Source organism: Nocardia sp. NPDC058499, assembly GCF_042719915.1.
Taxonomy (GTDB): Bacteria; Actinomycetota; Actinomycetes; order Mycobacteriales; family Mycobacteriaceae; genus Nocardia.
Map to the genome: position 1 here is coordinate 80743 of NZ_JBHXMZ010000001.1, position 56135 is coordinate 136877.

A 56135-nucleotide genomic window follows, 5' to 3' on the forward strand; every position below is an offset into this window, starting at 1 on the left:
TGCCCAAATTGATCGGGCTGCAGCAGGCCAAGCGGCTCGCCATGTTCGCCGACACCGTCGATGCCGCGGAGGCCCGGTCGCTCGGCCTGGTCACCTGGGTACACCCCGAGGACAGCATCGACGATTTCGTCGACGACGCGGCGGCACGGCTGGCGGCCGGACCGCCCACCGCACTCGCGCAGACCAAGTCCCTGCTGAACGACGGCGCCGACCGCACCATGCGGGAAGCGCTGCTCGGCGAAGGTCACGCCCAGCGAATCAACTTGACCTGCCCCGATGTCCTCGAGGCGTTCGCGGCGTTCAGCGAGAAGCGCGATCCGGTGTACACCACCACGCCCCGTGCGGGTGCCTGACCGTGAAACGTAGCGCGCAAGCCCGGTCCTTCAGGGCCGGGATAGCGCATCAACCGTTTCGCGATCAGGGCTCGAGGGTTTGTGTCGGAGGTCGTTGTTACTGTGCGCGGGTGCAGCTTCGGTACAACTTCCGCGTCTACCCGACGCCTCGTCAGCGCACCGCGCTGGCGCAGGCGTTCGGGTGTGCGCGGGTGGTGTACAACGACAACCTCCACGCCCGCGAACACGCGTATGCGGCTGGGGTGACACTGTCGGATACCGAGGTTCAGCGGCGGGTGGTCACCGAAGCCAAACGCACCCACGAGCGGGCGTGGCTCGCGGGGGTGTCGTCGGTGGTGCTGGTCCAAGCCTGTCAGGATGCCCGTGCCGCGTATCGGAACTGGTTCGACTCCCTGTCCGGGAAACGTAAAGGCCCGAAACTGGGTAAACCGCGGTTCCGGTCCCGGAAGGATCATCGGCAGGCGATCCGGCTCACCCGTAACGGTTTCAGTGTGCGGGCGAATCGGAAGTTCTATGTGGCCAAGGTCGGTGAGTTGAAGGTGGTGTGGTCGCGGGATTTGCCGTCGGAGCCGTCGTCGGTGACGATCGTGAAGGATTCGGCGGGCCGGTATTTCGCGTCGTTCGTGGTCGCGGTCGAGGATCGGTCGCTGCCGGAGGTCGACACCGAGGTGGGTATCGATCTGGGGCTGGCGTCGTTCGCGGTCCTGTCGAACGGGCGCAGAATCGACAGTCCGAGGTTTCTGCGGCAGGCCGAGCGCCGGTTGAAGAAGGCGCAACGGTGTTTGTCGCGTAAGCAGAAGGGTTCGCGGAACCGGATGAAGGCCCGGATCAGGGTCGCGAAGGCGCACGCGAGGGTGGCCGATATGCGCAGGGATTTCGCGCACAAGCATTCCACGCGGATTGTTCGCGATAATCAAGCGATATTCGTGGAGGACTTGTGCGTGAAGGGTCTGGCGCGTACGAGGCTGGCGAAGTCGGTGCACGATGCGGGGTGGGCGATGTTCACGCGCATGTTGGACGAGAAGGCTACTCGGTATGGCCGCAGGTTCGCTCGGGTGGATCGCTGGTTTCCTTCGACACGGTTGTGTTCGGTGTGTGGGGTGGTTGGGGAGTCCAAGCCGTTGCATGTGCGGGAGTGGACGTGTGGGTGTGGTGCTGTGCACGATCGGGATCTGAATGCTGCTCGGAATGTTCTCGCCGCAGGGCTTGCGGAGAGTCGAAACGCTTGTGGAGAGGCGGTAAGTCCGGCCGCGTAGCGGACGGCTCGCCTCGGTGAAGCAGGAACCCACCTCAGGGCCGTGAGGTTCAGGGGGAATTCCGGTCGTCCACGGCCGGGAGGAAGTCAACCGCAAGGAAGAAACGAGGTGCCGCTGTGAACAGGAGAGCGACCGGTGTGAAACGCCGGCGGCGGGAACGTGGCTCGCTGAATCCGGAGGACATCATCGACGGTGCCTTCGAACTCGCCGAGCAGGTCTCGATCGACGGGTTAAGCATGCCGATGCTGGGCAAACACCTCGATGTGGGCGTCACCAGTATCTACTGGTATTTCCGTAAGAAGGACGATCTGCTCAACGCCATGACCGACCGCGCGTTGAGCCGGCATGTCTTCGACACCCCGTTCATCGACCCCGCCGACTGGCGGGACTCGCTGACCCACCACGCCCGCACCATGCGCTACGCCTTCCTCGGCAACCCGATCCTGTGCGATCTGGTCCTCATCCGCTCCTCGCTCAGCGCACCCGCCGCCCGCCTCGGCGCCCGCGGTATGGAACGCGCCGTGGCGGCCCTGGTCGAGGCCGGGCTGACCGTCGATCAGGCATTCGACACCTATTCAGCGGTGAACCTGCACATCCGGGGTTCGGTGGTCCTGCAACGGCTGTACGACAAAAACTCCGAACTAGGCGATTCGGCCCGCGCCTACTACGAAGAGATCCGGATCGACCCGGAGAAGACCCCGCTGCTCTCCCAGGCGATGTCGAAGGGCCGCAAATCCGGCGCCCCGGACGAGCACAATTTCGAATACGGCCTACAGTGCATTCTCGACCATGTCAGCCGCCTGATCGACGCCAATCGCTAGAGGCTGGAGCCGCGGCGCGCCATCGCAGCAGTAATCAAATCCCGCGCCGCGCGCCCCGTCACCGCCTGCCCCGCCAACACATCGAACGCCTTCCCGTACAAGGCGATCTCCCGCGGCTGCGTGATCGTCAACTCCGCGGTATGTCCCTCCACCTTCACCATCCGGTCGTCGAACATCATGAAGTTCTCGACCACCACGATCGCTTCCGCAGTCAACGGGACAATCCCGAGTGTTACCCGCGGCATACCGATCATGGATTGCAGCCGATCCAACTGGCCGAGCATCACCTCGTCACCGCCGACCGTCGTGTACAGCGACCGTTCACTGATGATGAAGTGGAACCGGTGGTCACGCTCATACAGGATGTTCTGCCGCGCCATCCGCCGAGAAACACCCTCGTCGATGTCGTTCGGGAGCCGGAAGAACTCGACAACCGATCGGAACTTCGCCTCCGCATATTCCGCGGTCTGCAACAGTCCCGGAATGATCTGTGGTTCATGGTTGCGGATGAGCTTCGCTTCCGCCTCCAGTTTCGCGTACAGCTGTTGCCCGCGTTTCAACCCCGCTGACAGCATCCGCCGATACTCGATGTAGGCGGCATCAATGTTGTGGAGGGATGCCAGCAGGTCGTTCAACTGGTCCCCGGCACTGCAATGCCGGCAGTATGCGCGGATATCGTCGCCGGACGGTTTGTTGCGGCCGTGCTCGATCCGGGAAACTTTCGATTCATGCCAGCCTTCGCGGGCGGCAAGCTCCCGGCCGGTGACCCCGGCGTCGCGGCGGATTTCCCGAAGCCGCTGGCCGAGAGATTCCCTGGCGTCCTGGACAGAGTCGGTCACTGCCGGGCGTTCACCGCGGCAACATAGTCGGTGAACGGTGTCGCCGAACGCCACAACCGGTCTCGTGTGGCACGGCAGTAAGCGACGATCCCCGGGTCCGCGGTCACTGCTGCGCCCGCCGGTTTACCGGCGTCGTCGACCAGGTTGAACCCCACCCGGTCATCGTCGAACAGCCACCAGTCGTCAGCCGGCACGTCCTCAACCAGATGCCGCGGCGCGTACCGGATGTCCTCGCCGGCGTCTACGCTCGAACCGGCTACCGTCAGCAGCCAACGGTGATACCCCGACAGTGGTTCCGTGACCACCCGGACCCGGCTCATCAGCACGCCGCGGGCCGTCAATGTTTCGACGAGTTCGATCCAGTCGCTTTTGTCGTAGCGGTCGGTTTCGGGTTCCAGTTCGCCGTTCAGGTAGCGGCGCAGCGGCTCCGACTCTTCCGGTTCGGCGTAGGAATCCCGCACTTCGAGATGGAACGCAGACTGTCGCGCTCCTTCCAGGAGTTCGAACCAGTCGTCATCCGAGCGGAGTTCCACCGTAGTAAGTCCTTTCAGCCCTCGGTACTTCGATGGCTGTCTCATTGTCCTCCAGGGTCAGTTTGCCCAGGACTGCACCCTCGACTATTGGGCGGCCGGTCAGCCGGAATGTGCCGCGCCCGGTGTCGGTCATCGTCGCCGCGATGAATGAGCCTTCTTCTGCGAAGCCCGGCAGCAGGTGCGGGATTTCGACGGTTCCGGCTGTTGGTGTCTGCCAGCCTTGCACGATGTAACTGTCCTGGTCGGTCGCGTAAAGCGACGGGCAGCCCGCCTTATCGGAACCGCCCTTGCCGAGGAATCGTATGTTCATTGGTCCACTCCCACCTAGAGGCTTGCGCTTGCTTGCACCCTGCACGTCATCATGACAGCAATTCGCTTGGTGTGTCTCCTGTTCAACGGACTAGCGCAAGTTTCCGCAAGCTTGTAGATCGAGATGGTCGGTTCTATCTACGGTCGAAAGCGATCACCCGGTACCCGTCAGGTCAGCGCGCCGGGTGGCCGCTTCCACGTCCGCGACCCCCCCATTTGAGGTAGGCCCCCATGCGTCAGGAGTCACCGAACCTGCCAGTCAGGACAGTCAGCCCCCGCGCCGTCACCCTCCAGCGCTGGCACACCCGCAACCGGCAGCTACTCGAACGCGTACTCGCCGGCCTGTGGGCACTCGACCCTCCCGCCCGCTGCCGCGCCGACATCACCCCGATCCTCGGTTACGCGCACGCCTTCCACGTCCGCGATATCCACCGCCGGCACCACGGCTGCCCGCGATATGTGCTTGCCGACGAGTTTCTGACTTCGGCGCAGCGGTGAGGGGCAGGAGACCGTCATGGAACCAACCGCTCTCGGCTGGGTCGACGACGACGCCAGTACCGCACCGGACTGGCATCGAGCCCAGGTGCGGCGCCTCGCACAACGTCTCGGCTACCGGCTGGTGTGGCCGGATGAGCGTTCGGTACTTCACGTCGCCGACCAGGCCCGCAACGCCGGCGTCGACACGGTGATCATGCCCGCGCCCGACCATCTCGATCCGGTCGCATTGAACAGGCTCATGGACATCGCCGACGTGGAGACTGTGTCACCGCGCATGTCGTATGCCCGCTGGGTCGGGGACTGACCGTGGACCTGTATCAGCCGGTGGACAACGCGGACTTCGAGATAGGCAGCACGGTGATCCGGCGGGGGTCGCGGATCGCGGTTGCCGATGCCGCCCTGCTGTAGCAGGGCCAGCCGCGGGTGCGAGCCTCAGCGGTCTTCCTCACGACCGGCGAGGAGCCGGCGGGCACGGTGTGGAGTCCGGACGCGGACCTGCCGATGCCTCCGGCGGGGTGCATGTCGCCGGAGGGGTCGCCGCCGCTGTTCAAAAGCGGCGATGGTGAGTGGAGCGCCGAGTTCGCCGACCACCAGAATGCCGAGCGCAAAGCCGCCTGGCAGAGCCTGCCACCGCTGGTGGCCGGGGAACCACTCACGGCTTTTCAGCGCGCCGCGATCCTCGGCGATTCCGCCAACCACCTCTGCCACTGGGGTTCCGCGGGCGCGGGCTACATCAATGCCGACGTGACGCTCACCCTGTCGCGGCCGCCGGTCGGGTACGAACAAGGACTGCGCGCCGAGAACACCATCGCCTCGGCCGGTATCTCGATCGGCACCGCCACGCTCTACGACCGCCACGGCCCGGTCGGCACCTGTGTGGTGACCACGCTGTCCAACGCCCGCCGGCAGATCGACTTCGCCGCAACTTCCTCCGCCGAACTCGCCGGCACATCCGACTGATCGGCCGACCGTCCTCCGAAACGAGCAACAGCGGCGCGGGTGTCGAGTGACTCGGCAACTACTGCGAGGGCGGGGGTAGGAGCCGCCCACTGAGGACAGGACGCTCGTTGAGGTCGTTCAGAGGTAACCCGACGCCGAGGTTCTCGGCAAGCCTGTAGAAGACTCCGCGGGACCCCAAGGGACCGTATTCGTATCCGTCGAGTCGTGCGCCGAGGGCCTGCATCTCGGTGTCGAAGCGATGCGGGTCGCTGCCTGTCCGGTCGGCTGGGTCGAGGCCGGCCATGGTGTCGAGTCCGGTGATGAGGCGGCCGTCCTCGGCGTACCGGAACACCACTCCCGGTTCCTCGTTGGCGTTCAGCACCAATGCCGCGGTGCCGATCGAGGCGCGCAGCACCAGTCCTCGATCTTCGAGGGATTTCCAACTACCGTGCTCCCACACCCAGGCCCAGTTTCGGTAATGCCCTGCGCTGACCACATATCCATCAGGTGCGTAGAGAAGACCGCCCAGCTCGTAGTGGAAATCGTTTTGCTCACGCACTGCCACGGTGTTTCGGTCGACGCCCATCCGCTCCAATAGCTCCCGGGCGTTGATCTGAAGCGCGAAGGTGAGGCTGAGCAGCGGCAGATCCCTGCCGTACATCCACCCGAGGCCACCGGTCGTGGTGGCGTCGTCATCAGCTGATGCCGTCATAGCGGCTGACACTGCCATGAGGCACCGACATCCGTGGCCGGGTCCGAGTTGTCGAAACCCCATCAGCGCGCTTGAGCAGGTAAATAAGGAGATATCCGGTTCCGGGACGTGGAAATGCTCGTCGTGCAGCCGGAATGCCTCGCGGGTGCCGTGTTCGGCGCGGGCTTCGACGAAATTGAATTCAGCCGGGCGAACTGGAGATTCGTACCGAAGGATCCACGCCGATCGGTAGCGGGGCATCGCGGCGGTGAGAATCCGAAACGTGCGATCCGTAGCTCGGGTCAGCCCATTGCTCGGCCGGGTGCCTGCCGCCGACCTGGATGCGTTCGACGTAACGGGCCCGCGTGGATACGACCGGTCGGGCCGGATCGCGACGTAATGGACATTGCAGTCGCCAGTAACCTGAGCGACTGCCCAGCAGGGCATGTGCTCATGAGGCACCCTGGTTTGGAGGATTATTCTCTCGAAACGGAATGAGGTTCTCGTGGTGGATTTCGCCGGACAAGTTGCCGTGGTAACCGGAGCCGGAAGAGGACTGGGCCGGTTGTACGCGTTGAGCCTGGCGCAACTCGGCGCGTCGGTGGTGGTCAACGACATGGGAGGAGCGATGAACGGCGATGGTGCCGACCGAGGTCTCGCCGATGCAGTCGTGCGTGAGGTCGAGGACGCCGGCGGTGTCGCTGTGGCGTCCTACGATTCGGTCGCCGACCCGGCAGGCGCACAACAGATCGTGCGTACTGCGGTCGAGCGGCTCGGTCGACTGGACGCGGTGATCAGCAACGCGGGCATATTCACCAGCGTGCCGTTCGAGGACCTCACCCCTGTCGAGTGGGAACGGATGCGGTCGGTGCATCTCGATGGCGGCTTCTACCTCGCCCAAGCCGCCTATCGGGTGATGAAGGGCCAGGGGTACGGGCGCCTGGTCTTCGCCTCCTCCTCCGGTGGAATGTTCGGGCAGCCGCTGGAAGCTCACTACGCAGCGGCGAAGGCCGGGCTGGTCGGACTGTCCAATGTGATCGCCATCGAGGGCGCCGCGCACGGAATCCGGTCCAACACCGTGCTGCCGTTCGGATTCTCGCGCATGGTCACCGAAACCGTCGGTGACCCCGAAGCCCTCGAGAACCTCGGCTTCCTCCAGGTCATCCGCCCGGAACTGGTGGTGCCGCTGGTCGTTTTCCTGGCCGCCCGGGAATGCGAACTCACCCACCACAACTACTCCGCCTGCGCCGGCCGTTACGCCCGCGTCTTCGTGGGTCTCGGCCAGGGCTGGCTGGCTCCCACTGATTCCGATCCCACCGCGGCCGATATCGCCGAGCACCTGCCCGAGATCTCCGCGGCCGAACCGTTCACCATCCCCGGCTCGATCTTCGAGGAAGTCCTCGCCGTCTGCGAACGCTTGGGGGTTCGAGCCATGTGATCGAGCCACTCGCAGGATGCGGTCGTGCTGTCGCTGCTCCGCGTGCCCACGACCGTCTCCCCGCATCGACGCGGCCGGTATCCGGCGAAATCGGAGCTCCAGGTGAGCGGGGAACTCAGGGGATCTCCGGTTCCGGGACGTGGAAGTGCTCGTCACGCAGGCGGAATGCCTCCCGAGTGCCGTGTTCGGCACGGGTTTTGACGAAGTTGAACTCGCCCGGAGCGAACTGCAGATTCGTACCGAAGGCGTGGAACAGGTAGCTGGCGACCTCCTCCCCCTGGTACGCCTGGCTCTGTTCGACCAACCGGAACGCCTCTTTCGCGATGACCACGCCGTCGGCGGGCATTTTCGCTGTCTTCTCCGCCCAGTAGCGGGCGCGGGCGGTGACCGCGGCCGGGTCGCAGGTCTCGGTGAAGACCCCGAGATGCTCCACCTCGCCCGCCCGAAGAATATCGCCGGTCAGCAGCATGCGCCGGGCCAGTACCGGGCCCAGACGGTGGAAGAACAGGTGCAGGCTGCCCAGCGCCGGGCCGAGGAAGCGGGTGGCCGGCATGCCGATCCGGGTGTCGCGGGCGATCACCGAGATATCGGTCATCAACGCCATCTCGAATCCGCCGCCCAGCGCGTAACCGCTGATCTCGCCGACGGTGACCTTCGGATAGCCCATCAGGTTGTGATAGAAGCCGAACGATTTGCGGTCCACGGTCAGCCGGCGGCGCTGGCTGGGGCGGCTTTTCGCCGGTTTGCCGTCGGCGCCCGCACGGTCGCCGTACCAGCCGTAGGCGTTGTTCATATCGGCGCCGGTGCTGAATACGCCCTCGGTGCCGCGCAACAGGACGACGGTGATGTCGTCGTCTTCGGCCGCGCGGTCGAGGTGGCGGGCCAGCTCGTCGCGCATGGCGGCGTTGTAGGAATTGCGCCGCGCGGGGTTGTCGAGCGTGATGGTGACGATCCGGCCACCAGGGTCGACGTCGTAGTGCACTCGGCCGTCTGCGGCGCTGGAGCTGGTCATCAGGAGTCCTCTTCTCTTCACGGGTGCGGTCGCGGGGCCGTAAGCCGGTCGGGTGGGCGGCGCCGGCCGAAATGAGTGCCGGCCAGTTTCGCCGCGGTCGCCGCGACAGTCTCGACCTCCGCTGTGCACAGCAGGACGTCGTCGCGCAGGAGGCGGGCCGTCGAACGGATGCCGGTCTCGTGCACCACACGATCGATCTCGAAACGCAGCTCCACCAGGAGCGGCGTCGGCCGGCGGTAGGTGATGTTCATCGACCGCGTCTTTCCCGTGATGCCGACAGCGCAGCTGTGATGCTGGACCACCGCGTCGAAGAACACGCCGAGGAAGCCGCCGTGAACGAGCCCGGGGGGCCCCTCGTGCACCAAGGGGAAGGTGATCCGGCCGGCGGCGCGGTCGGGGCCGAGCACATCGAAGTGATACTCGGGAAAACATGGGTTGTACGCGCCGATGTCGAAGGCGTGGTCCAGGTAGACACGCTGGGTATCGCTCGCGTCCGGCCCGACCCGGGGTGCTGAGTCCGGGGGTGCCGCAACGGTCAGTTCGCGCTCCCACCGCTCGAGGTTTTCGATCATCGTGTCGACCGCCGGGTGCGGCTGTTCCAGGGAAACCAGTAACCCGGCGATGCGGCGCAACGCACCGGCCGCGGCCATCGTCTGGGCGAGCGGTTGTTCGCCGAAGCGCAGGGATGCCGTGGTGGCAACCGCGGCGGCGGGGTCGGATTTGTCGTTCGCGGCCATCGAAACCTTGCTTTCGTCGCCGATAGGTCTGCACAAACCTTGGCAGAAGATCAACGGTATTGTCTACTGTATCTATATCAGTATGCACTCCAGTCCCCCGTCCGCCCAGGAGGGAACCATGCCGTTCGACACCATCGACTATCTCGTCGACGGACACACGGCCACCATCACGCTGAATCGGCCCGGCGCACTCAACGCGCTCAGCCCGCATATGATCACCGAGCTGCGCTCCGCCTACGACGAGGCCGAGAACAACGACAAGGTGTGGTCGCTCATCGTCACCGGCGCGGGCCGTGCGTTCTGCACCGGCGCCGACGTCAAGGCCATCCCCGGCGACGGCAAGGTGATCAACGAACGGCCGTACCTGTCCACCTACGAACAGTGGGAGGCGCCTCAGGAGGGCACACCCCCGTTCCGGACCATGACCAAACCGGTGCTCACCGCGGTCAACGGCGTCTGCTGCGGCGCCGGCCTGGATTGGGTGACCACAGGCGATATCGTCATCGCCTCGGACCGGGCGAGTTTCTTCGACCCGCACGTCAGTATCGGCCTGGTCGCCGGGCGTGAGGTCGTGCGCCTGGCCCGGGTGCTGCCGCGCACGGTCGCGCTGCGAATGGCGTTGATGGGTAAACACGAGCGGATGAGTGCCCAGCGTGCCTACGAGCTGGGGATGGTCACCGAGGTCGTGGAGCACGATCGGCTGCTCGAACGTGCCCACGACATCGCGGCGATCGTCAACTCGAATGCTCCACTGGCGGTCCGGGGCACGCGGCTGGCGATCGTGAAAGGGCTGAACATCCCGTTGCACGAAGCCGAGATGCTCGCCGAATCGTTCCGGGAACGCGTCACCCGCACCGCAGACGCGCTCGAAGGGCCCAAAGCGTTCATCGAGAAGCGCACACCCGATTGGCAATGCCGTTGACCCTTCCCAGCAGCCGAAGCCGGGGATTTCCGACTCAGACCACACCAACGACCTCGGAGGGAGGCAGCAGTGTCTTATATCGTTTCCTCGGAGCCTTTCCGATGAGCGCCGCGTCCCGGGAAGCCGGGGCCTTCGGCTACGGCCCGGCCGGCGATCGGACCGAGGCATCTGCGGTGCCCAGTAACGGTCCGGCGGCCGACGCGCCACCGCGCGACTACAGCGGTGGGTTCGAAACGATACTGCTCGAACTCGACCCGACCGACCGCGTCGCGACCCTCACCCTGAATCGGCCCGAGCGCCTGAACGCGTTCAACCGGACGATGTGCGAGGAAGTCCAGCGCGCGTGGCACACGATCAAACTCGATGACTCGGTCAACGCCGTCGTCGTTCGCGCGGCAGGCGACCGGGCATTCAGCGCCGGCCTCGACGTCACATCGGATTACGGGCAACCGGCCAGCGTCTGGCATCACGAGGATCCCGGCGAATTGCTCAGCCCCAAATGGCAGAAGATGTGGAAGCCGGTGGTGTGTGCGGTGCACGGGATGTGCACCGCGGGGGCGTTCTACTTCGTCAACGAATCCGATGTGGTGGTCTGCTCGGACGAGGCGACCTTCTTCGACTCGCATGTTTCCGCCGGCCTGGTGTCGGCGCTGGAACCGGTCGGGCTGATGCGCCGGATCGGGCTCGGGGAGACATTGCGGATGGCGCTGATGGGCAATGACGAACGGGTCTCGGCCCAGACCGCGCTGCGGATCGGGCTGGTGTCGGAGGTCGTCGCCCGCGAACATCTGTGGGCCCGCGCCCACAGCATCGCGGCCGGCATCGCCGCCAAACCCCCCGCCGCCACCCAGGGCACGGTCAAAGCGATCTGGGAATCACTCGACAAGCCCTACCGGGCGGCGCTCGACCACGGGCTCATCTACACCCGGCTCGGCAATCCGATCGGCAAATCCGAACTGGCCGCCTCCTCGCCCACCGCGACCGAACCGAGGATCCGCTGATGACCGATACCGCAGTACACGCCCACCCGCTGAGCCGGCGGATAGCCCATGTTCTGGCATTGCAACCGGATTCCCCCGCACTGGAATTCGACGAGCATTGGTATTCGTGGGGCCGGATCGGTGGGCTCACCCAGCGCATCGGGTCGATCATCGAATCGGACCAGGGGCCGCGTCCGGCCGGGATTCTCCTGCGGAACCGGCCCGAGCACGTGGCCGCGCTCCTGGCGGTCCTGCTCGCCGGCGATACGGTGGTGGTGATCAACCCGTCGCGTGGGGACGACCGGGCCCGCGACGATATCGCCGCCCTACGGCTGCCGCTACTCATCGGCGCGCCCGGCGACCTCGATTCGCTGGTTGTACCGGCGCCGGAGACCACGGTCGTCTCGATCCCGGGTCCGGACGCGCTGCCGGAGGTCCGGAATACGGCGACCACGCAGAACAACGAAGCGGCGCGGCCGGGGGTGGCGGTCCGCATGTTGACCAGCGGCACCACCGGACCGCCGAAACGAGTGGATATCAGCTACGACATGCTGGCGCGCAGTGTCATGGGGACCGATCCGGCAGCGGCCGACGCCCCGGCACGGCCCCGTAAAGGGGTCGCCGTGGTCAACGCACCTTTGGTGCATATCGGCGGTGTCTTCCGGGTGCTGCAGTGCGTCACCGAGGCCCGGCCGTTCGTCCTGCTGTCCCGTTTCGAGCTGAAATCCTGGGTGCGCGCGGTGCGCGCGCACCGGCCGGGCGCGGTCTCGCTGGTACCGGCGGCGTTGCGGATGGTGCTGCATTCGGATCTGCGCCGCGAGGACCTCGCCGGAATCCGCGTCGTCACCTCCGGAACGGCACCGCTGTCGGCCGAGGACGCCGACGCCTTCCACGAGAAATTCGGCATCCCGGTGCTGACGTCGTACGCCGCCACCGAATTCGGCGGTGGGGTGGCCGGCTGGACGCTGCCGGATCACGAACAGTACTGGACGGCGAAGCGCGGCAGTGTGGGCCGGGCAACGGGCGGCGCCCGGCTGCGGGTCGTCGACGAACACGGCGCGGTGCTCGGCGCGGGCGAGGCAGGGTTGCTCGAGGTGATCCCGGGACAGCTCGGACCAGGAGCGGACTGGGTCCGCACCACCGATCTGGCACGGATCGACGGCGACGGATTCCTGTGGATCCTGGGCCGGGCGGACCAGGCGATCATCCGCGGCGGTTTCAAGATCATGCCCGACGATGTGCGCGGTGCGCTGGAAAGCCATCCGGCGGTACGCGGCGCCGCGGTGGTCGGCCGGCCCGACCCCCGGCTCGGTGAGACCCCGGTGGCGATGGTCGAACTGCACCCCGACGCGGACGCCTCGCCCGGCGAGCTGACCACCTTCCTGCAGACCCGGCTGGCACGGTACGAGATTCCGACGGAACTGGCTGTGGTAGCGGCGATTCCCCGTACCCCCTCGGGCAAGCCCGACCTCCGAGCGGTGCGGAGTCATTTCGAAACCACCGCGTCGCGGCACGCACAGGTCCCCCCGAGCGGAAACGCGACCGTTCCCCCGCCGGGCAACGCGCCCGGCCACTCCGCCAGGGCCCAGTCTTCCGGTCCCACCGGGCACGCGCCGACCGGCACCGGGCACTATCTCGCTGACCCCATCGAGCACGCGACCGTCGGCCGCACCGAGCACGGGTCCCCCGATCGCACCGACCACGAGACTGCTGACGCCGCCCCTGGCGAGGGCGAGAATCTGCCGAATGCCACCGGACGCGTGGTCGCCGATCACCTCTTCCCCGGGCACGCCCACGCAGGCCACACGGCTCCCGGGTACGCCGATCCCTCCCGGGGGCGGCAGGTAGACCGCGACGGGGGCAACCGTGCCGGCCGATAACGACACACTCGCCCCACTGCTTCGCCGGCAGGCGAGCGTCCGTGGTGAACATCCCTTGCTGATCTGCGACGACGAGCGGATCAGCTACGCCGAGGCGCAGTCCCGCTCCGCGCACCTCGCCCGCGCGCTGATCGCACTCGGCGCCGGCAAGGGCACGCATATCGGATTGCTCTACCCCAATGGCGCGGATTTCGTGATCGGCGCATTCGCCGCCGCCCGGATCGGGGCCGTTGCGGTGCCCTTCTCCACCTTCGCCACAACGCGCGAGCTGGGCGAACAGCTGGTGGGCAGCGACACTCGAATACTGCTGGCCACCGCCGCTTATCGCGCGCACGACTACATGGCACGGCTGGCCGAGCTGCTCCCCGGTGCGTTCGAAGGTGCTCCCCACGCCGCGGACAGGCTGCTGTGCCCGCAAGCCCCACAGGTTCGCCATATCGCGATGAACCACGGCACCGGCACGGGACACCGGCTCCGGGATATCGGCGAGCTCGACCGGCTCGCCGAGACCGTCGGCGAGGAACTGCTCGTGGCGATGGAACACCAGGTCGTGGCGGCCGATCCGCTGGCGATCATCTACACTTCCGGGTCCACCAGTGCCCCGAAGGGAGCCATCCACACCCACGGCGCCCTGCTGGGACATCAGCGAAACCTCAACGAGATCCGCCGCCTCACCGCCGGCGACCGGCTGTTCTGTAATTCACCGTTCTTCTGGATCGGCGGTTTCGGTTACGCCTTGCTGGCGACCCTGCTCGCAGGTTCCACCCTGGTGTGTTCCGACGCCACCGACGCGAGTGCGACGCTCGACCTCCTGGAAGCCGAAAAGCCGACGGTCACCAACGGTTTCGCGGGCGGCGTCGCCCACCTCGCCCGGCATCCGAGCTTCGCCGGACGGGATCTGACCTCGATGCGCCGCGGCAACCTGTATGCGATCATGCCGGCCGGCGCGCGCCCCGCCGACCCCGAACTGCGGCACAATATGCTCGGAATGACCGAAGCGGGCAGCGTCGTGCTGCTCAGCGGCGACGACACCGACCAGCCGGAACACCGGCGCGGCTCCTTCGGCAAACCGGCGCCCGGATTCGACACCCGGATCGTGGATCCCGATACCGGCGCCGCAGCGGCGCTCGGCGCGACCGGCGAACTGTACCTGCGCGGGCCATATGTCATGCAGGGTTATTACGGGCGCAGCCGCGAGGAATGCTTCGACGCCGACGGCTGGTTCCACACCGGTGACCTGGTGCATGCGGACGACGAGGGATTCGTCTACTACCTCGGCAGACGCGGATCCATGATCAAGACCGCGGGCGCCAATGTCTCCCCCGCCGAGGTGGAGAAGGCCATTGCGAAAGTCACCGGCGCGACCGCGCATGTGCTCGGCCTGCCCGACCCCGACCGTGGGCAGATCGTGGCGGCCGTGCTCGTCACCCTCGAGGCAACCGTCGACGAAAACGCACTACGCGAACACCTCCGGCAGGAGCTGTCGGCCTACAAAGTTCCCCGGCGGTTCGCCCTGCTGCGGCCCGCCGATGTTCCGCTGCTGGCCGGCGGCAAAGTGGATATCCAGCGACTCGGAAAGATCTTCGATGCCTGAACACACCACGGCCACCGACACCATCGATACGTTGTTGCGCCGGCAGGCCGCCGAACGCGGCGACCATCCGGCGGTGATCGACCCGCACACCCGCACCACCTACGCCGACCTCGACACCACCACCCGCCGCCTGGCCGCCGCGTTCGTCTCCGCCGGCATCGGGAAGGGAACTCGGGTAGGTCTGGTGGCCCCCAATAGTGTCGACTGGGTGCGCATCGCGCTCGCGCTCACCCGGATCGGGGCCGTGCTGGTCCCGATGAGCACTTTGCTGAAGCCGCCGGAACTGATCGCCCAGCTGCGCATTGCCGCCGTCGAGATACTGATCGCCGCCGAGGAATTTCGCGGCAACCGTTACTTCGACGGCCTCCGCTCCGTTCTCGGCGAACCGATGGACGCGACGCCGATCCACCACACCGAATTGCCCTCTCTCCGGCATACATACACCACCGAAGCCGTCACCGAACTTCTACGGGGACTCGTCGATATCCAAGGCGGAGCGCCAAAGCTCGTGGTGACGCCGGCCGCGAACGCAGTCGCCGAAGCGCTGGCCGCCACCGTCCGCCCCGCCGACCCTGTGCTCATCATGTTCACCTCCGGCAGCCGCGGCCTACCCAAAGGCGTAATCCATTCGCACGGTAATGCACTGGCCGCCGTGCGCTCGGGTCTCACCGCCCGCTGTATCGACGCCGGGACCCGGCTCTATCTGCCGATGCCGTTCTTCTGGGTCGGTGGGTTCGGTGGCGGTGTCCTCTCCGCGCTCGCGGCGGGCGCCACCCTCGTCACCGAGGAGATACCGCGGCCGGATTCGACCCTGGAGCTGCTCGAACGCGAACAGGTGACGCTTTTCCGGGGCTGGCCCGATCAGGCCGAGGCCCTCGCGCGCCGGGCGCAATCTCTCGGCTCAGACCTGTCCGCGCTTCGGCCAGGCAGCCTCGAAGCGCTGCTACCGCCGGAGCAACGGTCGCGACCCGGCGCCCGCGCGAACCTGTTCGGGATGACCGAATCCTTCGGGCCCTACTGCGGCTACCCCGCCGACACCGATATGCCGGAGTCCGCGCACGGCAGCTGCGGCCGTCCGTTCGACGGGATGCAGGTGCGCATCACCGATACCGGAGGTAATTCGCTGCCCGTCGGGACAATTGGTGAGATCCAACTGCGCGGACCGCATATTCTGCGCGGTATCTGCGGCCGTGCCCGCGAGGAACTGTTCACCGCCGACGGCTATTACCCCACCGGCGATCTCGGGCGCCTCGACGAGGCGGGTTTCCTCTTCTACCATGGCCGCCGCGACGATATGTTCAAGGTCAACGGCGCCACCGTTTATCCCGGCGAGGTCGAGAAGGCGCTGCGGTCGCTACCGGACGTCACCGGCGCATTCGTCACCGATATCGGCCGCGGCGACGGCGCGCGCGTGGCCGCGGCCCTGATCGTCACGGGCCGCCCGGGCATCGACGGGCTGCGCGCCGCGACCAAGGAGATCCTGAGTTCGTTCAAGGTGCCGACCATCTGGCTGCTTCTGGATTCCGATGCCGAGATTCCGCGTGGCACCACCGGCAAGGTCGATATCGCCGCCCTGCGAAAGCTGCTCGCCGACCACGGTATCGACGCCGGCACCGCCACCGGACCACCCCGCTGATCACCTCCGGCGAGCGCCGCATCGTGCTGCACCGCCGGCGTTTCGACACACGCACCCGGAACCGGTCGTGCGTCTGGACTCAACTCGACAGGGAACGAACATGACCTCCACTCAGGCAATCGGCGATCTACTCGACCACATCGGCTTCCGCAAGGCACCGGACGAAACAGGTTCGGAGACCTGGGAATTACCAGTGGCCCCACATGTCGTCAACACTGCCGGCGGCCTACAGGGCGGCCTCATCGCCACCCTGATCGATATCGCCGCGGGCACCCTGGCACTGGAAAGCCTACCGACCGGCGGTGTGGTGACCTCCGACCTGAACGTGCGCTATTTTCGCGCCGTCACCACCGGCACCGCACGCACGGTATCCACCATCGTGCACGCCGGGAAACGCTCCATAGTCGTACAGGTGGAGGTGCGAAACCTACCCGAGGACCACCTCGCCGCGCTCGCCACGGTGAGCTTCGCGATCGTCGGGCACAACACTCGCACCGCCGGCTGACACCACTGTCGGCAGGTCTCCGACAGCGGCTGTACCCCGCCGCGCATCGACCCGACCACCGGGACACGCGAGGCGGTTCCGAACGTTTCGCAGATGGCTCGTCACACTCTCAGGTCGTACCCGAGACGCTCCAACAGCGGCTCGACTGCGCTGCGGACGGCGACGTTCAATGCGACATCACGACGGAAGCTCCAGACGGTGAGTGCCCCTTGCCATTGCTGGACAACCAACTCGCCCACCCCCGCAATGTTGTCCGGGGCTACCGCGAGCCGCCGTTCGACAGCCGCCACCAGGGCGTCCAGCCATGCGCACCCCCGGGCTCGCAAGACGGGATCGAGGAGGTCCTCGCGCAGGATCAGGAGCTGGTCAGCATAGGTATCTTCGCTGTACTGCGCACCGAGACGTACCAGCAAGTCGACCACACCGGCTGGACCGGCGGTGGCGTCGTGGTCAACCGCGGCCGTTTCCGCATCGAGTCTGTCCCATGCCAGCGTCAGCGCTGCACGGCGCAGGGCCGCTTTGGTGCCGAAGCGTTGAACGATCGTCGACGCGGAGATTCCGGCGCGTGGTGCGATTGCCTGGAACGTGAGGGCATCCGGCCCCCGCTCGCTCATAACCTGCAGTGCGACGTCCAGCAACGCCTCGTCGGTGACTGTCTTGTGGCGCGGCATGATCTCCCCATGTATAAACGAATGGTTGGTTATATATTAAGCGACGAGTAAGTAGGGAGACACGGTGGCACCACCACTGGCCGGAAAGGTGGCGCTGGTCGCCGGGGCGACACGCGGGGCCGGGCGCGGTATCGCAATCGAACTCGGGGCCGCGGGCGCTCACGTGTACGTCACGGGCCGCACGACCCGCGGCCGCCAATCGGAGTACGGGCGTCCCGAAACGATCGAAGACACAGCGGAACTGGTCGAAGCCGCGGGCGGTACCGCCACCGCGGTGGCCCTCGACCACCTCGACAGCGAGCAAGTAGCACACCTGGTACAGCGGATAGACCGCGACTACGGGCGGCTCGACGTGCTCGTGAACGATATCTGGGGCGGCGAGCTACTGACCGAATGGAACACCCCGATCTGGGAGCACTCCCTCGACGGCGGACTGCGACTGCTCCGACTCGCCGTGGACACCCACCTGATCACGAGTCATCACGCTCTCCCGCTGCTCATCCGGCGGCCGGGCGGGCTACTCGTCGAGATGACAGACGGTACCTATGACTACAACACCTCCAACTACCGACTGTCGGCATTCTACGATTTGGCCAAGTGGTCGATTCTGCGACTGGCATGGAGCCAGGGCCGCGAGCTGGCGAGTCACCACGCTACCGCCGTGGCCCTGACCCCTGGCTGGCTGCGCTCGGAAATGATGCTCGACAGCTTCGGGGTCACCGAGGACAACTGGCGCGACGCGCTCTCGCAATCTGCGGAGCCCCCCTATCCCGATCCCGGTCACTTCGGAATCTCGGAGACTCCGAGGTTCGTGGGGCGGGCCGTGGCCGCACTGGCCGCCGATCCCGATCGCGGCCGGTGGAATCGGGCGTCGTTGTCGTCCGCGGGGCTCGCCGAGGAATACGGTTTCACCGATCTCGACGGCAGCACTCCTGATTGCTGGCGTTATCTCGTCGAGGTGCAGGACGCGGGCAAACCGCCCACTCCAGACGCCTACCGGTAACCGTGACAGCGCCCACCGCGTACCTGCTAGGCATTCTGCTGATTCAGCAAGGCGGACAGGCGGTCGATCTCGCGACGGAGGTCTTGGATCAGGTTGAAGCCTTCGGTGTTCGAGGGATCGGTCGGGTTCGATTGGCGGATGGCAATCCTCCGGTCAGCTCTCCTGATAAAGGGCGGCGACGGCGTCCGTCCGCACCTTCATGGCGGCATTACGCGGCAGCTCGTCGACGATCGCGATGTCGACCGGCACGTGGTGACTGGGTAGCGCCTCCCGGACGAGCTCGCGTAGTTCAACGGAGTCCGGTACCCCACGTTCGCGACGCAACTCCACCGCTGCGAACGGCACCTGCCCGAGCCTGCGGTCCGGCACCCCGACCACACAGGCATCACGGACCGCGGGATGCCGGAGCAGGACCGCGCGCACCGACTCGGGCAGGATCTTGAAACCGCCACGGTTGATTGCGCCGTCCGCCCGGCCGTACACCGTGACGAACCTGTCGGCGTCCATCGACGCCAGGTCCGTGGTGCGCAGGAAGTCGGGGCCGACCGCTTCGACACGGGCCGCGAGCAACCCGCGCTCGCCGGCAGGTACTTCGTCCCCGGATGCCGGGTCGAGAATGCGCACCTCGACACCCGGCAGCGGCCGGCCCACACTGCCGGCCTTCCCGGCGCCGAATTCCCGGTACAGGTCGGGTGTCCACGCGCAGACCGAACCGGCGAATTCGGTTGCCCCGTAACCCCACAGCAGGAGAATCCCGAATCGGCGTTCGAACTCCGCACGCAGTTCCGGCTCCAGCGGGCCCGATCCGCCGGGCAGGTATTCCAGCGAAGACAGGTCCTCCGGTGCCACCTGGGCTTCGAGCAGCATGCGCAGGATCGTCGGCTGCACTCCGGTGCGCCGGATCCGGTAGGTCTTCACCGCCCGGACCCACGGCTCGACCGCGAACTTCTCCAGCAGGACCATCCGCTTTCCTTGATAGGGCGCGGCGAGCAACTGACAGATGCCGATACTGCCGAACGGCCAGAACACCAGCTCCGGCGGATCGCCGGGCGCGGCGGGTAGCCCGCCGGTCATACTTAGCACGGTGTGTGCGAGTGCGGCGGTGCCGATCGGCACCCGTTTGGGTGGACCCGTGGTACCGCTGGTCAGGATGTGCAGGCCCGGTTCCTCCCGGCAGGGCCGTCGGGTGGACGGGTCACCGGTTACCACGGTCTCGACCCACTGTGGTCCGGCCGTCAGGGAGATGCCCGCGCTGCCGATACGGGTGCACGCGGTCCGCACCGGCTCCGTCCAGTCCTCGGCGGCGGCCAGTACCGCGCTCAGCCCCAGTCGCTCGACTTCGGCGGCAAGCGAACCGGGCGACTGATAGGAATTGATCATCGCGGCCGGCCGCCGCCCCGCGACGAAACCGAGTACCGACGCGGCGTGCGGGATCCGGTTGCGCACGACAATCCCTACCCGCTCACCGGGCTCGATCCCGGCCCGCGTCAATGCGTGATCGACGGCGTCGATGCAGGCGGTGATCTCGGTGCCCGAGTACCAGCGCCGCTCGAATTCGATACAGGGACGCTCGCCGTATTCCGCTATCCGGCCGGCCAGATGGGCGGCGAAGGCAGTGCCGGGGTCTTCCTCATGGCGGGTGCCGGTCATACCTGGGCCCCCGATCACGATTCGACCGGCGCGGGCGGCCGGTAGAACAGCATCAACTGACCGATACCGGCCACCAGGCCCGCCCCGGCAGCAACGAGCAGACCCGGCCAGCCGTCGAATCCACTCGGCCCGAACAGGAGCCGGTCGATGCTGAACCGGCCCGCACCCACCATCGCCACCGCGACGGCCGCGACGGCCAGGACCAGGTTGTATTCCCAGCCGTTGCGCACGATGAAGAATCCGTTTCCGCGGTGCACCGTCCAGCCGGCCACCAGCATGAGCGCGACGAAACCGGCCGCGGCCACGGGGGTGAGCAGGCCGAGTGCCAGCGCAAGCCCGAAGCCTATTTCGCTGCCGGCCGCGATCCGCGCGTGCCACCGTCCCGGTTTCATACCCATACCGTCGAACCATGAGGCTGTGCCCGCCAGGCCACCGGGTGCGGCGATTTTGTTGTAGCCGTGGGCGGCCATCGTCAGTCCGAGACATAGTCGAAGGACCAGCAGGCCGACGTCGTATGCGTTCATGGCGCTCCGTAGCGAGATATTGTCGTGGGGCGGTATGGAATGCGCATTCACATCTCCCGTACCACATACCGTTGCAGTTACAGTATCGTAGATCCGCGGATTCGTATCGCGGATCCCTGAACGCGCAGACGACACCGGCGCAGACAGCCGGTACGAGGAGTCCTGTTATGACCAGCGAACCCGCCGCCGAACCGGTCACCGAGGAGGATTTCCGGGAAATCCTCGCCCAGACCCGCAGCTTCGTCCGCGATGTGGTCATGAAACGCGAACGTGAAATCGCCGAGCAGGACCGGATACCCGCCGAGATCGTCGAACAGGCCAAGGCCATGGGCCTGTACGGCTACGCCATCCCGCAGGAATGGGGCGGGCTGGGCCTGGACCTCGCCCAAGACGTGGAACTGGCCATGGAACTCGGCTACACGACACTCGCGCTGCGGTCGCAGTTCGGCACCAACAACGGTATCGCCGGACAAGTGCTGGTCGGTTTCGGCACCGGCGAACAGAAAGCACGCTGGCTCGAACCCATCGCCGCGGGCGCCGTGGTGGCCTCGTTCGCCCTCACCGAATCCGGCGCCGGATCCAACCCGGCCTCGCTGCGGACCACCGCGCGCCCCGACGGCACGGACTGGGTGCTCGACGGTGAGAAACGGTTCATCACCAACGCTCCAGTCGCGAACCTGTTCGTGGTGTTCGCCCGCACCCGCCCCGCCGACGAGCAGGGCGCCGGAATCGCTGTCTTCCTCGTTCCCGCCGATTCCCCCGGTGTCGAGGTCGGGCCGAAGGATCGCAAGATGGGGCAGGAGGGCGCCTGGACCGCGGAGGTCCGGTTCCAGGATGTCCGCGTCGGCACCGACGCCCTCGTCGGCGGCAGCGAGGACATCGGCTACCGCGCGGCCATGACCTCGCTGGCCCGCGGCCGGGTCCATATCGCCGCACTCGCCGTCGGCGCCGCCCAGCGCGCACTCGACGAATCGGTCGCCTACGCCGCGACCGCCACGCAGGGCGGTTCCCCGATCGGCGAATTCCAGCTCGTCCAAGCCATGCTCGCGGATATGCAGACCGGGGTGATGGCCGGCCGCGCCCTGGTGCGCGACGCCGCGCGGCGCTGGGTCACCGGCGAGGATCGGCGCACCGCGCCGTCGGTGGCGAAACTGTTCTGCACCGAAATGGTGGGCAAGGTCGCCGATCTCGCGGTCCAGGTGCACGGCGGTACCGGATATATGCGCGATGTGCCGGTCGAGCGGATCTACCGCGATGTCCGGCTCCTGCGACTCTACGAGGGCACCAGCGAGATCCAGCGGTTGATCATCGGCGGCGGCCTGGTCAAGAACGCGCGGCGGCAGGGGACGCCGGCGCTCTGAGCATCATCGTGGACTGCCGCCGGGTCGATTTCGGGCCCGGCGGACGTCGCGGTCGTCCGCTGCTACAAAGAAATCAGGACACCGCAGCCCGGTCGCCGACCGGCGGTATCGGCCTGAGTATCGCCCGGCACGCGCCCAACTCTCGGCACGAACCCCGGTCCGGGCACTGCCGGTGGCGCGACCCTGGAGGTAGTGAAACTCTATGTCGACAACCAGAAGAATGCGTGAAGGCACACCCATCCTCCCCACGGCTGAAGCCGGGGGTTTCTCCGTCGCCGGCGGCCGGTCGACTCGGCACGGACCGGGGCAGGCGGCAGCCGGGCCGAGGGCGATCAGGGCTCGCCGACAACCTGCTCCCGGGCCCAGCGGTAGTCCGCTTTACCTGCAGGACTGCGCATGATTTCGGGCCGGAACACCACGGCTTTCGGAAGCTTGTAGCGCGCGAGTGATTGCCCGGCATGAGCGATCAGTTCGCCGGCACCGGCCGTGGCGCCCTCGGCGAGTTCGACGACGGCCACCACCTCCTGACCCCAGCGCTCACTCGGGCGGCCCACCACCAGCACATCGGTCACCGCCGGATGCGAGGAGATCGCGATCTCCACCTCCTCGGCGAAGATCTTCTCGCCGCCGGAGTTGATGGTCATGGAGTCGCGGCCGAGCAGTTCGACCGAGCCGTCGGCGAGGAGACGGGCGCGGTCGCCGGGCAGGACGTAGCGCACGCCGTCGATCACCGGGAAGGTCGCGGCGGTCTTCTTCGCATCGCCCTTGTAGCCGAGCGGGGTGAACCGGCGTTGCGCGAGCCAGCCGATCCCGTCGTGGCCCGGCTCGAGTACGGAACCGAGATCCTCGGCGACCACCCGGGTGTCGGCGCCCGCCGAGAATTTCCCGGTCGAGACGAATCCGGAGGCGGATACATGGTGCATTTGTGCGCCGGTTTCCGAGGAACCGACACCGTCGAGTACTGCCAGACCCGGCACCGCCGCGATCCAGCGTTCTTTGACGGCCGGGCTGAGTACCGCACCGCCGTTGGCGAGCGCCACCATCGAGGACATATCCGCGCCACCGGATTCCACGGCGGCCAGCACCGGACGCGCAAGCGCATCCCCCACCACCATGGCGACCGAAACTTTCTCCCGCTCGATGGTCCGCACGATCTCGCCGGCGTCGATGCGGTCGGTGACCGAGGGCAGCACGATCGTCTGGCCGGTGGTCATGGCCGTGAGCACCGCCCACTGTGCCGCTCCGTGGATCAGCGGCGGGATCACCATGAGCTTCATCCCTGGATTGGTCCGCGCCCGTTCCGCGATTTCGTCGTGGGAGGCGATCGTGGCGCCGCTGGTCGCATCGCGGCCGCCGCAGGCTCCCATATAGATATCGTGCTGGCGCCACAGCACACCCTTCGGCATTCCGGTGGTGCCGCCGGTGTAGAGCACGTAGAGGTCGTCCGGGGAGGGTTCGACCGGTAGCGGTTCGGGTTCGGTGGCGGCGAGCACCGTTTCGTAGTCGACGGCGCCGTCGAGCAGGTCGTTGCCGGACGAGTCGGCGATCTGGATCAGCACCCGCAGACCGGGCAGGTCCGGCAGTACCTCGGCGAGTGTCGGCGCGAACGCGGCGTGGTAGACCAGCGCGGTGGCGCCGGAATCGGCCAGCAAGTACTGCAATTCGTTCTTGACGTAGCGGTAGTTGACATTGAACGGCGCCACCCGGGCGCGGAAGGCGCCGATCATGCTTTCGACGAATTCGGGTCCGTTGTAGGCGTAGATGCCCAGGAGATCCTGGCCGACTTCGTGATTCGCCAGATCCGGCCGTTCGGTACGGCATCCCAGCCCTTGGGCGAGCAGATATGCCGCCAGGCGCCGGGAACGGTCGGCGACCTGGGCGTAGGTGTGCCGGCGCTCGCCCTGCACGATCAGTTCCCGGTCCGGGATCACGGCGGCGGCGGTATCGGTGGCGGATACGAGTGTGAACTGTGGTTCGGTTCCGGTCGCAGAAGTTGGGGACAACGGTGACTCCTCGTTCGTCTGGTTCGCGATGGCGCAGGCCGGGTCACGTCCGTGTGGCCGGGTTGCCCGCAGCGGGCTCGGCCACCGGAGGGGCGGTGACATGGCCGTCGGCGGTGGGTGTGGTGAGGTGGCGGGCGGCTGACGCGGTGGGGCCGTCGGTCGTCGACGGGACCGGACCTGTGCGCAGCCGCCGGTGGACGCGTCGGCGCGCACGGCGCAGTGCGACACCGACGAGGCGCTCCGTCCACCGGCCGAAGGGAGGCGCGGCCAGGCTGGTGATCGGTACGGGCAGGTCGGTGCCGACCACTGTGCGATGGTGGCTGAAGGTGTCGAATCCGGCTTTGCCGTGGTAGGCGCCCATCCCGCTCTCGCCGACGCCACCGAACGGTGCGTCGTCGGGAAACATCTGGATGGCGAATTCGTTGCGGGCCACCCCGCCGCTGCGAGTATTCGCGACGAAGGTACGGAAATCGGCCCGGTCCGGTCCATACCAGTAGGCGACCAGCGGCGCGGGCCGCCGGTTGATGTAGTCGACGACCTCGTTCAGTTCCCGGTAGGGCAACACGGTGAGGACCGGACCGAACACCTCTTCCGAGGTGATGGCCATTTCGTCGGTCGCCTCCCGGACAATCGTCGGCGCGATCTTGCGCAGCTCCGGATCAGGCAGGGCTTCGCCGGGCGGAGCGATCGACTCCACGCGGGCGCCACGCTCGCGCGCATCGTCGATCAGCCCGACGACCCGCTCGTAGTTCGCGGTGTTCACCACCGCGGTGTAGTCGTCATTGCCGATGATTTCGGGGAACATCCGCCGCCAGGCACCAGCCAGGGCGTCGACGAAGGGTTCCATCCGGTCCTGCGGCACCAGCACGTAGTCCGGGCAGACGCAGACCTGCCCGCCGTTTACCATCCGTGCCCGGGCGATCCGCTCGGCGGCCCGGGTGAGATCGGCGCCGGCGGAGACGACCACCGGGTTCTTTCCACCGAGCTCCAGTGTCACCGGAACCAGGTTGTGCGCCGCGGCCCGCTGTACGAGCCGGCCGACCCGGGTGGAACCGGTGAAGAACAGGTGGTCGAACGGCAGTTCGGTGAAGGCCGCGCCCACCTCTGGACCGCCGGTGACCACCGCGAGCTCGGTTTCGTCGAAGTACTGTTCCGCGAGCCGCCGGGTGAGTTCCGCGGTGTGCGCGGTGATCTCCGACATCTTGATCATCACTCGGTTCCCGGCGGCGAACGCGGTCGCGGCAGGCAAGATCACCAGGTTGAGCGGGAAGTTCCAGGGGCCGACTATCCCGACCACTCCGAGCGGGGACGGCCGGACCTCCGCGCGGATTCCGTACAGGCGGGCCGCCCGGTCCGGCCGCCGCGGCCGCATCCAGCGGGTCAGGTGGGAACGGACGTATTCGATGGCGGTGAGCATGCCCATGATCTCGGCGAACAGAGTGCCGGTCCGGGAGCGAGTACCGAAGTCCGCGACCAGCGCGTCGACATAGGCATCGGTGTTGTCCAGGACCATGGCGACCAGCCGGTCGATGCGATCCCGGCGGACCTCGGCGCTCGGCGGGCCCTCGCACAGGAACGCCTGCCGCTGGGCCGCCAGGATCGCGGCCGGATCGCGGCGCTCGCCCGCCCGTACGGTCTCGGCCCCTTCCACGGGTATCTCCGGGGTATTGCTGTTCATCGAAACGCTCCGAGGTAGCTCCCGCCCGCCGGGCGGTGGAGAGAGGTTGACGTACGCACTGTCAGCCGAGGTCCAGGGGACCGCCGTCGATCACGGCGCCGAGCCGGCCGATATCGATGCCCAGATCCGCCGTCGCCGCCCGGCAGGCCGCCACATCCTTGCGGAGGAAGGGGGCCACCACTTGTTCGAACGTCACCAGCCCGCCGGTGCGGCCGATCGCGCCGGCCGCGTAGCTCCGGCCGCTGGATACGGCCAGGGCATCCAGCAGCTGCTGCTCCCCGATACCGAGGCGGGTGCCCAGTTCGAGTGCGGCGGCAGCCATCTGGGCGTTCGCCGCGAACAGGGCGTTGTTCACCAGTTTGACGCTCAATGCGGTGCCGAGCGCACCGGTCGCGATAACGGTGCTCGCATACGATTCGAGCACCGGCCGGGCCCGCGCGACCGCGTCCGCGTCGCCGCCGAGCAGCACGGTGAGTTCTCCGGCGGCGATATCATCGGCCGAACCGCTCACCGGCCCGTCCAGAAGCGTCGGGCCGCCGGGATGGCCGGCGACCAGATCGGTCACAGTGCTGACCGTGCCGGTGGTATGCGAGACCACGACCGCGTCGCGCGGCGCCGCGGCGAGCACTCCGTCGGGCCCGGCGAGGACCTCGGCGAGTTGGGCGTCGGAGAACAGGCAGGCGATGACGATATCGGCCGACGATGCGGCCGCGGCGGCGGAATCGACCACTGTCGCCCCGCCCTCGCGCAGCCGTTCCCGCACCGAGTCACGCCGGGCGTACACCTGCACCCGGTGGCCCGCGGCGACCAGCCGGTACACCATCGGCTCCCCCATGCGGCCTGCCCCGACAAACCCGACGACCTGCGACATCGGCGCTCCTCACTCGCGATCGGCCCGAACTCGCCGCCGCGCGGCCGGGCGGGGCGATATCCGGACAGATACATATCCAGTAAAGGCAACAGTAACACTGCCCGAGCGGGCCGGGGAGCAGTTCGCGAATTCCACCGGCACGCGCCGCAACTCGACGCCGGACCCGGCGGAACTCACTCTTTCGCTCGCGATACCGTTGTGCTTACGATATTCGCTACAATAAGCATTTCCGGTCGGCTCCTCGCCGAACCCGCGCGGTCGGCGCGGCCGTGCGCGCGGTGCCGGGCATCCGCCCGACGACAGTTAGGACAACACGTGACGAGCCGACTTCGCGGCAAAGTAGCGTTCATCACCGGGGCCGCGCGGGGGCAGGGCCGTGCGCACGCCGTTCGTTTGGCATCAGAGGGCGCCGATATCATCGCCGTCGATATCGCGGCGCCGCTCCCCGCGGCGGTCCCCTACGATTCCGCGACCCCGGAAGATCTCGCGGAAACCGTCCGGCTGGTCGAGGCGACGGGCCGCAAGGTCATCGCCTCCACCGTGGACACCCGGGACGCCGCCGGTTTGCGCGCGGCGGTGGACGCGGGCGTCGAGGCCCTCGGCCGTCTCGACATCATCGTGGCCAACGCCGGTATCTGCATCCCCGAGACCTGGGACGCGATCACCCCCGAATCGTGGCGGGATGTCATCGATATCAACGTCACCGGCACCTGGAACACCGTTGCCGCGGGCGCCCACCACATCGTCGACGGTGGTCGCGGCGGCTCCATCATCCTGATCAGCTCCGCCGCGGGGATGAAAATGCAGCCCTTCATGGTGCACTACACCGCGAGCAAACACGCCGTCACCGGAATGGCACGGGGACTGGCCGCCGAACTCGGCAAACACAATATCCGGGTCAACAGCCTGCACCCCGGCGCCGTGGCCACACCGATGGGCGGCGGCGATATGATCTCCGCCCTCACCGCCGCCACCGAGACCAATCCGCAGCTCGCCCATATGATCACCCCGCTGCTGCCCGCCTGGGTGGCCGAAGCCGACGATGTGGCCGATGCCGTGTCCTGGCTGGCCGGGGACGATTCCCGCTTCGTCACCGCCGCCCAGATCCCGGTCGACCTCGGCGCGACCCAGTACTGATCCGCAACGGTAAGGAACACACCATGTCACTTCTCGCGGACCGGGTCGCCGTGGTCACCGGCGGCGCCCAGGGCATCGGCTACGCCATCGCCGAAACCTTCGTACGGCACGGCGCCCGCGTGGTGGTCGGCGACCTCGAACCCGGCGATACCCGGGAACGGCTCGGCTCGGCGGTCGCGCGCACGGTGCGCTGCGATGTGACCCGCGCCGAAGACGTCGAGGCGCTGCTGGCCACCGCGGTCGAGGATTTCGGCACCGTCGATATCGCGGTGAACAACGCGGGCGTCACCCGCGACGCCACCATGCGCAAGATGACCGAGGACGAATTCGACCAGGTGATCGCCGTCCATCTGAAGGGCACCTGGCACGGCACCCGCCTCGCCGCCGCGTTGATGCGCGAACGCGGCCGAGGCAGCATCGTCAATATCTCCTCGCTCTCCGGCAAGGTCGGGATGGCCGGGCAGACCAACTATTCCGCGGCCAAGGCCGGGATCATCGGTCTCACCAAGGCCGCGGCGAAGGAAACCGCGCGTTACGGCTTGCGCGTCAACGCGGTCCAGCCCGGGCTTATCCGCTCCCCCATGACCACCGCCATGCCCGAACATATCTGGGAGCAGAAGATGGCCGAGATCCCGATGTCGCGCGCGGGGGAACCGGACGAGGTCGCGAATGTGGCGCTGTTCCTGGCGTCGGATCTGTCCTCCTATATGACGGGCACGACGCTCGAGGTCACCGGCGGGCGATTCATGTGACCGGCTGGGAACCGCATACCGTCACGACCGAGGAGTACCTGGATCCGGCGCCGGTCGCCGCACTCCAGGCACTGCTGGACACCCGGGGCAAACCGGTAGGGGCCGGCGACCCGCTACCGCCGCTGTGGCACTGGGTGGCCTTGCCACGGTGGCCGGAGTCGGGCTCGATCGGCGCGGACGGGCATCCGGTACGCGGCGGCTTCCTGCCGCCGGTCGAACTGCCGCGCCGGATGTTCGCGGGTGGCGACGTAGAGTTCGCCGGCGAATTGACCATCGGCACCACGGTGCGCCGGGAAGCGCGCGTCGTCTCCGTGACACCGAAGACCGGGCGGTCGGGCCGGCTCGTGGTGGTTGTGGTCGAGATCCGGTTGTTCGCCGATTCCGCCTCCCCCGCCCTGGTCGAGCGGCAGGAGTTGATCTACCGCGATCCGGGCTCGGCCACCGCGCAGCCACCCGCACCGGCTGCCGTGGATCCCGTCGCGACCCCACTACGCCGGGTGCGCGACGGCGAATGGGAGCTGCGCACCGACCCGACACTGCTGATGCGGTTCAGTGCCGCCACCGCGAACGCGCACCGGATCCACTACGACTGGCCGTACGCGACCGGGGTGGAGGGGTACCCGGGGCTGGTCGTGCACGGTCCCCTGATGACCCTCGCACTCGCCGAAACGATCCGCCTCGACCGGCCCGATACCGGGCCGGCACGGTTACGGCACCGCAACCTCGCCCCACTGTTCTGCCCCGGTAGCGCGCGCATCGGCCGCCACGAAGATCCCGATGCCGACCTCGCCGTCGCCCTCACCAGCACAACAGACCCCGGCGGCGCCCCGCGGACCCATACCGTTCTGCACGCCGATTTCCCTGCTCTTGGAGACTGAACCCATGCGTGAAGTAGTGATCTGCGAACCGGTCCGCACCCCGATCGGGCGTTACGGCGGGATGTTCGCCGGGCTGAGCGCGGTCGACCTCGGCGTCACCGCGCTGCGTGGCCTCCTCGACCGGACCGGACTGGACCCGGCGCTCGTCCAGGACGTCATCGTCGGCCACTGCTACCCGTCCAGCGAGGCCCCGGCCATCGGGCGGGTCATCGCCCTCGACACCGGCCTGCCCGTCACGGTGGGCGGTATGCAGATCGACCGCCGCTGCGGGTCCGGCCTGCAGGCGGTGATCCAGGCGGTGCTGCAGGTGGGCAGCGGATCGCACGACCTGGTCGTCGCCGGTGGCGCCGAAAGCATGAGCAATGCCTCGTTCTTTTCCACGGATATGCGCTGGGGCGGTGCTCGTGGGGGCGTCCGGATCCACGACAGTCTGGTGCGGGGTCGCGAAACCGCGGGCGGACAGCACTATCCGGTACCCGGCGGCATGCTGGAGACCGCGGAGAATCTACGCCGCACCTACGCAATCCCCCGCGAGGAACAGGACCGCCTGGCCGTGCGCTCCCATCAGCGCGCCGTCGCGGCGGCCGAGAGCGGCGCCTGCGCCGAGCAGATCGTGCCCACCACGGTCCGGTCCCGGGACGGCGAGAACGTCATCGAACGAGACGAACATCCGCGCGCGGACACCACGGTCGAGGCGCTGGCCCGGCTGAAACCGGTGCGCGCGAAACTCGACGCGGAATCGACGGTGACGGCGGGCAATTCCAGCGGCCAGAACGACGCGGCCGCCATGTGCCTGGTCACCACCCGTGACCGCGCCGAACAGCTCGGCCTCACCCCACTGGTGAAGCTCACCTCGTGGGCCGTCGCCGGTGTGGAACCGAAGGTGATGGGGATCGGCCCCGTCCCCGCCACCGAGGCGGCGCTCGGCCTGGCCGGTCTCACTCTCGCCGATATCGACCTGATCGAACTCAACGAGGCCTTCGCCGCCCAGGCACTGGCTGTATTTCGCGAATGGAAGTTCGGCGACGCCGACCTCGAGCGGACCAATGTGCACGGTTCCGGAATCTCGCTGGGCCACCCGGTGGGCGCCACCGGCGTCCGGATGCTGGCCAGCCTCGCCCGCGAGATGCACCACCGTGACGCACGATACGGTCTGGAGACCATGTGCATCGGCGGCGGCCAGGGCTTGGCCGCGATCTTCGAGAAGGTGGTCTGACCGTGCCCACGCCGCAACCGGCCGCCGACTCGATCGACCCGAACAGCCCCGTAACGGACGCCGAATATGTCTGTTGCAAAACCGGTCCTCACCGGACAACTGCCGCTCGGCGCAGACGCTTTCCCGATCTGCCCCCGGGCCGGCGGTTTACCGGTATCCACAAGCGCTCCGACGACTCGAATGTCTGCGCTGCCTCGGACACCACCGGCGGAGCGGTTCGGGTTACCGGACGGGCGAGGGCCCGATGAGCGAGCACCGGAGTACCGCGGCCGCACCGCTTTCGGGTCTCCGAATCGTCGAGATCTCCAGTTTCGTCGCCGCCCCGCTGGCCGGTATGACCCTGGCCCAGCTCGGCGCCGACGTCATCCGCGTCGATCCGGTCGGCGGTGCCGCCGACCGCAACCGCTGGCCGCTCACCGAACAGGGCGCAAGTATCTATTGGGCCGGCCTGAACAAGGGCAAACGCTCCTTCGTCGCCGACCTACGTTCTCCCCAAGGCCAAGAGCTGGTCGCCCGGCTGATCACGGGCAGCGGACCGCAGGGCGGCATCCTGCTCACCAATACGACCGGCCGGGAATGGCAGGGTTACGACGCCCTCGCCCGGACTCGTCCGGACCTCATCCATCTGGAAATCACCGGCCGCGGCGACGGCAGCACCGGCGTCGACTACACGGTCAACGCCGCTACCGGTTTCCCGCTGGTCACCGGCCCACCCGACCACGCAGGCCCGATCAACCACGTGGTCCCGGTCTGGGATATCGCCTGCGGTCTCTACGCCGCGCTCGCCGTTACCGCGGCTGTTCGCCGCCGCGAAGCAACCGGGGCCGGGAGCCGGCTGGCGATTCCGCTGGAGAACGTCGCGCTGGCCACGGCGAGCAACCTCGGGTTCCTCGGCGAGGCACAGCTCAACGGCACCGGCCGGCCCCGGGTCGGTAACGCGCTCTACGGCAGCTACGGGCAGGATTTCACCAGCGCCGACGGTGTGTACTTCATGCTGGTCACCCTGACGCCCCGGCATTTCCGGGATCTCGTGAGTGCAACCGGTACCACCGAGGTCGTCGCCGCTCTGGCGACCGCGCTCGACGCGGATTTCACCGATGAAGGCACCCGCTACAAGCATCGCGATGTTCTCACGGCGTTGTTCGCCGGCTGGTTCCGCGACCATACCGCCGACGAGATCAGCGCGGCGCTGTCGGGCACCTCGATCCTGTGGGAGCGCTACCGCAGCTTCGACGAACTCGCCACCGACCCCCAGGTAACCGCCAATCCCCTGTTCACCGATGTGCCCCAACCCGGCGTCGGCGCATATCGCGCGGCCGGGGCACCGATCTCGGTGGACGGCACCTACCAGCCCGCCCGCATCGCCCCGCGGCTCGGTGAACACACCGACGCCGTACTGCGTGAAGAACTCGGCCTCACCGACGACGATATCGCCAGGCTCCGCGACACCGCTGCCTGCGCTACCGACTCCCCGAAACGGACGAACCCATGAAACTCGCACGCACGCACGGGCTCACCGATGTCCAGAACGAAATCCTGGCCACCGTCCGCAGCTTCGTGGACAAGGAGATCATCCCGAACGCCCAGGAACTCGAGCACACCGATACCTACCCCCAGGAGATCGTCGATCGGATCGCCGAGATGGGGTTGTTCGGGATCATGATTCCCGAGGAGTACGGCGGGCTCGGCGAATCCCTGCTCACCTACGCGCTGTGCGTCGAAGAACTCGCCCGCGGCTGGATGAGTGTCTCGGGCGTGATCAATACCCATTTCATCCTCGCCTACCTGCTGCGCCACCACGGCACCGAAGAACAGAAACACACCTACCTACCCCGGATGGCCACCGGGGAGATCCGCGGCGCGTTCTCGATGTCGGAACCCGAACTGGGCTCCGATGTCGCCGCTATCCGCACCAAGGCGATCCGCGATGAAACCGGCGATTACACCATCGACGGCCGCAAGATGTGGATCACCAACGGCTCCACCGCAAACCTCGTCGCGGTCCTCGTCCGCACCGAAGAAGGCCACGAGAAACCCCACGACAACCTCACGACATTCCTGGTCGAAAAGCCCACCGGCTACGGCACGGTCACACCGGGTCTCACCATTCCGGGAAAAATCCACAAAATGGGGTACAAGGGCATCGACACCACCGAATTGCTGTTCGACGGCTACCACGCCGCCGCCGATACGGTCCTCGGCGGTGTCAGCGGCCGGGGTTTCCGCCAGATGATGGACGGTATCGAAGTCGGCCGCGTCAATGTCGCCGCCCGCGCTTGCGGAATCGCGTTGCGTGCTTTCGAACTCGGCTCCCGCTACGCCCAGCAACGCTCCACCTTCGGCAAACCCATCGTCGAACACCAGGCCATCGAATTCTCCCTCGCCGAAATGGCCACCAAGGTCGAAGCCGCCCACCTCATGATGGTCAACGCCGCCCGCCTGAAGGATTCCGGCGAACGAAACGACGTCGCCGCCGGAATGGCGAAATACCTCGCCAGTGAATTCTGCAACGAGGTCACCCAGGCGAGTTTCCGCATCCACGGCGGCTACGGCTACTCCACCGAATACGAAATCGAACGCCTCATGCGCGAAGCCCCGTTCATGCTCATCGGCGAGGGCACCAGCGAAATCCAGAAACGCATCATCGCCAAGGGAGTCATGCGCGACTACCGCCTCTGAACACTGTGCCCGGCAGGCACATACACAGTTGCCCCGGGGGCTTCAATTACCTTTCGGCGGCGTGCGAGAGCACAGCGGATCGGCAGGTTCGGATGGATATCAGCCCAGCGTCCCGCTCCGGCACCACGCTGATCGCCATATATACATAGGCTCCGGTGCATGCGCAGCACACTCGTTCGGGGCATCCTCATCTCATCCATGACTGTCGTCGCCCTACTCGGGCAGGTGCAACCCGCATCCGCCGCCCCCGGGGACGCGGCGGTGGCCGCCGCCTGCGGCGAACCGCTCGACGCCGCCGAGGTGTCCGAAATCGCCACTCTCTCCGACCTCGAAACCCCGCCGAGTGGCCCGTCCCTGCCACGGCTCGAAGCCACCGCCGACCGCCTGAACAAAATCACCCGAATACTTGCCCGGAAGAAGGACCGGCGCGCGACGTTCGCGATCGGCCTCGACGCCCTCGAACAAGACGCGATACTTCCACTCCAGCGCAAGGAATCGGAGTTCGACGACCCCGACTACGCCCACCGGCTCAGCATCGAAGTGATGAGCTATTTCCTGACGAACCTGCACGGTGAGTTCACCGGCGGTCCCGTAGAACCGCACTGGGGGCGCCACTTCGAACTGGCCCGCAACTGCGATATTTCGCTCGGACACGTCACGATGGCCGGATACAACGCTCACTTCACCGTGGACATGCCGAATGTGGTCGCCGCGATCGGCTCCCAGCCGGCGAACGCGCGCGACTATTTCACGGTCCTCGATACGATCTCGGCCAATAGAAATGTCATCGTCGACCCGACCGAGGCCGTATTCGGCGACGCCGTCGGGCGGGCACTCGTCTTATTGGCAGGCGACAGAGTCGCCAGGATCGGCTTCAACGGCTTCAACGCGATCAACTTCGCCACCGGTCTGGCGTTACAGAGTAACGTCCTGCGCGGCGCGACGGAAGCCGAGATAAACCTGGCGTGGCGAGCTATCGATACCGCCGTGAAAGTCTTCTGAGCCCTGCGCGAATCGTCTGCCCGATGAGCGAACCGGAGCACTGTGGCGGCACCGCTTTCAGGTCTCCGAATCGTCGAGATCTCCAGCGTCGTCGCCGCCCGTGTCTACGGAACCGCCTTGCGCGCTTTCGAACTCGGCTCCCGCTACGCCCAGCAGCGCGCCACCTTCGGCAAACCGATCGTCAACACCGGGTCATCGAATTCTCCGTCGCCGAAATGGCCGGCGAAATTCAGAAACGCATCATCGCCAAGGAGTCATACGCGACTACCGCCTGTGACCTGTCCCGAACTCGTCCATTCCCTGATCGATGGAGCAAGCCATCGCCGGAGGTATTCGCGCAGTTCCTCGGCGCGGCGTGGGGGATCGCCGAGGTCGGAGAGGAACGACTGCACGATGCGCAGGGCCCATTCGACGAGTTCGTCGAAGTCTTTCGATTCGAGCCTGGTGCGGCTCCAGTCGATCGCGGTGCGGTGCAGAAGAATCGATTCGGCGATGGAGCGCGCATGTTCCGAGGTCACGTGGCGTAGCAGAGTATGTGAGGGCTCGTCGAGCAGCAGTTGCAGGTACGGCTCGTCCGGAACCTCGGTCACGGTATGGACGACCCCTTCGATCACGGCCTCGGCGAGGTCGTCGAACGTGCTCAGCCTGGCACCCAACCGGTCGAGAAAACGGCGGGTTCCGTCCGCGGCCGCGGCGAGCAGAAGTGCATTGGTGCTCGGAAAATACCGATATACCGTCGCCCGGCTGACGCGCAGTTCGGTGGCGACGACAGCGATGGTCGTCTGCGCGCCTTCGCGCTCTACGCACCGGTGCGCGGCGGCGATGATCCGGGCAGCGGCTTCTTCGTCGGTGGCGGGTGGCTCGCCGTTCCAGCCGTGTGTCCGCATACCTCCACTCTAACGAGCACGGAGGCAATCCAGCCGAAGGATGGACCATGACGATACATTGATGATAGATATGTATTGTCGGCATTTCGGTATGAAAGACAGTAAGGGGCCTGCCGGTGAGTCGTACGCAGCCGGAGAACACACAGGTCGCACAGTTCGAGGTGGCGATCATCCGGGCCGGCCCAAGTGGTATCGCGACAGCACATATCTGTTTGGGCGCGTCTCGAAGTCGGCACAGCGATCAACCACCTGCCGGATTCGGCCGAATGTGTCGAGCTCGCAGGCCCCGCGGTCTGGACCACCACGCCGTCACTATCGGGCCCGGCGTCTGTCCCGCTGAGACCGTGAGAGGACCGTCATGGGCACACAGTGCACCGAAACCGCGGAGACGATGGCCCAGCGTCTGGGATTCACCTGTTCGGATGCGAACCCCGTCCTCGATATCCGCAACCCGTTCGAGCTGTCGAACTGGACCCTCCCGGTATTGGAGCTGACGGTGGTCGCTGGTGCCGCGCTGGCACTGTGGTGGGCGATCCGCAGGCTGCGACGGGAGGGTGACCCGGTGAACTTGGCGCTGTGGTTCGCTGCGGTCGCCTACCTGCTGATCGTGGAAACGCCGTTGTACTTCCCGGACGTGTTCGGTATCGACGACATGATCGGCACCATATTCACCCACAATGTTTTCACGGTGCAATTCCTCTACGACCGGCTACCGCTCTACATCATCGCCTTGTACCCGGCTATGGCGATGCTGGCCTACGAGATCGTGCGCAGCCTTGGGGTTTTCCGCTCGCGCGGAATCGTGGTCGGATCGCTGTGCGTCGGTTTCGTCCACCTCTGCTTCTACGAGATCTTCGACCACCTCGGCCCGCAATTGTCCTGGTGGACATGGAACACCGAGAACCCGATCAACCGGCCACTGTTCGATGCGGTCCCGATGTGCAGCGTTCTCCTCTTCGCCGCGGTCGGGCCTGCGCTCCTCACCGGCACGCTCCGGACATTGATCGGTAATCCGGTGGACAGCGGTCACCGGTTGTCGGCCCCCGCCCTCATCGGGCGCACAATCGCGTGCGCGGTCCTTGTGCCCGTCGGTCTCGTGATCGTCAATATCCCGATCGCCCTCACCGAGGGTGATGACCCCGGAAACGCCCTGCGCGTGGCGATCTACATGCTGTACCTCGTCGCGTTCACTGTTGTCGCGCTGCCGGTCCTGGTTGCGCAGTGGCGCCAACGTCACGGCGACGCCCGGCCCGCGGAGCCCAACACCTTCGTCCGGGTGTTCGGCGTGGCATACCTCCTCGTCATCGCGGGCCTCTGGGCCACTGCTCTTCCCGACTACTTCACCGCAGACCACGGCGTAACCGTCCAAGGCACCCCGACCGGAAATCTGCCCTTCGCCGCAGTCTGCTTCGTAATCTCCTGCACAGCAACATTTTCGGTATCGACAGGCCGGACACAACAGAACATACGCCGCCCCGGGAACGCCGCTGCCACCGAGCGCGCGGCGAACACTCCGCAAGGAAGTGAGACAGCACAATGACCGACTTGCAGATCCGACGACTCGATTTCGACTTCGACGGCGACATTCCGTTCAATTGGAACCCGGACAACCCCGCATTCTCCACCTATATGGACCTTGTCTCGATCATCGCGATCGCTTTCGAGACCATGGTGGTCGCGGCGGTGCGCCAAGCGATACCACTGATCGACGACCCACACGTAGCCGAAGAAGCCGACGCTTTCCTGCGGCAGGAAGCCCAGCACTCCCGCGCCCACCGTCATCATGTGCGCGCCCTGATAAAGCAGCATCCGGGCCTGCAGCAGACCTTGGATGAGGCGATCGCGGCATTCGGCCGGGTCACCGCGACGGAATCACTGCGCTATCGACTGGCCTACATCGCCGATCTGGAAGCCACCTTCACACCCTTCTTCAAGATGCTGCTGGACAATGAGGACACCCTCTTCCGGCCCGGCGACGATCGGGTGGCATCACTGCTGATCTGGCATTTCGTCGAGGAGGTCGAGCACCGCAGCTCCGCGCTGATCATCTATGACGCCGTCGTCGGCAGCCCCACCTACCGGATGCGTGTCCTGCCGAGAGTCTGCCGCCATCTGCTGACCGTTTTCACGCTCATCGCCGACGGCATCAACGAGCACGTGCCACTCGCCGAACGGGCGATCGACACCCGCAGCATCGCACCGCTGCCGATCCTCGTCTCGTCGGCAAAGCGTCGTATCGGACTGCTGCGCGACGACGACAGCCGGTACGCACGGCCGGCGTTCACCCATGTTCCCCGGCACCAGAAAGCAAGGACCGTACTGCGCGTACTGCTGAGCCAGACACCATTTCACAACCCCGCCCACGAACCTCTCCCGGAGCTCGCGGACCGCTGGTTCGCCCGTCACCGCAACGGCGACGACGTCTGCCACTGGTACACAACAGAGGCGGACATGAACAGCCGCGCATAATTCGACCCCGCCTCGATCGAACCCGGCCCGTCCCGAACGCGACGTCACATCCGGGATGGTACGAACTGCTGTGTGAAGGACGCTCATGAATAGTCCGCAGCAGCTACGCCGTCGGATCTTCGCCCGGCACGCTCACCCGGTCAGCGCCTGGTCCCGGCTGTTGACCACGCCACTGGTGGTCGCGGCGCCCTGGACCCGGCGGGCGGACGTGACCATCGGAGTTCTGGTCTGGTTTGCCATCAACCCGATCATCACGCCCGAACCCACCGATCGGACCTCGCTCGCGACCCGGGCCATTCTCGGCGAAGAACGCTGGGCCGCCGATCCGGACCTCGACCGGACGATCCTCGTCCTGAACGCTCTAAGTTTCGCCGCCCTGAGCGGTGCAATACTGGCCGCCTGGCATCGACGAAAGAGCCCTACCGCGCTCGGCACAGCCGCCTCGATGGTCCTCACACTGTGCTGCTGGCGGCGCTACGCCGAGCTCTACGACCGAGATCGGGATACGGCCTGACGTATCGCGTGGTTACGGAATCGCGGCCCATCCGCGCCAAGGTCGCGGACCGCGGCGGCCGCGCAGGGAATCCACGCGCAGTCGCGCCTGATCGAGCCGCGCGGGTTCCTGCGCTGCAGCTTGTGCAGCCATGCAGGTCATCCGCATTTCACGGATATCTCGCAACAAAACGAAACCTGCCCATTCCGTGACGTCGTAGGCGTATGCCGCCACGAATTCGGTGTACTGCTCTGCAGTGATCCATCCGAATGAGCTGTGCTTGATCGCTGTCGAGGTCAGATCCCATTCAGGTGGGCCGATGGACGTACGCTCCAGATCGAGGAACAGGGTTGTTCCGTCTTCGGTGGTGACGACGTTGCCTTCCCAAGCGTCCCCATGGACGGGCCCCCACGGTAATCCGGGTGTGCGGTGAGACCAGGCGTCCCGGAGGTCGTCGAGGTGTTGGAGAAGCCACTGCCGGTCTTCGGCGAGCAGGGTGATCGCGGCGTGGATCCGTTGTTCGAGCCGAACGAAGGGGTCGATTTCGGACAGGAATTGTGGCGGGTTCAGCGCGCGGAGTCTCCGTAGGGCAGTCGCGATTTCGGCGGGAGTACCGCCGCGGTGCGGTGGGAGTTCTTTCCAGAAGGTGACGGGCCGGTCGTCGACCATGATGAAGGTTGCCGGGATATCGGCCGGTTCGACGGCGGGCACATCGTTGCGGCGAAGCCAATCGGCGATCAGCAGCTCGCGCTCCGCGGCTGCACGCTGTCCGGCTTTCGCGATTCGGACGACGACGCGGGACTGCGGGAGCCGGTAGGTAGCGTTCTCCGAAACTTTGATCGGGACAAGGTCGGGATCGGTCAGCCCGGCTGCGGTGCAGGCTTCGCGGGCGACGGCCTCGGGGGTTTGGTTGTTCACCCGGCGGCTGCCTGCGTGAGGTCGAGGCCTGCGCGGCGTGCGTAGGAGTTCAGTTCGTGGACGTCCTCGGCGGCGCGCATAGATTTGAGACCCACTGCGCCCCGCTGGAATTCGTTGCGGTTCACCTTGTCGAGCGTAGACCCGGCAGGCACCTCGAGGCATCCAGAGGAAATCTACCTGGCGCGCGGTGCGGATATCACCGCCACCGACTGGGCAGACCCGATTCGGTGGACCCCGCTCGACGAGGCGGTGCGGATGACCGACGCCGGCGAGATCGTCGGCGCAGCGCGCAGTGGTGGGCGTGTACCGGGCCCTTCTGCCAAGATGCTTTGCATGACCGCTGCGCGCCCCGGACTCGTTGTCTGGGATATCGACGGCACCCTTATACCCGCGGACTTGCGATGGCTGCGACGAGCGATCGCGCGTACCTATGAGATACCGGAATCCGGTGTGGTTTTCCCGGCGGCGCGAGTGCACGGGTACACCGACGAGTCGATCGTCGTCGAAGCTGCCGTGATATCGGGCATCTCGGCAGAATCGGCAGCGGACGGTATTGCTCGGTTCCATGACGAACTGGCGAAGGTCATGTCCGAGGGCGAGCAGGAGTTGGCGCGAGACCAGCCCGCGTATCCCGGCGCGGCCGAGTCGATGGCTGCGCTGGATGAGCACGGGTTCGTTCAAACCGTACTGACCGGAAATCTGCGGCTTGCCGCCGAAACAAAGATGAGAATCGCTGGTCTGGACTCATATCTGAATTTCGATATCGGCGCATACGGATCGGATTCCCGCGACAGGCTGGAACTCCCCGGTATCGTCGCAGACCGCTACTTCGCCCGCTTCGGAACTCCGCTTCCAGCTTCGCAGGTGGTCGTCATCGGTGACGCACCCAACGATATCCACTGCGCCCGGCACGCCGGCTTTCGCGTCATCGCCGTGACGCACAGGATGGATCGGTCAGCATTGTCCGAGCACTCGCCCGACGAGATCATAGACGGCCTGGACCCCGGCTCGGTTGTTCCGGCGGTGCGATTGCTGGCCGGCACGGATCACTGAGCCCCGGCACATTCGATCTGTTCCCGCAGTTCACGAACGGGCTGTTCGTTATGCCACGGTGCGGTACGTTCGATCGCCCGCTGTGCACGTTGGATCCCACGATGGTTGCCCATGGCGACAAGGCTCGTGTAGGTCTCGCCGAGAATCCGGCAACCCTCCTCGAGCTCACCGGACAGGTTGTACGCGCTCGCAAGATCTACTTGCGCTGCCAGAGCGACATTCCGATGTCCGTGCCCGATACCTTTCAACGCCCTGTCGAGGACCGAAATCGCCTTGCGTGGTTTGCCGAGGAACAGCCAGCAAGTGCCTTCATACACCGGTAGCCGCTCGGCGTCCCAATCGCTGAAGAGCCCGGCACGATCCACCTCATCCAGGTGCTCAACCGCGCGATAGGCCCGAGACAAGGCCTCTGCGCACTCTCGCTCCAGTTCGAGAACCGCGTATGCCTGAGCTTGCTCCGCCCCGATCCTCGCTCGGGCAGCCGGAGGCAATTGATCGGACACCATCGCGGCTTGACGGAGTATTCGAAGGCCGATGACGACGTCTCCGTCCGAACCGATCAGCGTGGCAGCATCCGAACGCAGATTGCTCTCGAAAATTCGCGCGATTCCGCCCATCACCGGGTCATGCAGGCCGTCGGCCAATTTGCGAGCAAACGCGCAGTGCGACAGCGCCATCGCGCGGTCGCCCGCCGCGCTCCATATTCGGCTGGCGACAATGGATGTCTCGCCGAGCAGTGAACCGAGTTTCGCTTGCATTCGTCCATCGGCCGAGGCCTGCCGAAACCTTGACGATATGGTGTCTCGGTGCGCTTCTATCGGACCGATAAGCGCTTCCGGGGGAACGCTCTGTCGCCGGCCGGCAAGTAGGCGGGTCACCTCGGTGAATTCGATGATCGCGTGCTCGGTCATCGGATGCGAAGGAGCGTTCACACCCGTCGCGTCGCGGGCCGCTGTCGAATCGAGGTCTACTGACTCGGGCAACTGCACTTCTGGACCTTGCGACGAGATTGCCCGACGGACACCGCCCGATTCACCCTGCCCCGTCTCACCGAAGTCCACGTTTCGAGCCATCTTTCGGCGAGCGGATTTCTGGTCTCGCTTCGCCCGGTCGTGAATCGCAACCAGCGCACCGTCAGCATTCAGCCCGATGTCAATCGCAGCGACGAGTTCTCGAGAGGGCAGATTGGCGTCTTCCCATTCGGTCATGGACACGTATTGGCGGGTGTACCCAATCCTTGTGGCGAGTTCACGTTGACTCATGTCCGCGGCGAGTCGGCGGCGTTTGATCTCACGCGCCAGCTCATCGGCCACTGCCGCACGCTGCCGTACGCGCTCCGCTCCGTTAGCCCGTTCGGCTTGCCCCTCCTGCATGCGTCGATTCTGACCGAACGTGCGGTGTGGCAAGTCGCATTTCAGTTGTTTGCCACCTTCATTGCCTGTGGCCGCCCCCGGTGTCCTGATCAGGGGCCACAGTACGAATCGTCCTGGGAAGGGCACGCGATGAAATCCACTGATGCTCAGGAGCGATCACCACTCAGCGACGCTGCGGGCATGACGGGCACAACATCATGAGCCACTCGATCGCGTTCGGCTGGATCGACTACGACACGAGCACGGCGCCTGACTGGGACCGGGCGCAGGTTGTACGGCTCGCGAAACGACTCGGCTACCACGTCGTATGGGCGAACGAGCGGTCGGTGCTGTCCGTAGCCGACCAGGCGCGGAACGCCGGCGCGGACGTGGTGATTCTGCCCGCACCCGACCACCTGGGGCCGCTGGAGCTGAATCGGGTCATGGACGTGGCCGATGTGGAAACCGTACTTCCACGGTTGTCCTTCGCTCGGTGGTTTGCTGCGGGAGCCGGCCGGTGACCGGAACGATTGTGGTGATTCTGCTGGTGGGCATTCTCATCGCCGTAACGGTCTGGGGATACTGGCCACAGCTCGACCGCCGATGCCTAACCGAGCCGCAGTCGGATCCAGTCGCCCAGGAATGCGCCTGCACGCCCGGGTCCTGTGCTCCTTGCACACTCGACCGAGAAAGCTGTTTCAGGGCAAGTACACCCGGGAGGCGAGCCAGCGGCCGTCGACCAGTTCCATCGTCATCGCGACGCGGCTGCGGTCCACGCGGGGATCGGGGGCGGCGGCGTTGGTGACGGTCTGGTCGATGAACAGCAGGACCTCGACCTTTGTCGGAGTCGCCGACTTCACGGCGGCGTCGAGGACGGTGCCTTCCCCGGTGGCCTTGTTGTCCATGAGGAGTTGACGGAGCTGACCGCTGGAGCGGGTGTACATATCCTTGAATTCGCCGGTGGCGCCGTCGAGGACCGCGGTGAAATCTTGGTCGAGGGTGTTGGAATCGACGCTGGTCAGGGCGACACCGTAGGCTCGGGCGGCGTCGGTGGCGGCGCGGGCGGCGGAGTCGATTTCGCGTTCCTTGTTCAGCTGCCAGCCGAGGAATCCGACGAGGGCGAGTGCCGCGACGGTCAGGATGATGAGGGCCGGGACGGCGAACTTGCGGATCAGCGCCACCGCGATCATTCGCAGGATGGTCCATCGTGATATCCCGGGCGCGGGCGGCGCGGGATCGGTGGCGTCAGGCCCGGCTTCGACGCCGGATCCCGCGTTGTCTTTCGTCGGCACCGGTTCCCCGGCAGGCACCGCGCCCTCCGGGTCCGCCGGGCTGGAATCCTTCGGCGGTGCAGACTCACTCGTGGGCTTCGGCGGGGTTGCCCCGGCCGTGTCCTCCGAGGGGCCGGTTTCCGGTTTGTCACCGGCCGGGCGTGCCGTCGCGTCGGTCGTGGTGTCGGTATCGGAGGTCGTGCTCATCGGATCATCTCCTCGAGATCGGTTCACTGGTGGTCACCGGGGCGGCGCCGGGACTGGTGTCCCCGAATCGGTCAATGGCAGGGGGATGGGTAGGGACATCGGGCCGACGGGTGCGGGAGTCGCCGTCTGATCGGCGGGGGCTCCGGGTGGCGGTCCGGTCGGTGCCTGCTCACCGGGTGGGCGGGGCGCGTTATGGGCACCGCGGACCAGGATGGACGGGTCGTTGTTCGGGCAGAACGTGTACAGGTATGGCTCTCGGTAGTCGGCCTGGGACGGCGCGTGGCGGGGCAGGTTGTAATCGCAGGTCGGGCGCGGATACAGGTTGACCAGGCCCCACAGTCCACCGTCGTGGATGATGGTGCTGATCGCTTCCAGCGTCGAACCCTGGCGCTGGGTGGGGAAGAAGAACTCCTGGAACGCCGGCACCCGGGAATTGGTCAGCTGCGCGACCGAGCCCAGGTTGGCCAGCAGCTCGGGGACGACGGCCGCGTTGTCGGCGAGCACCGCGTCCATGGCAGCCAGCGTGGCCGGGGCCCGGTCGAGCAGTTCGACGTAACCGCCGGTTTTGGCTTCCACACCGGCCATGAGTGCGGAGGTGTCGTGGGCGAGGCGCTGGAGGCCGCCCGCACCGTCGGCGAGGGTGGTCAGCAGCATTTTGCTGTCGCGCAACAGTCCGACGGTTTGCGGGAGGACGGAATCGAGTGTGGAGATCAGGAAGGTTCCGCCGTCGATGATGTCGCGCAGCTTCTGCGGTCCCTCCGGCCCCACCCCGAGTTCGTCGAGCACCGCGGCGAGCTGGGCCGAATCCACCTGTGCCAGCGTGCCGTCCAACTGGCCGAGCATCTGCCACAGCGGAACCGGTGTGGTGGTGCGGTCGGGCGAGATCTCGGCGCCGTCGGCGAGGAACGGGCCGGAGCGGCGGGTAGGGCGGAAGTCGAGGAATTGTTCGCCGGCGGTCGACAGGCTGGTGACCGCGACAGGGCCGTCATCGGGCACGGGTACGTCCGCGTCGATCTCGGCGACGGCGACCACCCCGCGGCGCGCCAGATCCACCGCGCGGACCTGCCCGATCGGGACCCCGCGCAGCGTCACATCCTGTCCGGCCAGCAATCCGCCGGATTGTGCGAGGTGCACGCGCACGGTGATGGTGGAGGCGGTGGGGTCGACCCCCAGTGCGCCGAACACCAGATAGCTCGCGCCGAACGCGAGCACCGCCAGCAGCGACACCGTGGTCAGCAACGCCCGGTGCGCGCGACTGTAGCGCACCGACGCGAGGAGCAGCCGGGCCGGCAGGTCTGCCACGGCCGCCGAACGGGACGGCCCGGTGGGCGCGCTCATCGGGGCCCCAGCACGCGGTCACGCAGGGTGAACAGGGTGTAGGTCAGGCTGCCGACCATCGCGTGCCAATCGGCGGCGTTCGGGAGATGGGTGCCCGGATCGGCCTGATGGTTGGGGTCGGGCAGCGCGCCTACCGCGAAATCCGCGAGATCGACATTGCCGTGGGTGGACGTGCCGCTGGTAAGCCTGATGATCGGCGCGAGCATCTCGTTCAGGGCCGCGAGGCTCGCGTCGGGGCTGGTGGCGGCGTTGTTCAGTTCGGCGGCGATCCGGTTCAGGTTGCCGATCAGTCCCCCGGCCGGCCCGCCTTGCAGTACCGGGAACTTCCCGAGCTGGGTGGTGATCCGGTCGATCTGGCGTACCAGGTCCAGAGCCTGCTGGGAGCTGTGGTCGACGGTCGCGGCGGCGGGTCCGGCGGCGGAGACGAAATCGTGGATGGTGTTCTGCTGGGCGGCCAATTGCGCGGCGAGCCGGTCGGTTTCCTGCAGTGCAACCTGGATCTCGCCGGAACGCGCCGACAGCGCGGTGACGAGCTGGGTGGACTGGTCGAGCAGCGCGTCGACCCGGTCGCCGCGATTGCCGACCGCCCGGCCCATACCGTTGACGACGGTGGTGAGGTTGCGGATGGCGCCGCCGTTGACGAGCAGCGAGGCGGTGGTCAGCAGTTCTTCGACCGTCGCGGCCGCCGCGGTGGACTCCACTGGGATACTGTCGCCGTCGTGCAGGTCCGCTGTCGCGGGGGTGGTGTCGGTGGGTGCGCTGAGTGAGACGAACACATCGCCCAGCGGTGTGGCCGTTCGTAGTTCGGCGCGGGTGCCCACCGGTAACCGGACGTCCGGCCGGATGCGCAGCGTCACGACCGCGGTGTAATCGCGCACCGTCATCTCCGAGACCGCACCGACCTCGGCACCGGCCAGCCGGACCTTCGCCTGCGCCGGGAGGTTCAGCGCATTGGCGAAGTTCGCGTGGATCGTATAGCCGGATTCGCCGCCCGCCCGCGGTGTCAGTGGGATGTCTTCCAGACCCACCGAGCAGGCGGTGGTCGTCACCAGTGCGATCGCACCTGCCAGGGCGACTTTCACGTGTCTGCGTGCGCTCATCGGGGCAGCCTCGTCATCGCTTCGAGCATGTCGGTGATCCCGAAATCGGGACCGAAGTCCTGCAAAGTGCCGGTGCTGCAACCCAATTGGCGCAGGCCCAGGATATTGCAGACCTCTTTGATCATCTGGCCGTCGAAGGCCACCTTGTCGAGCAGCGCATGAATGCGCACACCGCCGTTCTGCTGGTCCACCACCCGGTATCCGTTGTCGAGCAGCAGTGGGGTGACGTCGAGGAATTCGGCGAGCTGCGTGCGGTAGTCGGTCAGCGCCTGGGTCACGATGGTCGCATCCGCCATCGTCGTGTGCAGGGCCGCGCGGTTGGTGGTCAGCAGATCTTCGGCTTGCAGCATGAGCTGGTTGACTTGGGCCCCGGTGGTTCCGGCGCCGATACCGAGTTCGGCGAGAGTCGTGCCCAGTTGCCCCGAGGCCGTGCCGAAGTCGCGGATGACGGCATCGTTGGCGGCCGCCGCCGCGATGAGTTTCGACAGCTCGTCCACCAGTTGGGTGACCGTATCGCGGGTCTGGGCTCCGGCGTCGTCACCGAGTCGCAGGGCTTTCGACAGTTCGTCCATCGTGGCGCGTAGCTCGGCGCCGTTACCGCTGGTGGCCGCCGCGGCGACCGACAGCAGTCGCGCGATGGGCCCCTCTTCCGGCGTTTCGCCCGCCAGGTCCTCGGACATGCGGTCGGCCATGGAGATCAACCGGTCGATGCCCACCGGGGTGCGGGTCTGCTCGATCGGCAGCCGCGCCCCGTCGCGCAGGGTGTCGCCACCGCTGTACGCCGGGGAGAACTCGACGTGCCGGTCGGTGAGGACCGAGGTCGACAGCGTGACAGCGGTGGCGTCGGCGGGAATCGGCACCTCGCGATCGATCCGCATCGTCACCTCGACGTGGGTGCCGGTAGGCGCGATGGCGGTGACCTCCCCGACCGGCATACCCAGCACGGCCACCGCATTACCGACATATAAGCCGGCGCCGCTGTCGAACTGGGCGACCACAGTGATATCACCGGAGTTGATGGGTCCGCCGGAGCAACCAGCGACCCCGCCCAGCGCGAGGACAGTGAGAAGCCGCAATGCCGTGATCACTTTTCTCATTGGCAATCCTGGAAGTAGGGCGGCAGGGAGGCCAGGTCGGCGTGCCCGCTGAGCGCGCACATCCACGAGTCGACGAGCACCCCACCGGGCGCGTTGAAATCGACGGAATTACCCGAGCCGGAGGCATTGGCCAGGTTGCGCACCGAAACGGGCAGGATCTCGAGCGTATTGCGCAGCAGGTCGTCGTGGCGGGCCAGACTGCCCAGCAGGCCTTGCAGACCGTGTACCAGTTCGTCGACCTTCGGGCGGTTGCCCACGATCCCCTGGATCTGCTCCACGAGCCGCACGGTGGCGCTCATGAGTACCTGGATCGCGCCGCGCCGGTTGTTGATGTCCTGCAGCAGGTCTCGCCCGACCGTCACGATCGCGGCGACATCGTCGCGCTGCCCGGCCACCACGGTGGTCAGTTCGCGCACCCCGGTCAGCAGTGCCCCGAGTTCATCGCGCCGGCTGCCGAGGATCGTTGCCAGCGACCGGATGTTGCGCAACATATCCGGCAGTACGGCGGGCACACCCTCCAGTTGACCGGCCAGAGCGTCCAGCGAGGTGCCGAGCTGTGCCGCGTCGATCTCCTCGAACGTGGTGGTCGCGTTCTCCAGTGCGCGCTGCAAATCGTAGGGAACCTCGGTATGCGCGAGATCGATACGGTCGTCGGCGGGTTCACCGCCACCGGCCGGGCGTAGTTCGACGTAGCGCGCGCCGAGCAAGGTGGTCAGTTTGATCGCGGCGGTGGTTTCGGCTCCGAGCCGCACCCCGCGGTCGATCTCCAGATCGACCAGCACGCGATCACCCGCCAGCTCCTGGTCGGCGACCGATCCGACCTCGACGCCCGCGACGGTGACCCGGTCCCCCACTTTCAGCCCGGCCGCCTGCGCGAATTCCGCCGTATAGCGGCGATCACCGAGCCCGATCGCGTTCACGCCGAGCGTGGCGGCCAGGACCACGAGCAACACCAGCAGCGATACCCCTCCCAGGGCTCGTTTGTCGTAGCTTTCCAGCGGCCGGCGCCGCAGCGCCCGGAGTCGTTGTGGTACACGCAGCGATAATTTCGTCATTCCGCTCACCTGCAGATCGGTGATTGCTTGGCGGTTCCACCGGGGGTGGCCATCGCGACAACGGCCGGAATCAGATCCGACAGCGCGGGTACCGCGGTGAAACCGAGATTGCAGAGATACACGTTGAGGTACGGACCCTCCTGGCTTGCCCGGGCCATCCCCTTCATCAGCGCCGGAATATTGAAACCCAGGTAGGCGAACTGGTCTTTGTTCTCCTCGAAATGCTTGGTGAAACCTGGTTCGCGGTTGAGCATCTCGTCGAGTGCCGGCCGATCCTGTTCCAGCACCGTCGCCATCCGGTCCGCGACCGCCGCCGTGTCGGTCAGTGTGGTGAGGATTTCGTCGCGGTGGCGGGACAGCCCGTCGACGATCGTGCGGGTCCGGTTGATCAAGGTACTGAAATCACCGCTGCGCGCGGCCAGGCCGCCGATCACCTGGTTCAGGTTCGCGATGACCGTACCGAGTACCTGGTCCGGGCCCGCGATCGTCTGGGCGAGGGTGGACAGTTGCTGGACGAGGACGGTCAGCGAACCGGCGTCCCCCTGCAGCGCCTTGATCAGCGCGCCGGTGAGGTTGTCGACCTGGGCGGGGTCGAGCCCGGAGAACAACGGTTCGAAACCGTTGAGCAGGGTGGACAGGTCGAACGAGGGCTCGGTGCGGTCCACCGGGATCTCGGCACCGTCGGATAATTCCGCGGCGGAGCTCTCGCCTTTCCGGGACAGGCCGAGGTATCGCTGGCCGATCACGTTCTGGTAGGTGATCGCGGCTGCCGTGTCAGCGTAGAGGTGCTGATCGGACTGGACTCGGAAGCGGACGCGCGCCAGGGTGCCGTCCAGTTCGACGCCGTCCACGCGTCCCACCCGGATCCCGGCCATCCGCACATCGTCACCGACGCGCAAGCCGGTGACGTCGGTGAAGATCGCATCATAGGATTTCGTCGACCCGTCGACTCCGCGATTCAGTGTCACGAAGGTCATCCAGATCAGGGCGAACGCGATCACCAGGAACACACTCAGTCCGGCGATGGTCCGGCGCGCGGTCATCGGGCACCTCCAGCGGGCAGGGGACCATTGGTGAGCAGGTGCGACAGCACCAGTTCGGCGGCGTTCGCATCGCCGCGCAGTACCCGGTCGATCACCGCCATCACCTCCGGCGGCAGGGCAGGGCGGGGCATCGACCGGGGGTCGAGCACCGGCGGGAGCGGCGCCACGGTGGGTTCGACCGGTGCGGTCGCGCAACTGGGTCCGGCGAGTTCGCCGTAGCGGGGGCAGTCGGCGCGGGTGTACAGGGTGTCCGGTGAGAGCCGGATCTGGAATTTGCCGGTCCCGATCTGGGTCTCCTCGTTCCAGAACTCGGCGAACCAGATATCCGAAAGCCGTTTGATCCGGCCGACGATCGGTGTGAACGCGGGGCTGCCGGCCGCGAATACGTCGAGTACGGGGGTGAACTGGTCGGTGATGGTCACCAGCTGATCGGTGTGGTTCTCGAATCCGTTGCCGACTCGGGAGAGCGTCTGCCCGCCCGCCGTCAGCAGCGCGATCAACCGGTCCTCCTGCTCCACGGCTGTGCGCAGGGGCACGATGGCGTGGTTGAGGGCGTCCAGTAGTTCCGGCGCGGTATTCGCCAGCCCGCGAACGGAACCGGCCAGTGCGGTCAGGGTGGAGGGCTGTCCGGGCGGCGCGATGAGCGCCGACAGTTCCCTGGTGATCCGATCGAGTTGCGCACCGGCCCGCACGATATCGCCGCCCCGCCGGTCGGTGGCACCGGCCACCGCCGAGAGCACGCCGACGGTGTCGCTGCTGCCGATCCGGGCGGACGCCGCGACGATATCGCGCAGCTTCGTCAACGCGGTCTGGAACTGGATCGTCGACAGGCTGCTGTCCTGCACTATCTGCGCCCCGGGGGCCAGGCCCGGCGCGGGCCCGTTGTCGACCAACTGGACCGACGACACCGCGAACAGGTTGCTCGGCACCACCCGGGCAGTCACGGTCCGGGGGATCTCGGCAAGGTGGTGGGGATCCAGTTCCAGCAGCACCCGGCTGGGTCCGCCGTCCACCGACGGCTCCACATCGGCGACCGTCCCCACCAGTACGCCCTGGTACTTCACGTCCGAGCGCGGCGGCAGTCCGTCACCCACCTGCTCGAGCAGCGCCACCACTTCGGCGCGGCTGTCGAAACGTCCCGCGGATTTCATCAGCACCCCACCGACGAACAGCACCGCCACGGCGATCAGCAGGATCCCGCGCAGTACCAGGGAGAACAGGGACGGCCCGCGGCCGTCTTTGTCGAACAGCATCGGCACGCCTCACCCACCCAGCCGCGCGCTGGTGCCGATACCCCAGAAGGCCACGGTCAGCAGCAGATTGACGACGATCATCACCGATATCGCGGCCCGCATCGCCCGGCCCGCGGCGATACCGACACCCTGCGGTCCCCCGGCGGCGTAGAACCCGTAGTAGCACTGGATCGTGGTGGTGAGCGCCACGAAAACCACGGCCTTCAGCAGCGAATAGACGATATCCGGGCCGGTGAGAACCAGTTGGAAGTAATGCTGGTAGGTACCACCCGACAGGCCGCCGGAGGCCGCCACCACCACTTCGACGGCGATGTAGTTCACCGCGAGACACACCAGGAAGAGGGGGATGATGGCAATCACCGAGGCGAACAACCGGGTGCTGACCAAATAGGCGATGGACCGGATTGCCATCGACTCCATGGCATCGATTTCCTCGGCGATACCCATGGCCCCGAGTTGCGCGGTGAACCGGCACCCGGCCTGCGATGCGAAGGCCAGCGACGCCATGATGGGTGCGAGTTCACGGGTGGACGCGGTGGACGAGATCAGACCGACCGCCGGCTCCATACCCAGCAGGTGCAGCGCGTTGTAGCCCTCGAGCCCGACGATGGCGCCCCCCGCGGCACCCAGCACGATGATCACCCCGGCCGTGCCGCCGCCGACGACTATCGACCCGTTTCCCCAGATGATATCGGAAAGCACACGCGTGAATTCGGCACGGTAATGCCGCAACATCACCGGAATTCCGGCAACCGCCCGGAAGAAGAAGGTGAGCATATGTCCGAGCCGTGCCACCACTCGTGCCAGCTCGGTGGAACCCGCGATCACACTGCGAGTTCCGACCGGATAATACCGCGACGCCATTACAAACCCTGCCTGGGAAACAACAGCATGGACAGCTGTGTGAAAGCGACATTGACGATCATGAGCAGCAGAATCGAGCTGACCACGGTGGAGTTCACCGCGTTCGCCACACCGGCGGGCCCGCCCTGGGTGTGCAAACCTTTCTCACAGGCGACCACGGCGACGATCGCGCCGTAGACCACGGCTTTGATCAGCGTGAGCACGAGATCGCTCACGGTCGCGAAGGAAGCGAAGGTGGCCACGAAGCTGCCGGGCGCGCCGCCTTGCGCCACGACGTTGAAGACGAAGCCCGCGACATATCCCACGAAACACACCACTCCGGTGAGCGAAACCCCGATCAGGATGGCCGCGATGAACCGCGGCACCACCAACCGGCGGATCACCGAAACGCCCATGATCTCCATGGCATCCAGCTCCTCGCGGATCTTGCGGGAGCCGAGATCGGCGCAGATGGCCGAGCCCACGGCGGCCGCCATCAACAGCGCCGCGACCATGGGTGCGCCCTGTCTGATGACCGCCAGTCCACTCGCCGCACCGGCCAGTGAGGTGGCGCCCACCTGTCCGGCCAGCAAGCCGAACTGGATCGAGAGCGTGACACCGATCGGCAGTGACACGAAGATCGTGGGCACCACGGCCGCCGACGCCATGAACGCGGCCTGCCGGACGGTCTCCCCGAAGGCCAGCCGGCCCGCGATCAGGTCGGCGATCAGGTACTGCATCGTCCGTACACCCAGCAGGAATTGATTACCCACTGTCGCGAGCGCGGTCGCCGGATGCCGCTGAATATATCCGCGGGACCACGCGGCCACCTGCCGCGAGGCCGGCGCGGTAGCGGGCGCAGCACCGTCGGGTCGTCCGGCAGGACCGTCGGCCGGTGCCCGGGAACCCAAGCGGATCTTCATCTGCCGAACGTCTCCAATCAGCACCACAGCGGCGAAAACGCCTACTGTAGGTTTTACAGTTATAGAGACTATAGAGTCTCTTCCGGAAACGGGAGAGCAAACGGCACAAAAGGCGTGACATCGAGCGAACCACACCGGGAATTCACTGGTAGTGGCGGTTTCATCCCAGGAATCCGCCGAGTCGGACCCCACCAAAGCCGCCATACCGTAATATCTACGGTTACTGATACGGTAAGAAAATCCGCGGGCCCGGTGCGCCGGCGGGGCAGGAGGACGATGTGAGCGAGGTCGACGGGCAGAACAGCGCCCCCAGTACGGAACTGGGCCACCGGGCAGGCGAACGCGCCGAATCCCGGATGCTCATCGGCGCGGAGCTGGTAGCGGCCGCCTCGGGCGAAACGTTCGACAACGTCAGCCCCGCCACCGGACAGGTGCTCGGCAGTACAGCCGCCGCCGGCGCCGACGATATGCTCCGCGCGATCGCCGCGGCCCGGCACGCCTTCGACGAGACCGACTGGTCCACGAACCGAGCACTGCGGCAGCGCTGCCTGGAACAACTACAGCAAGCACTCGAAGCCGAAAGCGAATTCCTGCGCGAGGAACTCGTGGCCGAGGTCGGCTGCCCCATCGCCACCACGCGGATCGCCCAGTTGGACTGGCCGCTGGCCGAAGCGCTGCGTTACCCGGCCGGTTTGATCGATGAATTCCAGTGGGAGCGTGAACTGTCCGGCGGTGGCCTCTTCGGTGACCGCAACGTACGCACAGTCGTCCAGGAGCCGGTGGGAGTGGTCGCCGCGATCTGCCCGTCGAACTTTCCGGTCGAGGTGGTGCTCAACAAACTGGGCCCGGCGCTGGCCGCGGGCAATACGGTGGTGCTGAAGCCGGACCCGAACACGCCGTGGAACGCGACCCGGCTCGGCCGGCTCGTCGCCGAGCGCACCGATTTCCCCGCCGGTGTGGTGAATGTCGTCCCCACCCCGTCGAACGAGGTGGCCGAACTGCTGGCCACCGATCCGCGCGTCGATCTCATCTCCTTCACGGGTTCGACCGCGGTCGGCCGCATGCTCATGCGCCGCGGCGCCGACACCATGAAGCGGACATTTCTCGAACTGGGCGGCAAATCCGCGCTCATCGTGTGCGAGGACGCCGACCCCCGGGCCGCGCTGCGCAGCGCGGCCGGTGTCTGCGTACACGCCGGGCAGGCGTGCGCTGCGACGAGTCGCATGCTGGTGCACCGATCGATTTTCGACGAAATGATCAGCGGTGTTGCGGCCGCATTCCAGGCGGTACCCGTGGGCGACCCGGCGCTGCCGGAAACCATGGTCGGGCCGTTGATCAGCGCGGCCCAGCGCGCCAAGGTACTCGATGCCTACGACCGGGCGATCCGCGACGGTGCCCGCCTCGTCATCGGCGGCGGCACGCCGAAGGATCTGCCGCCCCATCTGGCCGACGGCCACTACGTCGAACCGACCGTATTCGTCTGCGAGGACCCGAGCCTGCCCATCGCGCGGGAGGAGATCTTCGGTCCGGTGCTGGTGATGACGCCGTTCACCGACGACGACGAGGCGGTACGGCTCGCCAACGACAGCGAATACGGTCTCGCGGGCGCGGTGCTCTCCGCCTCGGCCGACCGCGGAATGGGTATCGCGCGCCGGATCCGGACCGGGGCCGTCGGGGTCAACGGCGGCATGTACTACGGCGCCGACGCCCCGTTCGGCGGCTACAAGAACAGCGGTGTCGGCCGGCAATGCGGCCTGGAGGGCTTCCAGCAGTACCTCGAAACGAAAACCATCGGTCACCGGGTCGCGGCCCGCGGCTGACCACTGACAGACAGACACGATCACAGAACAATCGGAAGGACGGTCCGGTGGGAAAACTCGATGGCAAAGTGGCGGTGGTCTCGGGCGCCGCGCGCGGGCAGGGACGGTCACACGCGGTCGAACTCGCCGCGGCGGGGGCGAGCGTTATCGCGCTCGATATCTGCGCGGATCTCGAGGGCAATACCTACCCGTTGGCGCGGCCGGAGGATCTGGAGGAAGCCGCCCGGCTGATCGAAAAAGAGGGCGTGCGAGCGCATCCGATCATCGTCGACGTACGCGAGCGCAGCGCGGTGTGGAACGCAATCGCGCAGGGTGTCGAGGCCCTGGGGCGGCTGGATATCGTGGTCGCCAACGCCGGCATCGCTCCCATGGGCAACGGTCAGACGATCCAGTCCTGGTCGGACACCATCGACACCGATCTCGTCGGTGTTTTCAACGTGGTGCAGGCCAGTCTGCCGCATCTCGAGTCCGGGGCCTCGATCATCGCGACCGGATCGCTGGCGGCGCAGCTCGGCAGCTCCACGAAGCAGGGGCCGGGCGGCTCCGCCTACAGCTTCGCCAAGCAGATCGTCGCGCACTATGTCAACGATCTGGCCAACCAGCTGGCCCGCAAGATGATCCGGGTGAACGCTGTGCATCCGACGAACGTGAACACCGATATGTTGCACAACGAAGGGATGTACAAGGTTTTCCGTCCCGACAAAGAGGCGCCGACCCGTGCGGAGGCGGAGGCGGCGTTCCCGGCGATGCAGGGAATGCCGGTGCCCTATATCGAGCCGCAGGACGTATCGAACCTGATCGTCTTCCTCGCCGGCGACGAATCCCGCTACATCACCGGAAGCCAGTTGCGCGTCGACGCCGGCGGGTACGTCAAAGCCGTGCCCTGGGGCAGTTAGCCAGATCCGAAGGAGCACGGACCCGAGATTCGAACCACCATGTCCACAGATCGGCCGGAACCGGCCACAGAAAAGGTCCCGCCGGCCGCTCGGCGGGCCGCCGTCGCCGGATTCGCCGGGACGTTCATCGAGTACTACGACTTCGCGCTGTACGGAGTGCTGACGGTGTACTTCGCACCGTTGTTCTTCCCTTCGGACAACGACGCCACCTCGTTCCTGGTGGGGCTCGGGGTCTTCGGCGCGGGCTTCGTCGCCCGCCCGATCGGCGGGATAGTCTTCGGCCGCATCGGCGACCGGCGCGGCCGCCGGACCGCGCTGATGGCGACGGTCATCCTGATGGGCACCTGCTCGGCAGTGATCGGGTTGCTTCCCACCTACGAGACGCTGGGGATGGTCGCGCCCATCGTCCTGGTCCTGTTGCGGATCGGACAGGGGCTTTCGGCCGGCGCGGAGATGCTCGGCTCGGTCACCTATGTCCTCGAATCCGCACCGCGGAACAAACGCATACTGCTGAGTTCACTCACGCCGTTCGGGGCCGGCCTCGGCGGCTCGAGCGGTGCGGTCCTCGCGGCCGTCCTGGCGTTGAATGTCTCGGCGGAGAGCATGACCGATTTCGGGTGGCGTATCCCGTTCCTCGTCGCCGCGCCGCTGACCTTGCTGGCCTTCCTGCTTCGCCGCCGGATCGAGGATTCGCCCGAGTTCGCGAAAATGGTGCGTGACAACGCGATTGTGCACTCCCCGCTGGCCGAGACGCTGCGGGTACACTGGCGCACCGTGCTCGTCGCGGGTGGTATCGCCATCGGCGTGAACGGCACGGCCGGTGTCGCGCAATGGTTCGGCGTCTACCTGGCCGGCAACCGGGAGCTGCCGACCGCCACGGTCCTCATCACCTACGCGACGGCGATGGTGTTCGGCGCACTGTGGGTTCCGCTCGCCGGCGCGCTGACGGACCGCTTCGGGCAACGCCGAATGCTCACCGTCGTACTCACACTGTTCATCGTGGCGTCGGTACCCATCTTCTGGCTCCTGTCCGCAACCGACAACCCCTTCCTGCTGTTCGCGGGCATGGCGAGCTACCTCGTACTCACCAACATGGTCATGGCGCCGGGGTTCAGCTTCATCGCCGAACTCTTCCCACCCGCCATCCGCTACACCGCGTCGAATTTCGGCCAGAACATCGGCACCGTCCTCGGTGGTGGTACCGCCCCGCTGGTCTGCGGGACACTGCTGCTCGCCACCGGGTCCGATTTCGGTCCCACCCTGTGGATCGCCGGCATGGGCCTCATCGGGTTGGGCGCCGTCGCTGCCGCCCGCAGAGTTGCCCTGGTGCAGCGCGCAGATTCTCTCGATGCCCAAAGCCGCACGGACACTGTCCCCGAGGCAACGTAACCGCAACCTACCGAGGCGCTCGCTTCACTCGCCGGTCCACCGCGGCGGTCGCTTCTCGAAGAACGCGCCGACCCCCTCGCTGACATCGCGCGAGGTCAACAGTCGCTGATGCGCGGCATTCGATCGTGCCCATGCCGCGGTCTCGTCTCCGTGGATCTCCTGGTTGACGATGGCGAGCGCCTCACGAACGGCCAGCGGCGCATTGCCGCAGATCTCTTCCGCGAGGGCTACGGCGGCGTCGAGGGCGGCGCCCGGCTCGGTCAGCTCGTTCACCAAGCCCAGATTCTCCGCCCGCTGGGCCGACAGGCCCCGTGCCGTCAACAGCATTTCCCGGGCGATGTTCGCCGGCAGGAGCCGGGC

General features: G+C 66.7%; 55 protein-coding genes and 4 pseudogenes (2 of these 59 only partly in view). 31 read left to right on the forward strand and 28 right to left on the reverse strand.

The window, feature by feature from the left end; all coding sequences use genetic code 11:
- The 3 genes from ACFWPH_RS00345 to ACFWPH_RS00355 all read left to right on the forward strand — a co-directional run.
- Positions 1-353, forward strand: partial view of an enoyl-CoA hydratase/isomerase family protein gene (locus ACFWPH_RS00345; protein ID WP_378747237.1) — the 3' portion only. 448 nt of this gene lie to the left of the window's left edge; 353 of the gene's 801 nt are visible here — the last part of the coding sequence; its start codon lies off the left edge, out of view; it ends in the stop codon at positions 351-353.
- Positions 354-463: 110 nt separating this feature from the next.
- Complete coding sequence (locus ACFWPH_RS00350; RefSeq protein WP_378747238.1) at positions 464-1609, forward strand: RNA-guided endonuclease InsQ/TnpB family protein; 1146 nt, start codon at positions 464-466, stop codon at positions 1607-1609.
- A gap of 116 nt (positions 1610-1725) precedes the next feature.
- Positions 1726-2430, forward strand: a complete 705-nt coding sequence (locus ACFWPH_RS00355; RefSeq protein WP_378747239.1) for a TetR/AcrR family transcriptional regulator — start codon at positions 1726-1728, stop codon at positions 2428-2430.
- Here the strand turns inward: ACFWPH_RS00355 and ACFWPH_RS00360 are convergent.
- The 4 genes and pseudogenes from ACFWPH_RS00360 to ACFWPH_RS00375 form a co-directional block, all read right to left on the reverse strand.
- Positions 2427-3065, reverse strand: coding sequence for a DUF5753 domain-containing protein (locus ACFWPH_RS00360; RefSeq protein ID WP_378748190.1), 639 nt, complete (start codon positions 3063-3065; stop codon positions 2427-2429). The genes ACFWPH_RS00355 and ACFWPH_RS00360 overlap by 4 nt on opposite strands.
- 9 nt (positions 3066-3074) lie before the next feature.
- Positions 3075-3323: pseudogene (locus tag ACFWPH_RS00365) on the reverse strand (helix-turn-helix domain-containing protein); the annotation flags it as partial.
- Positions 3266-3802, reverse strand: a complete 537-nt coding sequence (locus ACFWPH_RS00370) for a DUF6879 family protein (RefSeq protein ID WP_378747240.1) — start codon at positions 3800-3802, stop codon at positions 3266-3268. The gene ACFWPH_RS00370 and the pseudogene ACFWPH_RS00365, both read right to left, overlap by 58 nt.
- Complete coding sequence (locus tag ACFWPH_RS00375) at positions 3783-4112, reverse strand: hypothetical protein (protein WP_378747241.1); 330 nt, start codon at positions 4110-4112, stop codon at positions 3783-3785. The genes ACFWPH_RS00370 and ACFWPH_RS00375 overlap by 20 nt, the downstream gene beginning before the upstream one ends.
- Positions 4113-4342: 230 nt before the next feature.
- On the opposite strand from ACFWPH_RS00375, the gene ACFWPH_RS00380 reads away from it, so the two are divergent.
- The 3 genes from ACFWPH_RS00380 to ACFWPH_RS00390 all read left to right on the forward strand — a co-directional run bounded on the left by ACFWPH_RS00380 (position 4343) and on the right by ACFWPH_RS00390 (position 5569).
- Complete coding sequence (locus ACFWPH_RS00380) at positions 4343-4609, forward strand: hypothetical protein (RefSeq protein WP_378747242.1); 267 nt, start codon at positions 4343-4345, stop codon at positions 4607-4609.
- Between the two features lie 16 nt (positions 4610-4625).
- Positions 4626-4913 carry a hypothetical protein gene (locus ACFWPH_RS00385; RefSeq protein ID WP_378747243.1) on the forward strand — a complete coding sequence of 96 codons (288 nt, stop codon included), beginning with the start codon at positions 4626-4628 and terminating at the stop codon, positions 4911-4913.
- Between the two features lie 119 nt (positions 4914-5032).
- Positions 5033-5569: a hypothetical protein gene (locus tag ACFWPH_RS00390; RefSeq protein ID WP_378747245.1), complete on the forward strand. Its 537-nt coding sequence runs from the start codon at positions 5033-5035 to the stop codon at positions 5567-5569.
- A 58-nt stretch (positions 5570-5627) separates the two neighbouring features.
- On the opposite strand, the gene ACFWPH_RS00395 is transcribed toward ACFWPH_RS00390, so the two are convergent.
- Positions 5628-6260, reverse strand: coding sequence for a DUF6461 domain-containing protein (locus ACFWPH_RS00395; RefSeq protein ID WP_378747246.1), 633 nt, complete (start codon positions 6258-6260; stop codon positions 5628-5630).
- Positions 6261-6353: 93 nt separating this feature from the next.
- Positions 6354-6475 (reverse strand): annotated as a pseudogene (locus ACFWPH_RS00400) (enoyl-CoA hydratase/isomerase family protein); the annotation flags it as partial.
- 269 nt (positions 6476-6744) lie between these two features.
- Here ACFWPH_RS00400 and ACFWPH_RS00405 point away from each other — a divergent pair.
- The gene (locus ACFWPH_RS00405) at positions 6745-7677 is read left to right on the forward strand and encodes an SDR family NAD(P)-dependent oxidoreductase (protein WP_378747247.1); all 933 of its coding nucleotides are present in this window, start codon (positions 6745-6747) and stop codon (positions 7675-7677) included.
- 115 nt (positions 7678-7792) lie between these two features.
- On the opposite strand, the gene ACFWPH_RS00410 is transcribed toward ACFWPH_RS00405, so the two are convergent.
- Entirely contained in the window at positions 7793-8689 is an 897-nt protein-coding gene (locus ACFWPH_RS00410; RefSeq protein ID WP_378747248.1) for an enoyl-CoA hydratase/isomerase family protein, read from the reverse strand.
- Between the two features lie 17 nt (positions 8690-8706).
- Positions 8707-9426 carry a hypothetical protein gene (locus ACFWPH_RS00415; protein WP_378747249.1) on the reverse strand — a complete coding sequence of 240 codons (720 nt, stop codon included), beginning with the start codon at positions 9424-9426 and terminating at the stop codon, positions 8707-8709.
- Positions 9427-9544: 118 nt separating this feature from the next.
- Between ACFWPH_RS00415 and ACFWPH_RS00420 the strand changes: the two genes are divergently transcribed.
- From ACFWPH_RS00420 to ACFWPH_RS00445, 6 genes and pseudogenes are all read left to right on the forward strand, one after another.
- Positions 9545-10348, forward strand: coding sequence for an enoyl-CoA hydratase/isomerase family protein (locus tag ACFWPH_RS00420; protein ID WP_378747250.1), 804 nt, complete (start codon positions 9545-9547; stop codon positions 10346-10348).
- A gap of 101 nt (positions 10349-10449) precedes the next feature.
- Entirely contained in the window at positions 10450-11349 is a 900-nt protein-coding gene (locus ACFWPH_RS00425) for an enoyl-CoA hydratase/isomerase family protein (RefSeq protein WP_378747251.1), read from the forward strand.
- Positions 11349-12830 (forward strand): annotated as a pseudogene (locus ACFWPH_RS00430) (class I adenylate-forming enzyme family protein); the annotation flags it as partial. The gene ACFWPH_RS00425 and the pseudogene ACFWPH_RS00430, both read left to right, overlap by 1 nt.
- 364 nt (positions 12831-13194) lie before the next feature.
- Entirely contained in the window at positions 13195-14802 is a 1608-nt protein-coding gene (locus ACFWPH_RS00435) for a class I adenylate-forming enzyme family protein (protein ID WP_378747252.1), read from the forward strand.
- Positions 14795-16438, forward strand: coding sequence for a class I adenylate-forming enzyme family protein (locus ACFWPH_RS00440; protein ID WP_378747253.1), 1644 nt, complete (start codon positions 14795-14797; stop codon positions 16436-16438). Before ACFWPH_RS00435 ends, ACFWPH_RS00440 begins: the two co-directional genes overlap by 8 nt.
- A gap of 100 nt (positions 16439-16538) precedes the next feature.
- Positions 16539-16943, forward strand: coding sequence for a PaaI family thioesterase (locus tag ACFWPH_RS00445; protein WP_378747255.1), 405 nt, complete (start codon positions 16539-16541; stop codon positions 16941-16943).
- A gap of 101 nt (positions 16944-17044) precedes the next feature.
- On the opposite strand, the gene ACFWPH_RS00450 is transcribed toward ACFWPH_RS00445, so the two are convergent.
- Complete coding sequence (locus ACFWPH_RS00450) at positions 17045-17614, reverse strand: TetR/AcrR family transcriptional regulator (RefSeq protein WP_378747256.1); 570 nt, start codon at positions 17612-17614, stop codon at positions 17045-17047.
- A 64-nt stretch (positions 17615-17678) separates the two neighbouring features.
- Between ACFWPH_RS00450 and ACFWPH_RS00455 the strand changes: the two genes are divergently transcribed.
- Positions 17679-18617, forward strand: a complete 939-nt coding sequence (locus tag ACFWPH_RS00455; protein WP_378747257.1) for an SDR family oxidoreductase — start codon at positions 17679-17681, stop codon at positions 18615-18617.
- Between the two features lie 153 nt (positions 18618-18770).
- Here ACFWPH_RS00455 and ACFWPH_RS00460 read toward each other — a convergent pair whose 3' ends face one another.
- Both ACFWPH_RS00460 and ACFWPH_RS00465 read right to left on the reverse strand, forming a co-directional pair.
- Positions 18771-20267, reverse strand: a complete 1497-nt coding sequence (locus ACFWPH_RS00460) for a class I adenylate-forming enzyme family protein (protein ID WP_378747258.1) — start codon at positions 20265-20267, stop codon at positions 18771-18773.
- 14 nt (positions 20268-20281) lie between these two features.
- A complete protein-coding gene (locus tag ACFWPH_RS00465; protein ID WP_378747260.1) occupies positions 20282-20791 on the reverse strand; it encodes a DoxX family protein in 510 nt (169 codons plus the stop codon).
- 167 nt (positions 20792-20958) lie between these two features.
- Between ACFWPH_RS00465 and ACFWPH_RS00470 the strand changes: the two genes are divergently transcribed.
- Positions 20959-22152, forward strand: a complete 1194-nt coding sequence (locus ACFWPH_RS00470; protein ID WP_378747261.1) for an acyl-CoA dehydrogenase family protein — start codon at positions 20959-20961, stop codon at positions 22150-22152.
- Positions 22153-22484: 332 nt separating this feature from the next.
- Here the strand turns inward: ACFWPH_RS00470 and ACFWPH_RS00475 are convergent, their stop codons facing one another.
- The 3 genes from ACFWPH_RS00475 to ACFWPH_RS00485 form a co-directional block, all read right to left on the reverse strand.
- Positions 22485-24155 carry an acyl-CoA synthetase gene (locus ACFWPH_RS00475; protein WP_378747262.1) on the reverse strand — a complete coding sequence of 557 codons (1671 nt, stop codon included), beginning with the start codon at positions 24153-24155 and terminating at the stop codon, positions 22485-22487.
- Between the two features lie 43 nt (positions 24156-24198).
- Positions 24199-25833: a coniferyl aldehyde dehydrogenase gene (locus ACFWPH_RS00480; RefSeq protein WP_378747263.1), complete on the reverse strand. Its 1635-nt coding sequence runs from the start codon at positions 25831-25833 to the stop codon at positions 24199-24201.
- A gap of 61 nt (positions 25834-25894) precedes the next feature.
- A complete protein-coding gene (locus ACFWPH_RS00485) occupies positions 25895-26704 on the reverse strand; it encodes an NAD(P)-dependent oxidoreductase (protein WP_378747264.1) in 810 nt (269 codons plus the stop codon).
- 315 nt (positions 26705-27019) lie between these two features.
- Here ACFWPH_RS00485 and ACFWPH_RS00490 point away from each other — a divergent pair, with 315 nt between their 5' ends.
- The 8 genes and pseudogenes from ACFWPH_RS00490 to ACFWPH_RS00525 form a co-directional block, all read left to right on the forward strand.
- A complete protein-coding gene (locus ACFWPH_RS00490; protein ID WP_378747266.1) occupies positions 27020-27841 on the forward strand; it encodes a mycofactocin-coupled SDR family oxidoreductase in 822 nt (273 codons plus the stop codon).
- A gap of 23 nt (positions 27842-27864) precedes the next feature.
- A complete protein-coding gene (gene fabG / locus ACFWPH_RS00495) occupies positions 27865-28593 on the forward strand; it encodes a 3-oxoacyl-ACP reductase FabG (RefSeq protein ID WP_378747267.1) in 729 nt (242 codons plus the stop codon).
- Positions 28590-29471, forward strand: coding sequence for a hypothetical protein (locus ACFWPH_RS00500; RefSeq protein WP_378747268.1), 882 nt, complete (start codon positions 28590-28592; stop codon positions 29469-29471). The genes fabG and ACFWPH_RS00500 overlap by 4 nt, the downstream gene beginning before the upstream one ends.
- 4 nt (positions 29472-29475) lie before the next feature.
- The gene (locus ACFWPH_RS00505; RefSeq protein ID WP_378747269.1) at positions 29476-30687 is read left to right on the forward strand and encodes an acetyl-CoA C-acetyltransferase; all 1212 of its coding nucleotides are present in this window, start codon (positions 29476-29478) and stop codon (positions 30685-30687) included.
- A gap of 244 nt (positions 30688-30931) precedes the next feature.
- On the forward strand, positions 30932-32179 hold the full coding sequence (locus tag ACFWPH_RS00510; protein WP_378747270.1) for a CoA transferase: 1248 nt from the start codon (positions 30932-30934) through the stop codon (positions 32177-32179).
- Positions 32176-33366 (forward strand): acyl-CoA dehydrogenase family protein, encoded by a 1191-nt coding sequence (locus ACFWPH_RS00515; protein WP_378747271.1) that lies wholly within the window; start codon positions 32176-32178, stop codon positions 33364-33366. Before ACFWPH_RS00510 ends, ACFWPH_RS00515 begins: the two co-directional genes overlap by 4 nt.
- A gap of 159 nt (positions 33367-33525) precedes the next feature.
- Positions 33526-34368, forward strand: a complete 843-nt coding sequence (locus tag ACFWPH_RS00520; RefSeq protein WP_378747272.1) for a DUF5995 family protein — start codon at positions 33526-33528, stop codon at positions 34366-34368.
- 72 nt (positions 34369-34440) lie between these two features.
- Positions 34441-34601, forward strand: a pseudogene (locus ACFWPH_RS00525) (acyl-CoA dehydrogenase family protein); the annotation flags it as partial.
- Positions 34602-34622: 21 nt separating this feature from the next.
- Here the strand turns inward: ACFWPH_RS00525 and ACFWPH_RS00530 are convergent.
- A complete protein-coding gene (locus ACFWPH_RS00530; RefSeq protein WP_378747274.1) occupies positions 34623-35255 on the reverse strand; it encodes a TetR family transcriptional regulator in 633 nt (210 codons plus the stop codon).
- A 358-nt stretch (positions 35256-35613) separates the two neighbouring features.
- Here ACFWPH_RS00530 and ACFWPH_RS00535 point away from each other — a divergent pair, with 358 nt between their 5' ends.
- The 3 genes from ACFWPH_RS00535 (at position 35614) to ACFWPH_RS00545 (ending at position 38238) form a co-directional block, all read left to right on the forward strand.
- Entirely contained in the window at positions 35614-36795 is a 1182-nt protein-coding gene (locus tag ACFWPH_RS00535) for a hypothetical protein (RefSeq protein WP_378747275.1), read from the forward strand.
- Positions 36792-37724 carry a metal-dependent hydrolase gene (locus ACFWPH_RS00540; RefSeq protein ID WP_378747276.1) on the forward strand — a complete coding sequence of 311 codons (933 nt, stop codon included), beginning with the start codon at positions 36792-36794 and terminating at the stop codon, positions 37722-37724. The genes ACFWPH_RS00535 and ACFWPH_RS00540 overlap by 4 nt, the downstream gene beginning before the upstream one ends.
- Positions 37725-37809: 85 nt before the next feature.
- Positions 37810-38238, forward strand: coding sequence for a DUF6653 family protein (locus tag ACFWPH_RS00545; protein ID WP_378747277.1), 429 nt, complete (start codon positions 37810-37812; stop codon positions 38236-38238).
- Positions 38239-38250: 12 nt separating this feature from the next.
- Here the strand turns inward: ACFWPH_RS00545 and ACFWPH_RS00550 are convergent, their stop codons facing one another.
- Complete coding sequence (locus ACFWPH_RS00550; protein WP_378747278.1) at positions 38251-39135, reverse strand: phosphotransferase enzyme family protein; 885 nt, start codon at positions 39133-39135, stop codon at positions 38251-38253.
- Entirely contained in the window at positions 39132-39260 is a 129-nt protein-coding gene (locus tag ACFWPH_RS00555) for a hypothetical protein (protein WP_378747280.1), read from the reverse strand. The genes ACFWPH_RS00550 and ACFWPH_RS00555 overlap by 4 nt, the downstream gene beginning before the upstream one ends.
- A gap of 208 nt (positions 39261-39468) precedes the next feature.
- On the opposite strand from ACFWPH_RS00555, the gene ACFWPH_RS00560 reads away from it, so the two are divergent.
- Positions 39469-40188 carry an HAD family hydrolase gene (locus ACFWPH_RS00560; RefSeq protein WP_378747281.1) on the forward strand — a complete coding sequence of 240 codons (720 nt, stop codon included), beginning with the start codon at positions 39469-39471 and terminating at the stop codon, positions 40186-40188.
- Here the strand turns inward: ACFWPH_RS00560 and ACFWPH_RS00565 are convergent.
- A complete protein-coding gene (locus ACFWPH_RS00565; RefSeq protein ID WP_378747282.1) occupies positions 40182-41501 on the reverse strand; it encodes a helix-turn-helix transcriptional regulator in 1320 nt (439 codons plus the stop codon). The genes ACFWPH_RS00560 and ACFWPH_RS00565 overlap by 7 nt on opposite strands.
- Positions 41502-41758: 257 nt before the next feature.
- Here ACFWPH_RS00565 and ACFWPH_RS00570 point away from each other — a divergent pair, with 257 nt between their 5' ends.
- Complete coding sequence (locus ACFWPH_RS00570) at positions 41759-42061, forward strand: hypothetical protein (RefSeq protein WP_378747283.1); 303 nt, start codon at positions 41759-41761, stop codon at positions 42059-42061.
- A 177-nt stretch (positions 42062-42238) separates the two neighbouring features.
- Here the strand turns inward: ACFWPH_RS00570 and ACFWPH_RS00575 are convergent, their stop codons facing one another.
- The 9 genes from ACFWPH_RS00575 to ACFWPH_RS00615 are packed head-to-tail and all read right to left on the reverse strand — an operon-like array spanning position 42239 to position 51670.
- Positions 42239-43018 carry a DUF3329 domain-containing protein gene (locus ACFWPH_RS00575; protein ID WP_378747285.1) on the reverse strand — a complete coding sequence of 260 codons (780 nt, stop codon included), beginning with the start codon at positions 43016-43018 and terminating at the stop codon, positions 42239-42241.
- 33 nt (positions 43019-43051) lie between these two features.
- Positions 43052-44356, reverse strand: coding sequence for an MlaD family protein (locus ACFWPH_RS00580; protein WP_378747286.1), 1305 nt, complete (start codon positions 44354-44356; stop codon positions 43052-43054).
- Positions 44353-45456, reverse strand: coding sequence for an MlaD family protein (locus tag ACFWPH_RS00585; RefSeq protein ID WP_378747287.1), 1104 nt, complete (start codon positions 45454-45456; stop codon positions 44353-44355). Before ACFWPH_RS00585 ends, ACFWPH_RS00580 begins: the two co-directional genes overlap by 4 nt.
- Positions 45453-46553 (reverse strand): MCE family protein, encoded by a 1101-nt coding sequence (locus tag ACFWPH_RS00590; protein ID WP_378747289.1) that lies wholly within the window; start codon positions 46551-46553, stop codon positions 45453-45455. The genes ACFWPH_RS00585 and ACFWPH_RS00590 overlap by 4 nt, the downstream gene beginning before the upstream one ends.
- Entirely contained in the window at positions 46550-47608 is a 1059-nt protein-coding gene (locus ACFWPH_RS00595; RefSeq protein WP_378747290.1) for an MCE family protein, read from the reverse strand. The genes ACFWPH_RS00590 and ACFWPH_RS00595 overlap by 4 nt, the downstream gene beginning before the upstream one ends.
- Positions 47609-47613: 5 nt before the next feature.
- Positions 47614-48651: an MlaD family protein gene (locus ACFWPH_RS00600; protein ID WP_378747291.1), complete on the reverse strand. Its 1038-nt coding sequence runs from the start codon at positions 48649-48651 to the stop codon at positions 47614-47616.
- On the reverse strand, positions 48648-49904 hold the full coding sequence (locus tag ACFWPH_RS00605; protein ID WP_378747292.1) for an MlaD family protein: 1257 nt from the start codon (positions 49902-49904) through the stop codon (positions 48648-48650). Before ACFWPH_RS00605 ends, ACFWPH_RS00600 begins: the two co-directional genes overlap by 4 nt.
- 9 nt (positions 49905-49913) lie before the next feature.
- Entirely contained in the window at positions 49914-50768 is an 855-nt protein-coding gene (locus tag ACFWPH_RS00610) for an ABC transporter permease (protein ID WP_378747294.1), read from the reverse strand.
- Positions 50768-51670 (reverse strand): MlaE family ABC transporter permease, encoded by a 903-nt coding sequence (locus tag ACFWPH_RS00615; protein WP_378747295.1) that lies wholly within the window; start codon positions 51668-51670, stop codon positions 50768-50770. Before ACFWPH_RS00615 ends, ACFWPH_RS00610 begins: the two co-directional genes overlap by 1 nt.
- A 356-nt stretch (positions 51671-52026) precedes the next feature.
- Between ACFWPH_RS00615 and ACFWPH_RS00620 the strand changes: the two genes are divergently transcribed.
- From ACFWPH_RS00620 to ACFWPH_RS00630, 3 genes are read left to right on the forward strand one after another with little or no spacing between them, the layout of a single operon-like run.
- The gene (locus tag ACFWPH_RS00620) at positions 52027-53490 is read left to right on the forward strand and encodes an aldehyde dehydrogenase family protein (RefSeq protein ID WP_378748191.1); all 1464 of its coding nucleotides are present in this window, start codon (positions 52027-52029) and stop codon (positions 53488-53490) included.
- A gap of 47 nt (positions 53491-53537) precedes the next feature.
- Positions 53538-54386, forward strand: a complete 849-nt coding sequence (locus ACFWPH_RS00625) for a mycofactocin-coupled SDR family oxidoreductase (protein WP_378747296.1) — start codon at positions 53538-53540, stop codon at positions 54384-54386.
- Positions 54387-54425: 39 nt separating this feature from the next.
- Positions 54426-55775, forward strand: a complete 1350-nt coding sequence (locus ACFWPH_RS00630) for an MFS transporter (RefSeq protein WP_378747297.1) — start codon at positions 54426-54428, stop codon at positions 55773-55775.
- A 24-nt stretch (positions 55776-55799) separates the two neighbouring features.
- Here ACFWPH_RS00630 and ACFWPH_RS00635 read toward each other — a convergent pair whose 3' ends face one another.
- A protein-coding gene (locus tag ACFWPH_RS00635) for an enoyl-CoA hydratase-related protein (protein ID WP_378747298.1) crosses the window boundary here: on the reverse strand, positions 55800-56135 show its 3' portion. 426 nt of this gene lie beyond the right edge of the window; only the last 336 of its 762 coding nucleotides appear in the window; its start codon lies beyond the right edge, outside the window; the stop codon is at positions 55800-55802.

Excerpts from the sequence above, each read along its gene's own strand:
- ACFWPH_RS00375 (WP_378747241.1), bottom strand. The coding sequence starts at position 4,112 with ATGAACATACGATTCCTCGGCAAGGGCGGTTCCGATAAGGCGGGCTGC.
- ACFWPH_RS00380 (WP_378747242.1), top strand. The coding sequence starts at position 4,343 with ATGCGTCAGGAGTCACCGAACCTGCCAGTCAGGACAGTCAGCCCCCGC.
- ACFWPH_RS00385 (WP_378747243.1), top strand. The coding sequence starts at position 4,626 with ATGGAACCAACCGCTCTCGGCTGGGTCGACGACGACGCCAGTACCGCA.
- ACFWPH_RS00395 (WP_378747246.1), bottom strand. The coding sequence starts at position 6,260 with ATGACGGCATCAGCTGATGACGACGCCACCACGACCGGTGGCCTCGGG.
- ACFWPH_RS00410 (WP_378747248.1), bottom strand. The coding sequence starts at position 8,689 with ATGACCAGCTCCAGCGCCGCAGACGGCCGAGTGCACTACGACGTCGAC.
- ACFWPH_RS00415 (WP_378747249.1), bottom strand. The coding sequence starts at position 9,426 with ATGGCCGCGAACGACAAATCCGACCCCGCCGCCGCGGTTGCCACCACG.
- ACFWPH_RS00420 (WP_378747250.1), top strand. The coding sequence starts at position 9,545 with ATGCCGTTCGACACCATCGACTATCTCGTCGACGGACACACGGCCACC.
- ACFWPH_RS00425 (WP_378747251.1), top strand. The coding sequence starts at position 10,450 with ATGAGCGCCGCGTCCCGGGAAGCCGGGGCCTTCGGCTACGGCCCGGCC.
- ACFWPH_RS00440 (WP_378747253.1), top strand. The coding sequence starts at position 14,795 with ATGCCTGAACACACCACGGCCACCGACACCATCGATACGTTGTTGCGC.
- ACFWPH_RS00445 (WP_378747255.1), top strand. The coding sequence starts at position 16,539 with ATGACCTCCACTCAGGCAATCGGCGATCTACTCGACCACATCGGCTTC.
- ACFWPH_RS00450 (WP_378747256.1), bottom strand. The coding sequence starts at position 17,614 with ATGCCGCGCCACAAGACAGTCACCGACGAGGCGTTGCTGGACGTCGCA.
- ACFWPH_RS00460 (WP_378747258.1), bottom strand. The coding sequence starts at position 20,267 with ATGACCGGCACCCGCCATGAGGAAGACCCCGGCACTGCCTTCGCCGCC.
- ACFWPH_RS00465 (WP_378747260.1), bottom strand. The coding sequence starts at position 20,791 with ATGAACGCATACGACGTCGGCCTGCTGGTCCTTCGACTATGTCTCGGA.
- ACFWPH_RS00470 (WP_378747261.1), top strand. The coding sequence starts at position 20,959 with ATGACCAGCGAACCCGCCGCCGAACCGGTCACCGAGGAGGATTTCCGG.
- ACFWPH_RS00480 (WP_378747263.1), bottom strand. The coding sequence starts at position 25,833 with ATGAACAGCAATACCCCGGAGATACCCGTGGAAGGGGCCGAGACCGTA.
- ACFWPH_RS00485 (WP_378747264.1), bottom strand. The coding sequence starts at position 26,704 with ATGTCGCAGGTCGTCGGGTTTGTCGGGGCAGGCCGCATGGGGGAGCCG.
- fabG (WP_378747267.1), top strand. The coding sequence starts at position 27,865 with ATGTCACTTCTCGCGGACCGGGTCGCCGTGGTCACCGGCGGCGCCCAG.
- ACFWPH_RS00505 (WP_378747269.1), top strand. The coding sequence starts at position 29,476 with ATGCGTGAAGTAGTGATCTGCGAACCGGTCCGCACCCCGATCGGGCGT.
- ACFWPH_RS00510 (WP_378747270.1), top strand. The coding sequence starts at position 30,932 with ATGAGCGAGCACCGGAGTACCGCGGCCGCACCGCTTTCGGGTCTCCGA.
- ACFWPH_RS00515 (WP_378747271.1), top strand. The coding sequence starts at position 32,176 with ATGAAACTCGCACGCACGCACGGGCTCACCGATGTCCAGAACGAAATC.
- ACFWPH_RS00520 (WP_378747272.1), top strand. The coding sequence starts at position 33,526 with ATGCGCAGCACACTCGTTCGGGGCATCCTCATCTCATCCATGACTGTC.
- ACFWPH_RS00530 (WP_378747274.1), bottom strand. The coding sequence starts at position 35,255 with ATGCGGACACACGGCTGGAACGGCGAGCCACCCGCCACCGACGAAGAA.
- ACFWPH_RS00535 (WP_378747275.1), top strand. The coding sequence starts at position 35,614 with ATGGGCACACAGTGCACCGAAACCGCGGAGACGATGGCCCAGCGTCTG.
- ACFWPH_RS00540 (WP_378747276.1), top strand. The coding sequence starts at position 36,792 with ATGACCGACTTGCAGATCCGACGACTCGATTTCGACTTCGACGGCGAC.
- ACFWPH_RS00545 (WP_378747277.1), top strand. The coding sequence starts at position 37,810 with ATGAATAGTCCGCAGCAGCTACGCCGTCGGATCTTCGCCCGGCACGCT.
- ACFWPH_RS00560 (WP_378747281.1), top strand. The coding sequence starts at position 39,469 with ATGACCGCTGCGCGCCCCGGACTCGTTGTCTGGGATATCGACGGCACC.
- ACFWPH_RS00570 (WP_378747283.1), top strand. The coding sequence starts at position 41,759 with ATGAGCCACTCGATCGCGTTCGGCTGGATCGACTACGACACGAGCACG.
- ACFWPH_RS00575 (WP_378747285.1), bottom strand. The coding sequence starts at position 43,018 with ATGAGCACGACCTCCGATACCGACACCACGACCGACGCGACGGCACGC.
- ACFWPH_RS00580 (WP_378747286.1), bottom strand. The coding sequence starts at position 44,356 with ATGAGCGCGCCCACCGGGCCGTCCCGTTCGGCGGCCGTGGCAGACCTG.
- ACFWPH_RS00585 (WP_378747287.1), bottom strand. The coding sequence starts at position 45,456 with ATGAGCGCACGCAGACACGTGAAAGTCGCCCTGGCAGGTGCGATCGCA.
- ACFWPH_RS00590 (WP_378747289.1), bottom strand. The coding sequence starts at position 46,553 with ATGAGAAAAGTGATCACGGCATTGCGGCTTCTCACTGTCCTCGCGCTG.
- ACFWPH_RS00595 (WP_378747290.1), bottom strand. The coding sequence starts at position 47,608 with ATGACGAAATTATCGCTGCGTGTACCACAACGACTCCGGGCGCTGCGG.
- ACFWPH_RS00600 (WP_378747291.1), bottom strand. The coding sequence starts at position 48,651 with ATGACCGCGCGCCGGACCATCGCCGGACTGAGTGTGTTCCTGGTGATC.
- ACFWPH_RS00605 (WP_378747292.1), bottom strand. The coding sequence starts at position 49,904 with ATGCTGTTCGACAAAGACGGCCGCGGGCCGTCCCTGTTCTCCCTGGTA.
- ACFWPH_RS00610 (WP_378747294.1), bottom strand. The coding sequence starts at position 50,768 with ATGGCGTCGCGGTATTATCCGGTCGGAACTCGCAGTGTGATCGCGGGT.
- ACFWPH_RS00615 (WP_378747295.1), bottom strand. The coding sequence starts at position 51,670 with ATGAAGATCCGCTTGGGTTCCCGGGCACCGGCCGACGGTCCTGCCGGA.
- ACFWPH_RS00620 (WP_378748191.1), top strand. The coding sequence starts at position 52,027 with ATGCTCATCGGCGCGGAGCTGGTAGCGGCCGCCTCGGGCGAAACGTTC.
- ACFWPH_RS00630 (WP_378747297.1), top strand. The coding sequence starts at position 54,426 with ATGTCCACAGATCGGCCGGAACCGGCCACAGAAAAGGTCCCGCCGGCC.